Source organism: Butyrivibrio sp. XB500-5, assembly GCF_003625505.1.
Lineage (GTDB): Bacteria > Bacillota > Clostridia > Lachnospirales > Lachnospiraceae > Butyrivibrio.
In genome coordinates this window covers 461,373-519,043 of record NZ_RAIS01000001.1, presented here as the reverse complement: position 1 = coordinate 519,043, position 57,671 = coordinate 461,373, and the positions used below count along the sequence as shown (strand labels likewise).

General features: G+C 42.9%; 60 protein-coding genes and 1 tRNA gene (2 of these 61 cut by a window edge). 52 read left to right on the top strand and 9 right to left on the bottom strand.

Annotated elements, in window-relative coordinates:
• The 12 genes from D6856_RS02370 to D6856_RS02310 all read left to right on the top strand — a co-directional run.
• Window positions 1-1,465, top strand: partial view of an ABC transporter substrate-binding protein gene (locus tag D6856_RS02370; RefSeq protein ID WP_120685566.1) — the 3' portion only. It extends 116 nt beyond the left edge of the window; 1,465 of the gene's 1,581 nt are visible here — the last part of the coding sequence; the start codon falls outside the window, past its left edge; it ends in the stop codon at window positions 1,463-1,465.
• A 70-nt stretch (window positions 1,466-1,535) separates the two neighbouring features.
• On the top strand, window positions 1,536-2,480 hold the full coding sequence (locus tag D6856_RS02365; protein WP_092249724.1) for an ABC transporter permease: 945 nt from the start codon (window positions 1,536-1,538) through the stop codon (window positions 2,478-2,480).
• On the top strand, window positions 2,477-3,298 hold the full coding sequence (locus tag D6856_RS02360) for an ABC transporter permease (RefSeq protein WP_120685565.1): 822 nt from the start codon (window positions 2,477-2,479) through the stop codon (window positions 3,296-3,298). The genes D6856_RS02365 and D6856_RS02360 overlap by 4 nt, the downstream gene beginning before the upstream one ends.
• The gene (locus D6856_RS02355) at window positions 3,289-4,089 is read left to right on the top strand and encodes an ABC transporter ATP-binding protein (RefSeq protein WP_120685564.1); all 801 of its coding nucleotides are present in this window, start codon (window positions 3,289-3,291) and stop codon (window positions 4,087-4,089) included. The genes D6856_RS02360 and D6856_RS02355 overlap by 10 nt, the downstream gene beginning before the upstream one ends.
• A 1-nt stretch (window position 4,090) precedes the next feature.
• Window positions 4,091-4,843 (top strand): ABC transporter ATP-binding protein, encoded by a 753-nt coding sequence (locus D6856_RS02350; RefSeq protein ID WP_120685563.1) that lies wholly within the window; start codon window positions 4,091-4,093, stop codon window positions 4,841-4,843.
• Between the two features lie 100 nt (window positions 4,844-4,943).
• On the top strand, window positions 4,944-5,366 hold the full coding sequence (locus tag D6856_RS02345; RefSeq protein WP_120685562.1) for a hypothetical protein: 423 nt from the start codon (window positions 4,944-4,946) through the stop codon (window positions 5,364-5,366).
• Between the two features lie 115 nt (window positions 5,367-5,481).
• Window positions 5,482-6,888: a shikimate dehydrogenase gene (gene aroE / locus D6856_RS02340; RefSeq protein ID WP_120685561.1), complete on the top strand. Its 1,407-nt coding sequence runs from the start codon at window positions 5,482-5,484 to the stop codon at window positions 6,886-6,888.
• Complete coding sequence (locus D6856_RS02335) at window positions 6,881-7,606, top strand: epoxyqueuosine reductase QueH (RefSeq protein WP_120685560.1); 726 nt, start codon at window positions 6,881-6,883, stop codon at window positions 7,604-7,606. The genes aroE and D6856_RS02335 overlap by 8 nt, the downstream gene beginning before the upstream one ends.
• A 375-nt stretch (window positions 7,607-7,981) precedes the next feature.
• Window positions 7,982-8,605, top strand: a complete 624-nt coding sequence (locus D6856_RS02325) for a hypothetical protein (RefSeq protein WP_120685558.1) — start codon at window positions 7,982-7,984, stop codon at window positions 8,603-8,605.
• A 95-nt stretch (window positions 8,606-8,700) separates the two neighbouring features.
• Entirely contained in the window at window positions 8,701-10,470 is a 1,770-nt protein-coding gene (gene argS / locus D6856_RS02320; RefSeq protein WP_120685557.1) for an arginine--tRNA ligase, read from the top strand.
• Window positions 10,471-10,749: 279 nt separating this feature from the next.
• Entirely contained in the window at window positions 10,750-12,090 is a 1,341-nt protein-coding gene (locus D6856_RS02315) for an MATE family efflux transporter (protein WP_120685556.1), read from the top strand.
• A gap of 43 nt (window positions 12,091-12,133) precedes the next feature.
• On the top strand, window positions 12,134-12,427 hold the full coding sequence (locus D6856_RS02310; protein ID WP_120657643.1) for a hypothetical protein: 294 nt from the start codon (window positions 12,134-12,136) through the stop codon (window positions 12,425-12,427).
• A 92-nt stretch (window positions 12,428-12,519) separates the two neighbouring features.
• On the opposite strand, the gene D6856_RS02305 is transcribed toward D6856_RS02310, so the two are convergent.
• Window positions 12,520-12,593 (bottom strand) — tRNA-Met (locus D6856_RS02305).
• Window positions 12,594-12,749: 156 nt separating this feature from the next.
• Here D6856_RS02305 and D6856_RS02300 point away from each other — a divergent pair.
• From D6856_RS02300 to D6856_RS02210, 19 genes are all read left to right on the top strand, one after another.
• On the top strand, window positions 12,750-14,060 hold the full coding sequence (locus tag D6856_RS02300; protein ID WP_120685555.1) for an alpha-amylase family glycosyl hydrolase: 1,311 nt from the start codon (window positions 12,750-12,752) through the stop codon (window positions 14,058-14,060).
• Window positions 14,061-14,131: 71 nt separating this feature from the next.
• Window positions 14,132-16,033 (top strand): EAL domain-containing protein, encoded by a 1,902-nt coding sequence (locus D6856_RS02295; protein ID WP_120685554.1) that lies wholly within the window; start codon window positions 14,132-14,134, stop codon window positions 16,031-16,033.
• Window positions 16,030-16,467, top strand: a complete 438-nt coding sequence (locus D6856_RS02290) for a hypothetical protein (protein WP_092250033.1) — start codon at window positions 16,030-16,032, stop codon at window positions 16,465-16,467. The genes D6856_RS02295 and D6856_RS02290 overlap by 4 nt, the downstream gene beginning before the upstream one ends.
• A gap of 1 nt (window position 16,468) precedes the next feature.
• The gene (locus D6856_RS02285) at window positions 16,469-17,032 is read left to right on the top strand and encodes a GNAT family N-acetyltransferase (protein ID WP_120685553.1); all 564 of its coding nucleotides are present in this window, start codon (window positions 16,469-16,471) and stop codon (window positions 17,030-17,032) included.
• A gap of 109 nt (window positions 17,033-17,141) precedes the next feature.
• The gene (locus tag D6856_RS02280; protein WP_092250039.1) at window positions 17,142-17,660 is read left to right on the top strand and encodes a CarD family transcriptional regulator; all 519 of its coding nucleotides are present in this window, start codon (window positions 17,142-17,144) and stop codon (window positions 17,658-17,660) included.
• Between the two features lie 73 nt (window positions 17,661-17,733).
• Window positions 17,734-18,927 (top strand): alanyl-tRNA editing protein, encoded by a 1,194-nt coding sequence (locus tag D6856_RS02275; RefSeq protein ID WP_158588796.1) that lies wholly within the window; start codon window positions 17,734-17,736, stop codon window positions 18,925-18,927.
• A 28-nt stretch (window positions 18,928-18,955) separates the two neighbouring features.
• On the top strand, window positions 18,956-19,672 hold the full coding sequence (locus D6856_RS02270) for an AzlC family ABC transporter permease (RefSeq protein ID WP_120685551.1): 717 nt from the start codon (window positions 18,956-18,958) through the stop codon (window positions 19,670-19,672).
• Window positions 19,665-19,970: an AzlD domain-containing protein gene (locus tag D6856_RS02265; RefSeq protein WP_092250048.1), complete on the top strand. Its 306-nt coding sequence runs from the start codon at window positions 19,665-19,667 to the stop codon at window positions 19,968-19,970. Before D6856_RS02270 ends, D6856_RS02265 begins: the two co-directional genes overlap by 8 nt.
• 59 nt (window positions 19,971-20,029) lie before the next feature.
• A complete protein-coding gene (gene ispF / locus D6856_RS02260; RefSeq protein ID WP_120685550.1) occupies window positions 20,030-20,581 on the top strand; it encodes a 2-C-methyl-D-erythritol 2,4-cyclodiphosphate synthase in 552 nt (183 codons plus the stop codon).
• Window positions 20,582-20,629: 48 nt separating this feature from the next.
• The gene (gene cysS, locus D6856_RS02255; protein WP_120685549.1) at window positions 20,630-22,051 is read left to right on the top strand and encodes a cysteine--tRNA ligase; all 1,422 of its coding nucleotides are present in this window, start codon (window positions 20,630-20,632) and stop codon (window positions 22,049-22,051) included.
• Window positions 22,036-22,470: a Mini-ribonuclease 3 gene (locus D6856_RS02250; protein WP_092250057.1), complete on the top strand. Its 435-nt coding sequence runs from the start codon at window positions 22,036-22,038 to the stop codon at window positions 22,468-22,470. Before cysS ends, D6856_RS02250 begins: the two co-directional genes overlap by 16 nt.
• 82 nt (window positions 22,471-22,552) lie before the next feature.
• Entirely contained in the window at window positions 22,553-23,302 is a 750-nt protein-coding gene (gene rlmB, locus D6856_RS02245; RefSeq protein WP_120685548.1) for a 23S rRNA (guanosine(2251)-2'-O)-methyltransferase RlmB, read from the top strand.
• Window positions 23,303-23,305: 3 nt separating this feature from the next.
• Window positions 23,306-23,932 (top strand): RNA polymerase sporulation sigma factor SigH, encoded by a 627-nt coding sequence (sigH, locus tag D6856_RS02240; protein WP_120685547.1) that lies wholly within the window; start codon window positions 23,306-23,308, stop codon window positions 23,930-23,932.
• 60 nt (window positions 23,933-23,992) lie between these two features.
• On the top strand, window positions 23,993-24,562 hold the full coding sequence (locus D6856_RS02235; RefSeq protein ID WP_120685546.1) for a zinc ribbon domain-containing protein: 570 nt from the start codon (window positions 23,993-23,995) through the stop codon (window positions 24,560-24,562).
• Window positions 24,563-24,717: 155 nt separating this feature from the next.
• Entirely contained in the window at window positions 24,718-24,924 is a 207-nt protein-coding gene (gene rpmE / locus D6856_RS02230) for a 50S ribosomal protein L31 (RefSeq protein ID WP_092249897.1), read from the top strand.
• A gap of 74 nt (window positions 24,925-24,998) precedes the next feature.
• Window positions 24,999-25,982, top strand: coding sequence for a DUF1385 domain-containing protein (locus D6856_RS02225; protein ID WP_092249894.1), 984 nt, complete (start codon window positions 24,999-25,001; stop codon window positions 25,980-25,982).
• Between the two features lie 37 nt (window positions 25,983-26,019).
• Entirely contained in the window at window positions 26,020-26,862 is an 843-nt protein-coding gene (gene prmC, locus D6856_RS02220) for a peptide chain release factor N(5)-glutamine methyltransferase (protein WP_120685545.1), read from the top strand.
• A 54-nt stretch (window positions 26,863-26,916) separates the two neighbouring features.
• Window positions 26,917-27,984, top strand: coding sequence for a peptide chain release factor 1 (gene prfA, locus D6856_RS02215; protein ID WP_120685544.1), 1,068 nt, complete (start codon window positions 26,917-26,919; stop codon window positions 27,982-27,984).
• An 86-nt stretch (window positions 27,985-28,070) separates the two neighbouring features.
• Window positions 28,071-28,439 (top strand): Hpt domain-containing protein, encoded by a 369-nt coding sequence (locus tag D6856_RS02210; protein WP_092249885.1) that lies wholly within the window; start codon window positions 28,071-28,073, stop codon window positions 28,437-28,439.
• On the opposite strand, the gene D6856_RS02205 is transcribed toward D6856_RS02210, so the two are convergent.
• On the bottom strand, window positions 28,420-28,917 hold the full coding sequence (locus D6856_RS02205; protein ID WP_120685543.1) for a DUF5721 family protein: 498 nt from the start codon (window positions 28,915-28,917) through the stop codon (window positions 28,420-28,422). The genes D6856_RS02210 and D6856_RS02205 overlap by 20 nt on opposite strands.
• Window positions 28,918-29,079: 162 nt before the next feature.
• Here D6856_RS02205 and D6856_RS02200 point away from each other — a divergent pair, with 162 nt between their 5' ends.
• Window positions 29,080-30,105, top strand: a complete 1,026-nt coding sequence (locus D6856_RS02200) for a substrate-binding domain-containing protein (protein ID WP_120685542.1) — start codon at window positions 29,080-29,082, stop codon at window positions 30,103-30,105.
• Between the two features lie 50 nt (window positions 30,106-30,155).
• On the opposite strand, the gene D6856_RS02195 is transcribed toward D6856_RS02200, so the two are convergent.
• The 4 genes from D6856_RS02195 to D6856_RS02180 all read right to left on the bottom strand — a co-directional run bounded on the left by D6856_RS02195 (window position 30,156) and on the right by D6856_RS02180 (window position 33,347).
• Window positions 30,156-30,992 (bottom strand): DegV family protein, encoded by an 837-nt coding sequence (locus D6856_RS02195; RefSeq protein ID WP_092249877.1) that lies wholly within the window; start codon window positions 30,990-30,992, stop codon window positions 30,156-30,158.
• Between the two features lie 81 nt (window positions 30,993-31,073).
• On the bottom strand, window positions 31,074-31,814 hold the full coding sequence (locus D6856_RS02190) for a LytR/AlgR family response regulator transcription factor (RefSeq protein WP_120685541.1): 741 nt from the start codon (window positions 31,812-31,814) through the stop codon (window positions 31,074-31,076).
• 12 nt (window positions 31,815-31,826) lie between these two features.
• Window positions 31,827-32,120, bottom strand: a complete 294-nt coding sequence (locus D6856_RS02185; protein ID WP_092249870.1) for a DUF1294 domain-containing protein — start codon at window positions 32,118-32,120, stop codon at window positions 31,827-31,829.
• Between the two features lie 3 nt (window positions 32,121-32,123).
• Entirely contained in the window at window positions 32,124-33,347 is a 1,224-nt protein-coding gene (locus D6856_RS02180; protein WP_092249867.1) for an argininosuccinate synthase, read from the bottom strand.
• Between the two features lie 270 nt (window positions 33,348-33,617).
• Here D6856_RS02180 and argC point away from each other — a divergent pair, with 270 nt between their 5' ends.
• From argC to D6856_RS02125, 11 genes are all read left to right on the top strand, one after another.
• The gene (gene argC, locus D6856_RS02175; RefSeq protein ID WP_120685540.1) at window positions 33,618-34,670 is read left to right on the top strand and encodes an N-acetyl-gamma-glutamyl-phosphate reductase; all 1,053 of its coding nucleotides are present in this window, start codon (window positions 33,618-33,620) and stop codon (window positions 34,668-34,670) included.
• A 23-nt stretch (window positions 34,671-34,693) separates the two neighbouring features.
• Entirely contained in the window at window positions 34,694-35,137 is a 444-nt protein-coding gene (locus D6856_RS02170) for a GNAT family N-acetyltransferase (RefSeq protein ID WP_120685539.1), read from the top strand.
• A gap of 45 nt (window positions 35,138-35,182) precedes the next feature.
• The gene (argJ, locus tag D6856_RS02165; protein WP_120685959.1) at window positions 35,183-36,406 is read left to right on the top strand and encodes a bifunctional glutamate N-acetyltransferase/amino-acid acetyltransferase ArgJ; all 1,224 of its coding nucleotides are present in this window, start codon (window positions 35,183-35,185) and stop codon (window positions 36,404-36,406) included.
• A gap of 4 nt (window positions 36,407-36,410) precedes the next feature.
• The gene (argB, locus tag D6856_RS02160) at window positions 36,411-37,307 is read left to right on the top strand and encodes an acetylglutamate kinase (RefSeq protein WP_092249857.1); all 897 of its coding nucleotides are present in this window, start codon (window positions 36,411-36,413) and stop codon (window positions 37,305-37,307) included.
• A 49-nt stretch (window positions 37,308-37,356) separates the two neighbouring features.
• The gene (locus D6856_RS02155) at window positions 37,357-38,556 is read left to right on the top strand and encodes an aspartate aminotransferase family protein (RefSeq protein ID WP_330543897.1); all 1,200 of its coding nucleotides are present in this window, start codon (window positions 37,357-37,359) and stop codon (window positions 38,554-38,556) included.
• Complete coding sequence (locus D6856_RS02150) at window positions 38,553-40,076, top strand: sugar ABC transporter substrate-binding protein (protein ID WP_120685538.1); 1,524 nt, start codon at window positions 38,553-38,555, stop codon at window positions 40,074-40,076. Before D6856_RS02155 ends, D6856_RS02150 begins: the two co-directional genes overlap by 4 nt.
• Before the next feature lie 92 nt (window positions 40,077-40,168).
• Entirely contained in the window at window positions 40,169-40,792 is a 624-nt protein-coding gene (locus D6856_RS02145; protein ID WP_092249851.1) for a helix-hairpin-helix domain-containing protein, read from the top strand.
• Window positions 40,793-40,820: 28 nt separating this feature from the next.
• Window positions 40,821-41,504, top strand: coding sequence for a response regulator transcription factor (locus D6856_RS02140; protein WP_092249848.1), 684 nt, complete (start codon window positions 40,821-40,823; stop codon window positions 41,502-41,504).
• Between the two features lie 7 nt (window positions 41,505-41,511).
• The gene (locus tag D6856_RS02135) at window positions 41,512-43,026 is read left to right on the top strand and encodes a sensor histidine kinase (protein ID WP_120685537.1); all 1,515 of its coding nucleotides are present in this window, start codon (window positions 41,512-41,514) and stop codon (window positions 43,024-43,026) included.
• Window positions 43,027-43,039: 13 nt separating this feature from the next.
• On the top strand, window positions 43,040-43,975 hold the full coding sequence (locus D6856_RS02130; protein ID WP_120685536.1) for a GerMN domain-containing protein: 936 nt from the start codon (window positions 43,040-43,042) through the stop codon (window positions 43,973-43,975).
• Window positions 43,976-44,007: 32 nt separating this feature from the next.
• Window positions 44,008-46,296, top strand: coding sequence for a DNA internalization-related competence protein ComEC/Rec2 (locus tag D6856_RS02125; RefSeq protein WP_120685535.1), 2,289 nt, complete (start codon window positions 44,008-44,010; stop codon window positions 46,294-46,296).
• 93 nt (window positions 46,297-46,389) lie between these two features.
• Here D6856_RS02125 and D6856_RS02120 read toward each other — a convergent pair whose 3' ends face one another.
• Window positions 46,390-46,998 (bottom strand): DUF4234 domain-containing protein, encoded by a 609-nt coding sequence (locus D6856_RS02120; protein WP_120685534.1) that lies wholly within the window; start codon window positions 46,996-46,998, stop codon window positions 46,390-46,392.
• 12 nt (window positions 46,999-47,010) lie between these two features.
• On the bottom strand, window positions 47,011-47,400 hold the full coding sequence (locus D6856_RS15530) for a DUF2752 domain-containing protein (RefSeq protein ID WP_120685533.1): 390 nt from the start codon (window positions 47,398-47,400) through the stop codon (window positions 47,011-47,013).
• A 95-nt stretch (window positions 47,401-47,495) separates the two neighbouring features.
• Between D6856_RS15530 and holA the strand changes: the two genes are divergently transcribed.
• The 4 genes from holA (at window position 47,496) to D6856_RS02095 (ending at window position 50,978) form a co-directional block, all read left to right on the top strand.
• Window positions 47,496-48,509 carry a DNA polymerase III subunit delta gene (gene holA / locus D6856_RS02110; RefSeq protein ID WP_120685532.1) on the top strand — a complete coding sequence of 338 codons (1,014 nt, stop codon included), beginning with the start codon at window positions 47,496-47,498 and terminating at the stop codon, window positions 48,507-48,509.
• Window positions 48,510-48,582: 73 nt separating this feature from the next.
• Window positions 48,583-49,227 carry a DUF1653 domain-containing protein gene (locus D6856_RS02105; RefSeq protein WP_242948185.1) on the top strand — a complete coding sequence of 215 codons (645 nt, stop codon included), beginning with the start codon at window positions 48,583-48,585 and terminating at the stop codon, window positions 49,225-49,227.
• Between the two features lie 7 nt (window positions 49,228-49,234).
• Complete coding sequence (locus D6856_RS02100) at window positions 49,235-50,260, top strand: glycosyltransferase family 2 protein (RefSeq protein WP_092249826.1); 1,026 nt, start codon at window positions 49,235-49,237, stop codon at window positions 50,258-50,260.
• Between the two features lie 40 nt (window positions 50,261-50,300).
• Window positions 50,301-50,978 (top strand): phosphatase PAP2 family protein, encoded by a 678-nt coding sequence (locus D6856_RS02095; protein ID WP_120685531.1) that lies wholly within the window; start codon window positions 50,301-50,303, stop codon window positions 50,976-50,978.
• Between the two features lie 85 nt (window positions 50,979-51,063).
• On the opposite strand, the gene D6856_RS02090 is transcribed toward D6856_RS02095, so the two are convergent.
• Complete coding sequence (locus tag D6856_RS02090; RefSeq protein ID WP_092250863.1) at window positions 51,064-52,038, bottom strand: diacylglycerol/lipid kinase family protein; 975 nt, start codon at window positions 52,036-52,038, stop codon at window positions 51,064-51,066.
• A gap of 132 nt (window positions 52,039-52,170) precedes the next feature.
• Here D6856_RS02090 and glyA point away from each other — a divergent pair, with 132 nt between their 5' ends.
• From glyA to D6856_RS02065, 5 genes are all read left to right on the top strand, one after another.
• Window positions 52,171-53,409 (top strand): serine hydroxymethyltransferase, encoded by a 1,239-nt coding sequence (gene glyA / locus D6856_RS02085; RefSeq protein ID WP_092250860.1) that lies wholly within the window; start codon window positions 52,171-52,173, stop codon window positions 53,407-53,409.
• A gap of 698 nt (window positions 53,410-54,107) precedes the next feature.
• Entirely contained in the window at window positions 54,108-55,397 is a 1,290-nt protein-coding gene (locus tag D6856_RS02080; protein WP_120685530.1) for a glycoside hydrolase family 3 N-terminal domain-containing protein, read from the top strand.
• A gap of 11 nt (window positions 55,398-55,408) precedes the next feature.
• Entirely contained in the window at window positions 55,409-56,134 is a 726-nt protein-coding gene (locus D6856_RS02075; RefSeq protein WP_120685529.1) for a polyphosphate polymerase domain-containing protein, read from the top strand.
• Window positions 56,131-56,802: a DUF4956 domain-containing protein gene (locus D6856_RS02070; protein ID WP_120685528.1), complete on the top strand. Its 672-nt coding sequence runs from the start codon at window positions 56,131-56,133 to the stop codon at window positions 56,800-56,802. Before D6856_RS02075 ends, D6856_RS02070 begins: the two co-directional genes overlap by 4 nt.
• Before the next feature lie 197 nt (window positions 56,803-56,999).
• A protein-coding gene (locus D6856_RS02065; protein WP_120685527.1) for a hypothetical protein crosses the window boundary here: on the top strand, window positions 57,000-57,671 show its 5' portion. 144 nt of this gene lie beyond the right edge of the window; 672 of the gene's 816 nt are visible here — the first part of the coding sequence; it begins with the start codon at window positions 57,000-57,002; its stop codon lies beyond the right edge, outside the window.

The window sequence follows — 57,671 nt, the reverse complement described above, 5'->3', positions numbered from 1 at the left end:
ACCGGAAAGTGAAGCTGCGCAGGCAGATAATCAGGCCGGAAATGCGGATGATCTTTCTAAGCTTATCGTTGGTATACCTCAGGATTTGGATAGTTTTGACCCTCATTATGCGACGGGGGCAGGAACCAAAGAGGTTTTGTTTAACATATTCGAGGGACTTGTTAAACCCGATGAGAACGGTAATCTTAACCCTGCTGTAGCCAGTGAGTACACAATATCGGAAGATAATAAGGTATATACTTTCACACTCAGAGACGGAATCAAGTTCCACGACGGCTCCGCTGTTACAGTAGAGGATATTAAATATTCTATCGACCGTAACGCAGGCGCTGACGGAAGTGAGCCGCTTGTTTCTTCTTTTTCCAATATAGACAGTGTGAATATACTTGATGACAGTCACGTAGAGATAGTACTTAAGGAAGCTAATTCCGAGTTCCTTACTCAGCTCACGGTTGCTATTATTCCGGCATCCAACGAGCATCCCGAGAACAAGATCATCGGAACAGGCCCATACAAGTACGTATCAAGCGCACCACAGGAGAACTTTACAGTAACAGCATTTGATGATTACTGGGGAGACAAGGCATATATCAAGAACGTAGTTTTCAAGATCGAATCCAACGCAGATGCTGTTGTTATGGATCTTGAGGGCGGATCTATCGATATGTTCGCGAGAATTCCCAGCTCACAGGTAGCTCAGCTCTCCGATAAATTCGAGATCTATGAGGGAACAATGAACCTTGTACAGGCTCTTTACCTCAACAACAAGGTTAAGCCTTTTGATGATGTGAGAGTTCGTCAGGCACTTTGCTATGCTATCGATCCCAAGGAGATAATGGACTTTGTTTCCGACGGAGCGGGCGTTGAGATCGGAAGTGCTATGTATCCTTCATTCGGTAAGTACTTCATGCCTGAGCTTAACGATGTTTATAATCAGGATGTGGAGAAGGCGAAAGCTCTTTTGACAGAGGCAGGATATCCTAACGGATTTGAGTTTACGATAACTGTTCCTTCCAACTACAAGCAGCACGTTGACACTGCTCAGGTTATCTCCGAGGAGCTCAAGGCAATCGGTGTAACAGCCAATATCCAGGAGATTGAGTGGAACTCATGGCTCTCTGATGTTTACAATGACAGAAAGTACGAGTCAACGGTTGTAGGTTTTGACGCATCAACACTTTCCGCTGCGGCTCTTCTTGCAAGATATGAGACAGATGCAAGTAAGAACATGTTTAACTTCAGCAGCGAAGCGTTTGATAAGGCTTATGCGAACGCACAGGCTACATCGGATGATGCCGAGAAGACCAAGTACTACAAGGAATGCGAGGAAATCCTTGCAAAAGAAGCTGCAAACGTTTATATTCAGGACCTTCCTGAGTTTGTGGCACTCAACAAGAAGTTTACGGGATATGTTTTCTATCCCCTTTATGTACAGGATATAGCTAAGATCAGACCTGCACAGTAAATACGACATACAACGGATCCGGACAAACGTCCGATCCATAAGAAGACAAAAGAATGCGGGGAATACGCGTATGAAATATATCATTAAAAAAATTATTTCCATGATAATTACTTTAGTGGTGGTTTCTCTATGCGTATTCCTCGCTTTTAGTATTATTCCGGGAGATCCGGCACTTAGGATGCTCGGAACGGAGGCTTCTCCCGAGCTTATTGCTCAGACAAGGGAGAGAATGGGACTTAACGATCCCTTTTTTATCAGATATTTCAGATGGTTTACGGCTTTTCTTCACGGTGATATGGGTACGAGCTATAACTACAGTGTCCCTGTATCCGGCATGATCCTTGGCAAGATCCCGATCACGCTCACGATGGCCGTAATGTCTTTTTTACTTACAATCTTGATCTCAATTCCCTTCGGTATTATCACCGCCAAGCACGAGGGTGGTATTCTTGACAGAGTTATCACGGTGTTCAACCAGATAGTTATGGCAATTCCGCCTTTCTTTTCGGGAATCCTTATAAGCTTTGTGTTTGGAATGGTGCTCAGATTCTTTACTCCCGGGGGATTTATCTCATATAAAGACGATTTCGGCGGATTTATCAGGTATCTGATCTTTCCTGCCGTTGCGGTTGCGCTTCCCAAGATAGCAATGACGGTTAAGATGCTAAGGGGCAGCGTTATAGATGAGGCGGCAAAAGATTATACGAGAACCGCCTACAGTAGAGGCAACAATACTAACGGAGTGCTGTACAGGCACGTTTTAAAGAATGCGCTCATTCCTGTCATCACCTTCCTTGGAATGGTGCTTGCGGACATGATTGCGGGAAGTATCGTAATTGAGCAGGTTTTCAGCATACCCGGTATAAGCAGGATACTTCTAACAAGTATCAGCAACAGAGACTACCCGGTTGTGGAAGCGATAATCATGGGCATTGCGATCGTGGTTATCGTGACCAATCTTTTGGTTGATATCATTTACAGAATAATCGATCCGAGAATAGGCATTGAAGAATGAAGAACTTAAACAGGACTTTTAAAAAGATACGGAAAGACCCATATATGTTGTTTGGGCTTATAATAACCGGAATTATCCTTTTGATGATAATTGTCGGTCTGTTTTGGATGCCTTATGAACCGACCAAGATGAGTGCGTCCGAAAAGCTTCAGGGAATCTCTTTTAAACATATCATGGGTACCGACAACATGGGACGTGACGTGTTCAGCAGGGTTATGTACGGAAGCAGGGTGACGCTCCTTATAGCGATCGGAACCGTAACGATCGGCGCGGTGCTCGGTACTGCGATCGGCGCGCTTACAGGGTATTTCGGCGGCGTGTTTGACGAAGTTATCATGAGAGTTATCGATGCTCTTTTTGCATTCCCCAGCATTCTTCTTGCGCTTGTAATCGTCAGTGTTTTCGGAACGGGATGGGTCCAGCTTCTTATGTCACTTGGAATAGCGTTTATCCCAAGCTTTGCCAGGATCGTAAGGGGCGAAGTGCTTAGGTGCAGGAACATGGATTATGTTGCGAGCGCCAAGCTTCAGGGTGTATCCGATGTCAGAATGATATTTGTGCACATACTTCCCAATATCAAGGGAGTTATGGCTTCTTCGATACTTATTGGATTTAATAATGCGGTACTTGCTGAAGCGGGACTTAGCTATCTCGGAGTAGGTTCACAGCCTCCGTACGCAAGCCTTGGTAAGATGCTGTCTGATGCGCAGCAGTACATGTTTACAACGCCGAGCTATTGTCTGTGTCCCGGTGTTGTTATTGTGCTTATGGTGCTTGGTTTTTCATTCTTGGGAGAGGGGATCAGAAGATGGGAATAATACTTGATGTAACTGATCTTCATATTGAATTCCACGATCACGACGAGCCTGAGACGGTCGTTGAGGATTTTGATCTCATGCTTGAAGAGGGCGAGATCGTCGGTATTGTCGGAGAGTCCGGTTCCGGAAAGAGTATGAGTGCTCTTGCGATAGCGGGGCTTCTTAACAGACATGCTCTTAAAAAGACAGGAAGGATCATGTTTAACGGCGATGATCTTCTTACCTGCGACAGAGCGACGCTCCGTTCTTATCAGGGCGATGAGATCTCTATGATCTTCCAGGAGCCCATGACGAGCCTTAATCCGGTTAAAAGAATCGGCTGGCAGGTTGAGGAATCTCTTTTTATCCATCATCCCGATATCGATAAAAAAGAGCGTAAGAAAAGAGCGATAGAGATGCTTAAGGCGGTTGGACTAAATGATGCCGAGAACATCTACTACATGCATCCGCATGAGCTTTCGGGCGGTATGAGGCAGAGAGTCATGATCGCGGCTGCAATGATAGGCGATCCCAAGATCCTTATAGCGGACGAGCCCACGACGGCGCTTGATGTCACGGTTCAGGCTCAGATCGTTGAGCTTCTTAAAAAGATCAACAAAGAGAGGGGAACCTCGATCATCTTCATATCGCATGACCTTAGCCTTGTAAGCCAGCTTTGCGAGAGGGTCATAGTCATGCAGAAGGGTAATATCGTTGAGAGCGGCAAGACATCTAGAGTCTTTTCCAATCCGACGGATATTTATACCAAGAAGTTGATCGCTGCCATCCCTAAGATTGATATCGGAGAGTAATATGGGCGAAACGGTGCTTAGAGCAAAAGACCTAAATGTCTTTTACAAAAACAGAAAAAGAAAGCTCTTTTCGGGCAGTAGAAAGATACAGATTCTTCATGATGTCTCTTTTGAAATGGGAGAAGGCACGGTTCTTGCCATTGCGGGAGAATCGGGCTGCGGTAAGTCGACGCTTGCGCGTGCCATTGTCGGCATAAACAAGGACTATACGGGCGAGCTGTGGCAGAAGTACAGCGGACCGCAGATGGTCTTCCAGGATCCCTACAATTCTCTTAATCCTGCGAAGAAGGTGGGCTGGCTCTTGGAGGAGCCTCTCAAAGTCGACAAGACGAGGAAGTGGACCAAGGAAGAGCGCCTTGCCAAGGTAAAAGAGATCATGAAGGAGATCGAGCTTCCGCTTGAAATGCTTGAAAGATATCCTTCGCAGTTATCAGGCGGACAGAGGCAAAGAGTCTGCATTGGAATCGCGCTTATGAGAGAGCCAAGGCTCCTTATCGCGGACGAGCCGGTATCTGCCTTGGATGTTACGATACAGGCGCAGATCATGGAACTTCTTCGTTCGCTTCACAAGAGACTTGGCATTTCCATCATATTTATTTCGCATGACCTTCGCGTAGTGTATCAGATAAGCGATCATGTGATGATCATGAGGAACGGAAAGGTCGTGGAATACGGCGAAACGAAGGATGTATACCGAAATCCTCAGGCAGATTATACAAAAGAGCTTTTGACGGCCGCGGGAATCAGAAAATAAGCGGCTTTAGAATTATTTAAGATTTAATTCAGTTAATTTATCTGGGTTTACGCCGATATATATTATGTAATACCAAAATCTCGGAAAGGAGGATGTATTTATGGCATACAATACAATAAATGGCTTTGCACCTAAGTACAATGCATATAATATCCCCTCCGCGATAGACGGTGATATCGGTGTAAGGCCTGAAGCAGCTAATCCCGGCGCAATAAGTCCCGACACCAAGGGAGCGGAGGCGCAGCCCAGGGAGGCACAGCAGGGACCGTTTGAAGGCCCCAAGCCTATACGTGAAGATATATTCGGAGAAAGCGTATCGTTATCGATAGGTGAAGGAACCGCGGATTCTTCCTACATGACTTACGGCGGACTTGCATCCGAAGACATGAAGCGCGCCATTTCCGGAATGCAGAAGGATTCTATCCTCCAAGAGTATCAGTACTTCGTAGGAAAAGATCTCTCCGGAAAGACCGGCAACATCATCACCAGCTCGGACGACGGTGTCGTTCTAAAGCTTGGATAATACGAATTCAAAGAGGCCCTATTGTAGGGCCTCTTTTTTTGCGCCCGCTTGATTGTGCGTGGATTTAAATGTACAATTTATCAAGGACTAAAGAGATTTACTTCGGAGGAAGTTTATGAATTATACAGACGGAAATACGCTGACATGTGGGCTTATCGGAAATCCGGTACATCACACAATGTCACCGCTTATACACAATTCAATAGCGCAGATGAAGGGCATTAACCTTGTTTATGTTCCCTTTGAAGTTCCGAAGGGCGGCGTGAAAAATGCCGTAAGAGGCGCAAATGCGCTCGGTATAAAAGGCCTTAACGTGACGGTTCCGTACAAGAGCGATGTTATCGACCATCTTGTGGAGATAGATCCTCTTGCGGAGGGTATCGGCGCGGTCAATACTCTTGTTAGATGCGAGGGTGGTTTTAAGGGCTACAACACAGATATGACGGGACTTTACCATGCCATGCAGGACGAGGGTATAGTTCTTGACGGACAGACTGTCGTAATTCTCGGAGCCGGCGGCGTTGCAAGACCTGTGGCATATCTTTGCGCTACTAAGGGTGCAAGGAAAGTCTACGTTCTTAACAGAACTTACGAGAAAGCTGAGAATGTGGCAAAAGAGGTAAATGAAGCTCTCGACGAAGACCTTGGAGATAAGGTTATTCCTATGCCGCTTGATTCTTATAAAGAACTCCTTTCAAAAGAAGACAGCTTTTTTGCCATCCAGTGCACGTCGGTAGGTCTTTTCCCCGATGTTAACAGTGCGGTTATCGAGGAAGAGGAGTTCTACAAGCATGTGAATGCGGCGCTTGATGTTGTTTATAAGCCGCTTGAGACTAAGTTTATGAAGCTGGCAAAAGCAGCGGGAGCAAAGACATTTTCAGGACTAAAGATGCTTCTTTACCAGGGGATAGATGCTTTTGAACTTTGGTTTGAGGAGGATAATATCAAGATCAGCAAGGAAGAGGCTGACATAATCTATAAGTCGCTTGTCATGGATGTTATGGGAGCAACCAATATCATTCTTGAAGGCTTTATGGGAAGCGGCAAGACTACCGTGTCCGAGCTTCTTTCAGAGGAGCTTGACCTCGAGCTTATCGATACCGACGAAGCGATTTCGGAGGCTGAGGGCTGCTCAATTTCCGAGATCTTTGACGTTCAAGGTGAGCAGGCTTTCAGAGATATGGAGACCGATCTGATCAAGATGCTTGTAGATGAGCATGTAAGAGAGACGGTTATTTCCTTGGGCGGCGGCTTACCCGTAAGAGCAGAAAATCGTGAGCTTCTTAAGAAATGCGGTAAAGTTATTTACCTTAAGACAAGCCCCGAGGAAGTATATAACAGGATAAAAGATGATACTTCACGCCCGCTTCTTCGCGGCGACGATCCGCTTTCCAAGATAAAGAAGATGCAGGAAGATCGCGGCGGTTTCTATGAGGAAGCAGCTGATATCATTATCGACACCGATGGAAAGACTCCAAAAGAGATTGTTAGTGAGATTATAGGAAGTCTTGGCATTGAATAAAAGAAATTATTACAAAGAACTGGAAAATAAAATAGATGAGTTTCAAAAAAACGGCGTGGTGCCAAAGCTTCTTTTGCATGTGTGCTGTGCGCCCTGCTCTTCTCATTGTCTTGAGTTTTTGAGGCAGTATTTTGACGTGACGGTTTTCTTTTACAACCCGAATATCACTGAGGATAAGGAATATCACAAGAGAGTCGCTGAGGAAAAGAGACTGATAGAGGAGTACAATCGCCAGGTTGAGGAAAAGAACTTTGAAGGAATGCACTCCGATGAGCATGCCAGAAAGATCGACATCATCGAGGGTGAGTACGATCCCAAGGAGTACTTTGAAGCAGTGAAGGGATACGAGGATATCCCCGAGGGAGGCGCTAGGTGCAGGAAGTGCTTTGAACTTCGACTTCGAAAGACCGCGGAAACCGCGGCTTTGAATGACTTTGAGTATTTCACGACTTCGCTGACTATAAGCCCTCTTAAGAACGCCGATGTTTTGAATGAAGTCGGTGAAGAGGCTGCGAAGTTTGTAAATGAGAAGATTGCGGCCGATGATCTGTCCGGAAAAGAGATATCTTTTTTACCGTCAGATTTCAAAAAGAAAGACGGCTACAAGCGGTCGATAGAGCTTTCATGCAGATTCGGCTTATACAGACAGGACTACTGCGGCTGCGGCTTTTCAAAAGCCGAACGCGAAAGACAAAAGGCTGAGGATAAAAGGGATTAACAATGGGGAGCGTTAGAGATAAGAAAAACACCGAAGGATTATGGTTTTGTATTTTTTCTTTGGGATGCTGGATATTATCTAAAATTACAATATATTATTGGCTGAAAGCGCCTATTGTTCTCAATCCGTTTGATGATGGATTTTATCATGATGACAGCGGGATTATTTTTTCAATTTTGTTATTTATGATAGTGGCATATATATTGGCCATTGTGGTACGCAAGGTACATCCGGACAATATATTCGGGAAGGTGCTTGCGTGTATATATATGATTGAGGTCACGGCGATAGTTGTGATCATAATCGGTCTTTTTACATGGTGGAGCTGATAAAGTGCCGTCAGGTAGTTAATTATATTGGTTTTAGGAGTTTAAAATGGGGAAAGAAATAAAACACGATCCGATAACGGGCGAGCCGATGCTTGCTACGGAGGATCTAAGCCAGGCGCAGCTTGATCCGGTGCTTGAGCTAAAGCTTACGCAGGAAGAGTATGCGAAAAGACAGCAGAATATGATACCGCCTGTAGGATACGCAGGACAGATGGGACCGATGCCGCAGGCAGGACAGGCGATTCGACCGGGCATGGTACCGCCTTTGGTACCTAAGGCAATGCGGGCAAACGGCATATGGACACCTGAAAAAGCACAGTATGTGGCGCAGAAAAAGATCAAAGACAATATGAGTAAGGGTGCACTTTGGTTATGTATCATTTCTTTGGGCCTTTGGTTGACCCTTAGAGTGATTTTCGCTGCACTTATTGCTGACGATAGCATACTGGATTCGTTTTTATATTTTTTATCTGACAATCTTAATCCACTCCAATCTGCTGTGGTAATCTTGCTAATGCTTTTTGCTCTTGTTTTTGTACCGTACATTTTACTGATAATTACGAGGGTTAAGTACAAATACAATAAGTTTGGAAAGGTTCTGCAATGGGTTTACATCGGTGAGATCGCATTATTTGTTGTTCTGGTCAGATTTGTTGCTCTGTTTTTGTAACAGCAATGTTTTGACGTTGCAGGAGATAAAAGATTTTGATAAAATCGTGTAGTCTATTTATGAAAAGAAAAAGCTTTTAGAAAGAAGGTTTTGATTTGGATAAAGTATTAGAGATTATTTCGAAGGAAGTCGGAGACGCATTTGAAAAGGCAGGATATGACAGGGAACTCGGAAGAGTAACCATTTCCAACAGACCCGACCTTTGCGAGTATCAGTGTAACGGAGCGATGGCAGGTGCCAAGAAATACGGCAAGGCTCCTTTCATGATCGCTGATGATGTTGCGGCGAATCTTGCAGGCAATGAGATGTTTGAAAAGGTTGAGTCCGTTAAGCCCGGATTCCTTAATATCATAGTAAGCGGCGATTTCGCAAGAAGCTATATAGTTAAGATGCTTCACGAAAAGCACATGGGTGTTACAATGTCCGGCCACGAGCCTACATACATCATTGATTACGGCGGACCCAACGTTGCGAAGCCTCTTCACGTAGGTCACCTTCGTTCAGCCGTTATCGGAGAGAGTATCAAGAGAATCCTCCGTTATACGGGTAACAAGGTTATCGGCGATGTGCATCTCGGAGACTGGGGACTTCAGATGGGACTTGTTATCACAGGCCTCAAGGAGAGAAAGCCCGATCTTTGCTACTTTGATCCCGATTATACAGGTGCATATCCCAAGGAAGCACCTTTCACCGTATCCGAGCTTGAGGAAATCTATCCCGCAGCCAGCAAGAAGTCCAAAGAGGACGAGGCTTACAAGGCAGAGGCAATGGAAGCTACCAAGCTTTTGCAGGACGGATACAAGCCTTACAGAGCTCTTTGGCACCACATCCTGAATGTGTCTGTTGAAGACCTTAAGAAGAACTACAGCAAACTCGGAGTTTCTTTTGACCTCTGGAAAGGTGAGTCAGATGCTCACGTTGCGATCCCGGATATGGTTGAGTACATGAAGACCAAGGGCTATGCGCATGAGAGCCAGGGTGCTCTTGTAGTTGACGTTGCTGAGGAAACAGATACAAAAGAGATCCCGCCTTGCATGATCCTTAAATCAGACGGAGCTTCTTTGTACAACACAACCGATCTTGCAACTATCAGACAGCGTATGGATGAAAATCATCCAGAGGGAATCATCTATGTCGTTGATAAGAGACAGGAACTCTACTTTACACAGGTGTTCCGCTGCGCAAGAAAGACCAAGCTTGTTATGCCCGAGACCGAGCTTCATTTCGTAGGCTTCGGTACTATGAACGGCGCTGACGGCAAGCCCTTCAAGACAAGAGAAGGCGGCGTAATGCGTCTTGAGAATCTTATCGCAGAGATCGATGAGAAGATGCTCGGCAGGATCAAAGAGGGTAATCCCGATATCTCTGATGAGGAGGCAAAAGATACAGCTCACAAGGTTGCGGTTTCCGCGATCAAGTACGGCGATCTTTCCAACCAGCCTTCCAAGGATTATATTTTTGATATAGATAAATTCACTTCATTTGAGGGAGATACAGGCCCGTACATTCTTTACACAATGGTTCGTATCAAGTCGATCCTTAAGAAGTATGAGAACGAGGGCGGAAGCGTCAAGGACGCTAAGCTCGGCAACCCCGACAGCGATGCAATGAAGAGCCTTATGCTCATCATCACAAGATTTGCGGACGCCATCGAGAGCGCTGCCAAGGATCTTTCTCCCAACAGAGTTTGCGCTTATATCTATGAGCTCAGTAATGCATTTAACAGCTTCTATCACGGAACCAAGATCCTTTCGGAAGCTGACGAAGATAAGAAGAGCAGCTATATCGCCCTCCTTTCAATAACACTTAAAGTTCTTGAAACAGGAATCGATTTACTTGGATTTAGTGCGCCTGAAAGGATGTGAGCGATAAAAGTCATGAGTAAACACAGTTTTTTTGTGCTTGCACAATAAAAACTGTGTTTATGAAAGGACTGAACGTACATGAGGAAAAAGACATGCGAACGTAGAGAGCAGGTCGATTTCCGAGGCCAGTAGTACTTAACGAGGTACGAGTTTAGTACTACTCCCACAGCGTGCTGTACGTAGGATTGCGAGAATGCGAAGCATGTAGCAATCCGTATTATCGCGAACAAGCACATATAATTATTGTTTTTTCTAATTGGAATATTGTAGGATAATGCCATGAATGAAAAAAATCATATGTTCAGCAACAGGCAACTTTTCCTGTTGCTGATTCCTATTATAGCGGAACAATTTCTGACCTCCCTTATGGGTATGGCGGACTCAATGATGGTTAGTACCGTCGGTCCGGCAGCTCTTTCCGGAGTGTCTCTTGTTGACGCGGTAAACTTGCTTGTCGTGCAGGCTTTTAATGCCATGGCGACAGGCGGTGTCATCATCTGCTCCAACTATATCGGCCAGAGAAATCTCAAAAAAGCCAATGACTCGGCAAGACAGGTAATCCTTGTTTCGCTCTCAATCTCGCTTTTTATGACAATTCTCGGCCTTGTTTTCAGAAACGGCCTGTTAAGCCTTATATTTGGTGAGGTTGAGGCTGATGTCATGAGAGCATCGCAGATTTATTTTCTTTTGACCATATTGTCGTATCCGTTTGTTGCACTTGCGGCGGCAGGTAGCGCCATATTCAGATCACAGTCCAATACAAGACTTCCCATGAATATCGCTATTATCTCCAATTTATTAAACGTTGCCGGAAATGCGACACTTATTTATGTATTTAAGATGGGAGTTGCCGGTGCTGCGACTTCAACACTCGTTTCCAGAATATTTAATGCTGTAGTTCTTTTGATCCTTCTTAGAAGCGACAAGAATGAGATTTCGGTAAAAGACTATCTGAAGATCCGTCCTCACAGGCACAGTATCAAGAAGATACTTGCGATGGGCGTGCCCAACGGAATAGAAAATTCGATGTTCCAGTTTGGAAGACTTGCGATACAGTCATCCGTTTCAACGCTAGGAACAATAGCGATAGCGGCGCAGTCAATGACGGTTATCCTTGAGAACGTCAATGGCGTTGCCGGAGTCGGAGTAGGAATCGGTCTTATGACGATAGTAGGACAGTGCCTCGGCGCCGGACAAAAAGATGAGGCGATCTACTATACCAAGAAGATGATAAAGTGGGGCTACATTGCTATAATTGTAAGCTGCCTTATAGCTTATGCGATAGCTCGTCCTGTTACAACTCTTGCGGGAATGCCCGCCGAGAGCGCAAGGCAGTGCCTTTATATGATGGGCTGGGTTACGATATTTAAGCCTATTTTGTGGGCACCTTCATTTATAACCGCTTACGGTATGAGAGCAGCGGGGGACGTTAAGTTCTCTATGCTTGTGTCAACACTTACCATGTGGCTTTGCAGGGTTACACTTGCGACTTACCTAATTCGTGTAGCACATATCGGCGCTATGGGTGTTTGGATCGGTATGTTCAGCGATTGGGGACTTCGCGCGATCATATTTACCATCCGCTTTATAAGTAAGAAGTGGATACATAAAGTTGTTTAAAAGGTAGGATACTTGGCAAATATATTATTTGGAGGAAAAAGAAATGGCAGACTTTGTTAACATCGATCCCGAGGAGGATGCACTTGCGTATCGCTATGATACACAGCTTCTTATTGACAGAAGAGACGAGGACCTTGATGAGGATGCGATAACGGATTACATCACTGAGAACTTTGAGGGAAACAGTCTCATAGTCGCAGGCGACGAGGATCTTATCAAGATCCACTTCCACACAAACTATCCTTGGAAGGTACTTGAATACTGCAACACAGTCGGAGAAATCTACGACATTGTAGTAGAAGATATGGTAAGACAGTCCGCAGGACTTCAGGGATAAAAACATAAACTCCGCAAGGATGTGTAAATAGCACAGCTTTGCGGAGTTTTTTGAATTAAAAAACCTCGAAAGCAAATGCTTTCGAGGTTTAGTAGCGAGAGGGGGATTCGAACCCTCGACACCGCGGGTATGAACCGCGTGCTCTAGCCAACTGAGCTATCTCGCCATATATGTCAAAGCTGCATGTCACAGCCGACTTAGATAATATAACTCAGCAGGGGCACTGTTGTCAACAAGGAATTTGGAAAAAAAGACAGAAATCGGTATATAATATTTTATATACACGTTTGGAAGTAAATCAACCATATGAGGGGGCTAAAATATGTGGGCTTATGAGACTTCTTTTTACCAGATCTATACGCTGGGTTTTTGCGGAGCGCCGTTTGAAAACGACGGAAAACTCGAGCACAGAATACTCAAGGTGATCGACTGGATTCCGCATCTTAAAAAGCTCGGAGTGGGAGCTGTTCTTTTTAATCCAATATTTGAATCGGATACGCATGGCTACAATACAAGGGACTATCACAAGATTGATATAAGGCTCGGAACAAATGAGGATTTTGCCAAGGTCTGCAAGGCGCTTCATAAAGAGGGAATCCGCATAATCTTAGACGGTGTGTTTAATCACGCGGGCCGCGGTTTCTTTGGATTCCAAGATGTCCTTGAGAAAAGATGGGACTCTCCGTACAAAGACTGGTTCAATATAAACTTTGACGGGAACAGCAATTACAACGACGGCCTTTGGTACGAAGGCTGGGAGGGTAATTACGACCTTGTAAAGTTTAATCTAAAAAATCCCGCGGTTGCGGATTACCTGATAGACAGCGTAAAGAGCTGGATTGAGGAATTTGATATTGACGGGCTTAGGCTCGATGTGGCTTACTGCCTTGATACCGAGTTTATAAAAAGACTTCGCCGCGAGACGGACAGCTTTAAATCGGACTTTTTCCTTACAGGAGAGATGATAGGCGGAGATTACAACAGGATAATGAGCGATGAGCTGTGCCACAGCGCAACGAACTACGAGTGCTACAAGGGCATGTTTTCTGCGCTTAACAGCATGAATCTGTTCGAAATCATTCATTCTCTTTTGCGCCAGTTCGGACCTGAAAACTGGACGCTATATAAGGGAAGACATCTGATAAGTTTTGTCGACAACCACGATGTCAGCAGGATCGCATCGATACTGAACAGACCCGAGCACCTTAAACTGATCTATACCATAATGTTCGGAATGCCCGGAATTCCCACAGTTTACTACGGAAGCGAGTGGGGAGAAAAAGCCGATAAATCTCAAGGCGATCCGGCACTTCGCCCGTGCTTTGAAAAACCGCAGTGGACCGAGCTTACGGACACAATAGCATCTTTGTGCAAGGCAAAAAACGAATCGAAAGCGCTTAACTACGGCGGCTTTAAGTCACTTCTTTTGACCAACAGACAGTGCATATTTGAAAGGGAGTGCGAGGGCGACAGGGCACTCGTTGTGATAAATGCAGACGAAGGATCTTTTCATGCGAACTTTGATGCAAGAGCCGGAAAGGGTGTGGATCTTATCAGCGGAAAAGAGATTGATTTCGGTGGAGGATTGGAGCTTTCTCCTTACACTGCCTATATCATTTCAAAGCTGCAGTAATTTTGCCTTTGGTTATATTTGGAACCTTGATTTCTGTTGTTGACGTGCAGAAAGTATAATATAATTAGTTTATGGAAATACGTACACCACTTATTGCAATTTTGGTACTTGGAATACTGATATGCATGTATCTTAGAAGGAACATGCCGGAGCTTATTTCTTCGCGAATATATCTATTTTTCCTTATAACCGCTTTTGTAAATGTGCTCTGTGAGATATTTGAATGTACAGTATTCATCTACCTTCATAAGGTCTATGCCGTGCTAAGAAGGTTATCTCAGAATTTCTATATCATAACGCTTCTTATCACTGTTTTTGTCGTGTGCGCATATCTGTGTTCCAAGATCTGCTATAGGTATCGCCGCATGTTCATCTACATGGCGATCATGGCTATTCCCCTTTTAATTGCGATCGGTGTTGTTATAATGGGCGAGATCTCATATTCAAGGACTGCCCCGGGGTACTATTACAGTATCGGATCTGCGATCACATATGCCTATGCCACGGGCTTTGCGTATATCGTAGTTGCTCTTATCGTCGCGTTTATTTATAGGGGAAGGATGAGAAAAGACGAGTTTGCAGCGATCGAGATAGGTCTTTTTATATGGGCATGCATAGCGATCTTCCAGTTCTACACCAAGGGTGTCCAGATCTTTTCGCTTGCCGTAATGGTGATGGCGCTGATTCTTTTTATCTCTCTGGAAAATCCAAAAGAGTTTTATGAAAAGAATATTCCGAATGTAAGAAACAAGGATTCGTTTATATCAATGCTCGCCGAATACTTCGGCTATGAGCGGCCTTTTTACATAATGTCTGTTATTTTTACCGGAAAGACCAAGGTGTTTACCGGAACGGATACGCATGATCTTTTCACGATTCAAGGTGCCGTTGCAAACATGGCTTCAAAAAAGATCGGTATCAGCGGATATCTTTCTGATTGGAACACGCTTAGCTTTATCACCAAGAAAAGAACCAATGTCGAGACATTTATGAATCTCATCAATAATTACAAGGGAGATCTCGGCAATTACAAGATGATCTTTTCCGTGCTCGATATTCCGAGGTGCGTAAAAGAACTTGATAAGACGATGCAGGTTCTGAACTTCGTTTCGGGAGAATATGTGCATACGCAGTCTTCGCCGAATCTTGTTGTCGATCAAAAGATAATTGATAAGATGATCTACAGAAACAGCATTGAGGACGTGGTAAGAGATGCGATAAAGAATAAGAAATTTGAGGTTTATTATCAGCCTATTTTAAATGTAAAAGACGGATCTTTTTCATCTGCGGAAGCGCTTGTAAGGCTGATCAGGCAGGAAGGAGAAGAGTATATTTCTCCGGAAGAATTCGTTCCTATCGCAGAGAAGTGCGGACTTATCATAGAGATGGACGATCTTGTATTTGAGAAAGTTTGCTCTTTTATCACAAGGGAAAAGATATCCGAATATGGCTTAAAGACTATAGAAGTGAACTTGTCGGGCAATGAAGCGGTTGATATAAAGACGCACGACAGGCTCATCTGCAAGATGGAAAAATATAATATCCCGCCTGAATTCATCAATTTCGAGATCACTGAGACGTCATACATCAACAACGACGAGGTATTTAAAGAGAATGTCAAAAGACTCAAAGAAAGAGGCAGCACGTTCTCGATGGACGACTTCGGCTCCGGATATTCCAATCTTTTGGAGCTTCTTAAGATGGATTATCTGCTCGTTAAGCTTGATAAAGAGTTTGTCTGGCAGTGTCTTGACAGCAAGAAGCCCGAGAATTTAAGGATGCTTAAGCATACGATAAATTTCCTTAAGGATTACGGGCTCCACATATTGGCGGAGGGTGTTGAGACCCTGGAGCAGGCCAAGGCGCTTATAGATAACGGGGTTGAGTATTTGCAAGGCTTTTACTATTCAAGACCTGTAAATGAAGCTGATTTCATAGAGTTTCTCAAGGCAAATGAAAGGAGAGCGCAATGAACGAAGGATTGTACGATGCGGTGTTTGGCTGTGGTGAGGACAAGGTTGATCCGTTTATAAATACCAGCGCAAATTTTGAAAGGATCATCTCCGACATGCGTCTTGTAGGCTATGAGATAAACGCATTTAATGTTGTACATCAGATAATGCTTGAGCAGCTTGATGCGATGCTTAAGTTTAAGGGCAAGATCATTGAGTTTGCGATGAATCTGGAGAACAGGGATGATTTTTGCAGAGAAAAATACGGTATTTCTTTTAAGGATATAGATGCACTCGATCCGCAGCATGACATCGAGTTTGACATTAAGAGCGGCAAGGTTATCTTTTATCTTACGGCGGAAGCCGCTCATAAAGAGAGTGCGTATATGACTCTTTTTAAAAAATCTTTTGATGCATTTGAAAAAAAGACAGGATTTAGCTATACGAGCGTGTGATATGAGTATGATACTTGAGACGGACAGATTGATATTAAGGAGATGGACTGAAGATGATGCTTCAGTCCTCTTTAAATATGCAAAGGACAAAAGAGTGGGGCCGGCTGCGGGTTGGCCTGTTCATGAGAGCGAGAAATACAGCCTTGCGATAATAAGGACGGTGCTTAGTAAGGATGAGGTCTATGCTATCTGCTTTAAAGGCGGAAATAACGAGCCTATCGGAAGCATCGGACTTACGTTTTCGGACGGAAGCAACAATGCGACAAAAGATAATGAAGCGGAGCTTGGTTATTGGGTCGGATACCCGTTTTGGAGTAACGGAATTGCGACAGAGGCTGCTGAGGAAATGATAAGACACGGTTTTTCGGATATAGGGCTTGAGAAGATTTACTGTGCTTATTTTTTCGGAAATGAGCAATCGAAGAGAGTGCAGGAAAAGCTAGGTTTTAAGCTAAGTCACGTCAATAAAATGTGCGAAGTAAAGCTGCTTGGCGAGGTTAGATGCGAGCTTGTAAATGTGCTCACAAAATTGGATTGGGAGCTTACAAAAAATACGAAATTATGATATAATGAACTCGTTCTCGCGAGAAAAAAGCGAGCAAAATTTTTTTGTTCTTTGGTGAAAGCGCTTTCAATACGGATAGCAGATTGTTTTTTGAAAAAGGAGGAACAATATGTTAAATGTAGGAGAGTGCGTAATTTACGGTAACCATGGTTTGTGCAAAGTACGTGAAGTACTTGTACCGTCGTTTCTTGAGAGGGGAAATGAGAAGCAGTATTACATGATGGTCTCTGCTGTCGATGCGGGCAGTGTTATCTATGTTCCTGTTGATGGGGCTGACGATAAGGTCCGCGATGTAATGAGCGCTGATGATGCCGAAGAACTTATCGTAGACATTGAAGAAGTGGAAGAGATTGAGCTTCCGGAGGGCAAGAAGGCTGAGCCTGAGATTGCCGCAATTATCAAAAGAAACATTGCCGATGAGATGATGAGGCTTGTGAAGTCGCTTCACAAGATTAAGGCAATTCGTGAATCCGAGGGTAAGAAGTTTGCCGCTCTTAATGAAAAATACTTGAATATCGCTGAAAAGCTTCTTTATACCGAAATGGCTTTTGCACTTAAGACTGAAAAAGATATCATTAAGGACAGAGTTATAACCGAACTTTCACATCTAAACCTTGAGACTGCGTAATACGCAGTCTCTTTTTCATATGAGAGAAAATCGCAAGCGAAAATGTGGCTTATATGATAAAATGTTTATTGCTATGAATAAAACGACTGAACTTTATTATGAAAGTGCATATATAACGGAGTTTGATGCGGAAGTTATCGCGTGTGTCGGTAACGAGGATGGTCGATTTGAGGTGATCCTCGATAGGACGGCGTTTTTTCCTGAGCAGGGCGGGCAGAGTTCTGACCTGGGAGTGCTTCTTGATGATAACGGAAGTACAGTGGATGTGCTTCACGTGTCGATTTCCGAGGAGGACGGCGAGACTGTCATAAGACACATTACGGACGGCGAGGTCGCTGTCGGAAGCAGAGTTCACGGAAGTGTAGACTGGGAGCATAGATTTAACAATATGCAGCAGCACACGGGTGAGCATATTTTTTCGGGTATTGTTTCGAGGAAGTTCGGATATGACAATGTGGGCTTTCACCTAAGCGATTCCGAAGTTACGATGGATTATAACGGTGTTTTGACACCGGAAGATATAAAAGAGATCGAGCTTGAGGTAAACGGGGCCATCTGGGAGAATGTGCGTGTTATCGCGGAGTTCCCCGATAAAGACAGGCTTGATAAGATGGACTATCGCAGCAAGAAAGAGCTGACGGGCGATGTCAGGATCGTTACCGTCGAAGGCTACGATGTTTGTGCTTGTTGCGCACCTCACGTTGAACATACGGGAGAGGTTGGATTACTTAAGGTTGTCGGCCTTCAGAATTACAAAAAGGGCGTCAGAGTCAGTATCCTATGCGGTAAGAGAGCTCTTTTGTTCCTGGAAAAAGAGCATGATATGGTAACAGAGCTGTCGAATAGATTCACAACGTCAGCGGATAAGGTTATCACTTCGGTAAACAAGCTATCCGAGGACAATGACAGTCTGAAAAACAAGCTTAATGCGGCAAACGACAAGCTTATGGAATATGAGCTTGATGCTATAGACAAGGGCCTTTCCGATGTCTTTTTGGTAAAAGAGAAAGAGTTTGATCAAAATCTTATGCGAAATACGGTAAACAAGCTTGCCGCCGAGCATTCGGGCTATTGCGGAGTGTTCGCGGGTGATGATGGCGGTTACATATTTATCATCGCATCGGGTACGGATAAAAAAGACTGCAAAGCTTTGATGGATATGCTTAAATCGGAATTTGACGCTAAGGGCGGCGGAAGCGGCACGATGATACAGGGGAGCATCGGCAGCGTAGATATTTCGGAAGTAATCGAAAAATGCAGTAAATAAGATTATCAATCTCTGAGGATATGAAAAAATGGAAGTTGGAAAAATTAGTGATTTCAGGGACGGATGCAGAGATGCGATTCCTATCTGTCTTGGCTATATAGCGGTTTCTTTTGCGTTTGGAATTGAGAGTTCCAAGATCGGAATGACACCAATTCAATCTATGATGACGTCGCTTCTTAATGTGACGAGTGCAGGACAGTTTTCGGCGCTTTCGATAATCGCGGCGCAGGGAAGCTTTATCGAGCTTATAGTTCTTCAGTTTATTATCAATCTAAGATATATGCTTATGTCGGCGGCTCTTTCGCAGAAACTTGATCCCGAGCTTCCGACGCCTTACAGACTGGGGATTTCATACGGTGTTACCGATGAGATCTTCGGTGTCAGCGTACTTAAAAAGGGCAAGCTATATCCTATGTATTCCTATGGACTTATTTTTATATCGGTATTCGGATGGGTTCTCGGAACGCTTCTTGGCGCCATGGCGGGGCAGATAATGCCTCACAGACTTATCAGTTGCCTGGGGCTTGCAATATATGGTATGTTTATTGCAATCATCGTTCCCGATACGAGGAAAAGTAGTGCTGTAATGGCTGTAGTGGCGTCAGCGATGGCTCTTTCCACACTTTTTACTTACGCACCGATAGTTAATCACATTTCATCGGGATTTAGGATTATAATAGTAACAGTGGCAGTAGCGGCGGCAGCGTCCGTGATCGCGCCGATTAAGGAGGATGCAGATGAGTAAAGTATACGCATACATCCTTGTTATGGCGGTTGTGACTTACGCGATCAGAGCGCTTCCTCTTACTCTTATAAGAAAAGAGATAAAGAGTAAGTTTATCAAGTCGTTTCTGTATTACGTGCCTTACGCAACTTTGGCGGCAATGACTTTTCCGGCTATTTTGTCCGCAACAGATTATTGGATGTCTTCTGTTGTAGGATTTGCGGTTGCCATGGTCCTTGCGTTTAATAAGAAGAGTCTTTTGACAGTTGCAAGCTGCGCGTGTGCGGCAGCCTTCATAGTAGAGCTGTTTATTAGATAACAAATGATTTTAAATATATCACGCCTTTAGGGCGGATATTAGTTTTTCGGAGGAAAAAGATGCATATAGGAATGGGTTATGACGTGCATCGCCTTGTTGAGGGCAGAGACCTTATAATCGGCGGTGTTAATATACCTTACGAAAAAGGACTTCTTGGTCATTCGGACGCAGACGTTCTTTTACACGCGATAATGGACGCGCTACTTGGCGCGGCGGCTCTGGGAGATATAGGAAAGCATTTCCCGGATACGGATCCCAAATATAAAGGTGCCGATTCTGTGGCACTTCTTAGAGAAGTTGGGAAGATGCTTAACGAGAACCACTATCTTATAGAGAATATCGATGCTACAATAATTGCACAGGCTCCCAAGATGAGACCTCATATCGATAAGATGAGAGAGAACATCGCGGAGGCACTTGGAATTGAGCTTTCGCAGATCAATGTCAAGGCTACGACCGAGGAAGGTCTTGGATTTACCGGAAGCGGAGAGGGAATCTCTTCGCAGGCGATATGTCTTTTGACAAGTCCTATTGAGCTTCATACGACCAATGTTACCTTTAATACGGGAGAAGCAAAAGGCAAAAGCTGTTGCGGCGGTTGTGAGCAGTGATGAATGAGACTTTGACAATTATTCTTTTATCAAGGAGATGTAGATAAAATGGCAGCATTTAAGTTTTACAATACACTTACAAGAACGGTTCAGGATTTTGTGCCCAGAGAAGAGGGTAAGGTTACAATGTATACCTGCGGACCTACCGTTTATCACTACGCGCATATCGGTAATATCCGCACATATATTATGCAGGACGTACTTATCAAGTCGCTTATGTATGCGGGCTACGATGTTAAGCGTGTCATGAACATCACTGATGTGGGACATCTTTCATCCGATGCGGACACGGGCGAAGATAAGATGCTTGCGGGTGCTAAAAGAGAGCACAAGAGCGTTATGGAGATCGCTAAGTATTATACGGATGCTTTCTTCAAGGATTTTGATGCTGTAGGAAACAAGCGCCCCGACGTTGTTGAGCCTGCGACCAACTGCATTCCCGAGTTCATAAATATGGTAGAGGTTCTTTTAAAGAAGGGCTATGCCTATGAAGCGGGCGGAAATGTGTATTTTGATACCAGCAAGCTTGATGATTACTATGTTTTCTCATCCGATATCGAGAAGGAACAGCTTCAGGTCGGTGTTCGTGACGATGTTGAAGAGGATACCAACAAGAAGAACAAGACAGACTTTGTTCTTTGGTTTACAAAGTCCAAGTTTGAGGAGCAGGCGCTTAAGTGGGACAGCCCTTGGGGCGTCGGTTATCCCGGCTGGCACATTGAGTGCTCATGCATTTCCATGAAGCATCTCGGAGAATATATCGATATCCACTGCGGCGGTGTTGACAATATTTTCCCTCACCATACCAACGAGATCGCACAGTCAGAGAGCTTCCTCGGACACGAGTGGTGCAAATATTGGTTCCACAGCAATCACTTAAATGATAAATCAGGAAAGATGTCCAAATCCAAGGGCGCGGTACTTACGGTTTCCGTTCTTAAGGAGAAGGGCTACGATCCGCTTGTTTACAGATTTTTCTGCTTACAGTCTCATTATCGTAAGCCTCTCGAATTCTCTTATGAGGCGCTTGATAATGTGACGGGAGCATTTAATAAGCTTATTAAAAAGATTGCCGACCTTAAGGAAGAAGGCAATGTCGATGAGGCAGTTGTAAAGAAGTTTGAGGATGATTTCAGAAACGCCGTTTCCGACGATCTCAACACATCAATGGCCATCACGCTTCTCTATGATGTACTTAAGGCTGATACAAGCGATGCTACCAAGCTCTATCTTGTAAAGAGCTTTGATAAGGTTCTTTCTCTTGATCTTCTCGGACATGCCGCTGCATCCAAGGAGGAAAAAGAGGTTGATCCAGAGCTTGAAGCTTATGTACTCGATGCTATCGAGAGAAGAGCACAGGCAAAGAAGGCAAAAGACTTTGCAACCGCTGACGCTATCCGCGACGAGCTTCTTCAAAAGGGAGTTGAGATCAAGGATACTCGTGAGGGAGTAAAATGGCAGATCATTTAAATGATTATTTGAATGCTAAATTCGGAATAGAAAGTAAGGATATCAGGACTTATTCGCCTCTTACACTTGCTTATATCGGTGATGCGGTCTTTGATGTCATCATCAGATCGATTCTTGTAAACAAAGGAAATACTGCTGTCAACAAGCTCCATAAAAGAGCAAGTGATATTGTAAAAGCCGGCACACAGGCTGCGTTTGTTAAGGCTCTCATGGATGATCTTACCGAGGAAGAAGCTGACGTTTACAGAAGAGGTCGTAACTCCAAGCCGCATACCAAGGCCAAGAACGCAACGACTATGGACTATCTGGATGCAACGGGCTTTGAGGCGGTTATCGGTTACCTTTATCTTACGGATAATATGGACAGGATATGCGAGCTGATAGAGATGGGAATTGAGAAGCTGTCACTTGATATATAAGGAGCCTGCGCATGACTTAAGTAGTTTTTGCAGGTGCCAAGGGATAATATATATCATTTTATTTATGATATGAGGAATTGAAATGGAAGAACAGATTCAGAGCAGGCTGATAGAGGGCAGAAATGCTGTTCTTGAGGCTTTTAGATCAGGTAAAACTATAGACAGACTCTTTGTACTTGAAGGTTGTAAGGATGGACCTGTACAGACTATCCTTAGAGAAGCCAAAAAGCACAAGGATACGCTGGTTAATTTTGTAAAAAAGGAAAGGCTCGACCAGCTTTCCGAGACAGGTAAGCATCAGGGAGTTATAGCATATGCCGCAGCTTATGAGTATGCTGAGATAGAAGATATTTTTGAAAGAGCGGCAGTCAAAAATGAAGATCCTTTTATCATTATCTTGGATAATATCGAGGATCCACACAATCTTGGAGCTATTATCAGAACTGCCAATCTTGCAGGTGCTCACGGAGTTATTATTCCCAAGCACAGAGCGGTTGGACTTACAGCGACTGTTGCCAAGGCTTCTGCCGGTGCAATAAACTATACACCTGTTGCCAAGGTTACCAATATAGTTAAGACAATAGAAGAACTTAAGGACAGAGGTATGTGGTTTGTTTGTGCAGATATGGGCGGAACCAGAATGTATGACCTCAATCTTAAGGGTTCCATTGGTCTGGTTATAGGAAACGAAGGAAGCGGCGTTTCAAGACTTGTTAAAGAAAACTGCGATATGATAGCATCCATTCCAATGAAGGGTGATATTGATTCGCTTAACGCTTCGGTAGCATGCGGAGTTTTGGCGTTTGAAATAGTAAGGCAGAGACTTGGGTGAGCTATGAAAAATAACTACGACGGACAGAGTGATGAACAGCTGATAGTGAAGTTCCATGATGCGGGTGATAAGGAAACCGGCATCATGGATTTTATTATGGACAAATATAAGAACCTTGTTCGCAAAAAGGCTGCTTCCATGTACATCCTCGGTGCCGACAGGGACGACCTTATCCAGGAAGGTATGATAGGTCTTTTTAAGGCTATCAGGGACTACGACATCGGAAGAGACGCCAGCTTCGCCACTTTCGCCGATCTGTGCATCTCAAGGCAGATGTATTCGGCGATAAAAGCTTCTGCAAGGAAGAAACATGCGCCCCTTAACAGCTATATTTCTCTTTATGCTGATAACAAGGACAGTGCAAACGATAGCGAAGTTGCGCTTGAGGACGTGCTTGAATCGGATTCCAGCTCAATCCCTGAGGAGCAGGTGATAGAGCGAGAGAACCTGGAAGACCTCGAGAAGGCAATCGAGCATGAACTTAGCGACTTGGAACGCCAGGTTCTTGACCTGTACATAACCGGAATGACGGTAAAAGAGGTTTCTGCAGTGCTCGGCCGCGACGAGAAATCAACCGACAACGCCATGCAGAGGATAAAGTCTAAGCTTAAGAAGTATCTGAAGAAATAGAAAGATGTTGCATTTTCATACGAACATGTTATAATTCCCTTAACATAAGGAGAAAAAAGTATGAAATGTAACGTATGTGGGATGGAGAATAGCCCGGGAGCGAGCTTTTGCGTAAATTGCGGTCAGCCGCTTATGGGTGATGATATGGTTGTTGAACAGCCGGTTGAAGCTGTTGACAACGTAGGAGCATTTTCGGGAAATGAGCCTGTAGGAAATCCGGAGGTCGTATATACGGGGACGGCAAAGACTATCGGCCCTATGATGACCAAAAAAGAGCTGTTCGATATGCCGGAGTTTAATCAGGCAAACAGTACAATAAACGGTTGGACGATTTTCCTGATCATTATGGGAGTAATAAATATAATATTTGAGCTTTCAATAGCTTTCGTTCCTATCGACGGAGTTCTTATGCTTGTTCTTGGAATCGTTCTTAGAAAGACCAAGAGCCTCGGAGCAGCGATAGGAGTATTGATACTTGGAATTATCTCGCTTGTCGTTGGCATATATACAACCGGAAGACCTGTGGGACTTCTTTATGTGATCGGCGGAGCTATCCTTTGTTCGGTTGCTTCCAAGCTTAAGAATTCATATAATAAGTACCTTGAAACAGGAGAAATATCCTTTGAATAAGCCTCAAGAAAAGGATTTAAAAAGCTGTATTTTATCATATAAAAAATGCTTGCATATGATTTTCAATTATGGTATAGTGATATAGCTGTTGTGAAATAGCACTAACTATAGTTAATTAGAAGATTCATTGAATATAGACAGTGAGGTGAGAAGATATGAAGAACGATATTCAGCCCGAGTTCAACCAGGCTACAGTTACATGCAACTGCGGTAACACATTCACAGTTGGATCAACTAAGTCTGAGATCCACGTAGAAATCTGCTCAAAGTGTCATCCATTCTATACAGGACAGCAGAAGGCTACAGCTGCTCGTGGACGTATTGATAAGTTCAATAAGAAATACGGCATGAACAATCAGTAATTATAAGACATTTAGGAGAGGTTGAGGCTATGGCCTCAACCTCTTTTTACATCACGCTTTAAGAGGTAACAACTATGAAGAGACGTAAAGTAAGTCATTATTCAGGTATAGGCGGACAGGCGGTTCTTGAGGGTGTAATGATGCGCAACAAGGATATGTATGCTGTCGCAGTAAGAAAACCTGATAAGGACATAGCTGTAGAAGTAGATGAATTTCACGGAGTCGCTTACGGAAGTAAACTCCTTAATATACCCTTTGTAAGAGGTGTTTTTGTATTTATCAATTCTCTTATTTTGGGACTCAAGGCGCTCAATTATTCTTCATCATTCTATGAGGAAGAGGATACCAAGCCGACCAAACTTGATGAGAGTATCGATAAGGTTAGCAGCGGACATGAGAATACATTTTTGATGCTCGCAACTACCATTATTTCTTTTGCTTTTGCGATAGTTCTTTTCATGATACTTCCTTATGCTCTTTCTGAGCTTCTTGGTAAGTATGTGAGAAATGCTTCGCTTATAGCGATCATAGAAGGCGTGCTCAGAATCGCTATCTTTATCCTTTATATCCTTTTGATCTCAAGGATGCAGGACATTAAGAGACTGTTTATGTATCACGGCGCGGAGCACAAGTGCATCAACTGTATCGAGAAAGGCAGACCCCTTACTGTAAAGAACGTAAGAAGGAGTTCAAGACTTCACAAGAGATGCGGAAGCAGCTTTATTCTCTTTGTTATGTTTGTCAGCATTATCTTGTTCTTCTTTATTCGAGTTGATTCATATCTTTTGAGAATCGGCCTCAGAATACTGCTTATTCCCGTGATTTCAGGTATTTCCTATGAGATTATCAGACTTGCGGGCAAGACGGATTTTATTCTTGTAAGGATTATTTCAGCACCCGGCCTTTGGCTCCAGAGACTTACGACCAAGGAGCCTGATGATGATATGATAGAGGTAGCCATCAAGTCCGTTGAGGCTGTATTTGACTGGAAGCAATTCCTTAAGGATTCATTCGGATACGAGGTTGACGACAGTTGGCTTCAGGACGATGAGCCTTAAAAATATCCTTTGATCTAACAAAAAAGAGATTTTGTCTATGATATACAAAGATATCTTAGAAAATGGAACAGAGACACTTAAGAGAGCCGGAATCACAGAAGCTAAGCTTGATGCCCGGCTCCTTTTAGAATATGTTTGCGAAACGGATCACAGTACACTTTATGCTCATCCCGACAGAGAAGTGTCGGAGTCTGAAGAGCAGAAGTACAACGAACTTCTTTTAAGAAGGGAAAAGAGAGAACCGGTAGCCTATATACTCGGCAAATGGGATTTTATGGGACTATCTTTTAATGTTTCAAAGGATGTGCTGATACCTGAGCAGGATACTGAAGTTTTGGTTGAAGAGGCGCTTAGATACTGCGAGGATAAGATGAGAATCCTCGATCTTTGCACGGGTTCGGGATGCATTGCACTGAGTCTTCTTAATTACACCAATGAAACTCACGCAGTGTGCACGGATATTTCCAAAGCTGCGCTTAATGTGGCAAAAGAGAATGCGGATTCCCTGGGCTTGGCTGACAGGGCTGAGTTTATTGAGACAGATCTTTTTCCTGAAAAAAACGTCGGAAAATTTGACGTTATAGTATCCAATCCGCCTTATATAGCGACGGAAGTTATAAAGACGCTTGCGCCCGAAGTTAAGGACTACGAGCCGAATCTGGCTCTTGACGGAAGTAAGGACGGACTTGAGTTTTACAGACGAATTGTAAACGGCGCGGGTGAATATCTTTTTTCAAGCGGCTACCTTATCATGGAGATAGGCTACGATCAGGCAGAGGCGGTGAAAGCTCTTTTGACCGAGAACGGGAAGTATCATGACATAGAGGTTATCAAGGATTATGCGGGAAACGACAGAGTAGTGAGAGCCTGCTACTATTAGCGGCGATAGTTTGGCAGCATATTACTTAGTTACTTGTATGAAAAAGGATAGATTATGTTTGACAGATTAGAGGATATATTAAGAAGATATGAGGATATCACGATGGAGCTTAACGATCCGGCCGTTGTTTCGGATCAGGATAAGTTCAGGAGCCTCATGAAGGAACAAAAGAATCTTGAAGCACTTGTTGAGTGCTATCTTGAGTATAAGAAGTGCAATGAGACAATAAGTGACAGTGAATCGATGCTGGATGAAGAGTCCGATGCCGACATGAGAGAGATGCTTAAGGAAGAGCTTTCCGAGGCAAAAGACAAGAAGATAGAGCTTGAGGATAAGCTCAAGATTCTTCTTCTTCCCAAGGACCCCAACGATGAGAAGAATGTTATCGTTGAGATCAGAGCAGGTGTTGGTGGCGACGAGGCGGCTTTATTCGCAGCCGATATGTTCAGAGCATACACGAGGTATGCCGAGAGACAAAACTGGCGTGTGGAGACGATGAGCGTTGAAGATATAGGTATCGGAGGCATTAAGACTGTCAGCTTTATGATCAAGGGAAACGGTGCATATTCGAGGCTTAAATTCGAAAGCGGAGTTCATCGCGTTCAGAGAATTCCCGCGACTGAATCGGGCGGAAGGATTCACACATCCGCAATAACCGTGGCTATCATGCCTGAGGTTGAGGATGTTGAAGTTGATATCGATATGAACGATTGTAAGTTTGATGTGTTCAGAGCTTCCGGTAACGGAGGACAGTGCGTCAATACTACCGATTCGGCTGTAAGACTTACGCATCTTCCCACGGGAATTGTTATTTCCTGCCAGGATGAAAAGAACCAGCAGCAGAACAAGGCTAAGGCGCTCAAGGTTCTTCGTGCCAAGCTATATGAGATGGAAAGGGAAAAGAAGCACAGTGAAGAGTCTCAGCTCAGAAAGAGTCAGGTCGGTTCCGGAGACAGATCCGAGAAGATAAGAACCTACAATTTCCATCAGGGAAGAGTTACCGATCACAGGATCAATCTTACTCTTTATAAGATCGATCAGATCATGGACGGAGATCTTGATGAGATAATTGATTCTCTTATCGCCGCTGATCAGGCGGCTATGCTGGCAGCGAATGAATAAAGTATATCGTTGAAGTAAGTTCTTTTATGTTGTAAAATCAATATATAGTCAACATTTGAATAATAATTCAAACATGGAGTAAACATATGGATGCCGGATTTAAATCTGAATTAATTGCATGGGGTGTTGATTGGGACGATGTTCTCGCAAGATTCATGGGAAATGAGGATCTTATTGCAAAATTCATGGTCAAATTTCTCTCTGACAAGAACATGGGAGAGCTTTCCAAATACTTGGAAGAAGGCAATGTCACAGAGGCATTTAAGGCTGTGCATGCTCTTAAGGGAGTGAGCGCAAACCTTGGACTTAAAGGCATGCTGGGCGCCGTATGCGAGCTTACTGAGATTCTGAGAGCCGGTTCCATGGAAGGCTATGAAGAACAATACAATCAGATCAAGCCCAAATATGATGAGCTTGTGACGATACTAAATAAGTTTAAAGATACTGCAATATAATATCATTTGATTCAAGAAAGCTTGGGAAGTAACTGTCCCAGGCTTTTTCTATGCTCTTATCCAAGGTAAATACGTTAAACGCAGTACCTGTCGTGATGACGAGCTCGCCGCCGACAAACCTTATGTTTATCGCAAGCTTAATATCGGATGCGGAAAGATCCGCACCGGCTTTTTCTATAATACTTGCCGTTTCTTTTTCATCGAGGTGAAAGACAAACTTAAATTTTAAGGGAGTTCTTTTACCCTTGATAAGATCAAGGCAGATTGGACGAAGATCGGCCCATCGTGAAAAATCTGAGACCTCGGATTGATCCGACATCTCATCATCATTATAGAATTCCTTATGAACGTGACCGTCGATATAGAAGCTGTTAAATGTATCTATCGCAATCTCCTCGACATAGTAGTTGTCAAAAAGCTCTGTTGTAAGGAGACTCTTCATAAAGGCTTTGTTGTTAGTTGTCTTAACGGATATCATATCTGTCGCCGTTTCCTATCTTTGTTTTTCTCTTGGATAATTATATGATAAAAAAAGTCGTTTGTGTTTATTTTTTAAGTGGTTAAATTTATCTGTTTTAATTCGTATAAATATACTTTATACTTACAAGAAAGCAATAAAGTTTGTTTGAGGGGTTTTAAAATGGCTAAACTGGTAAGATTAAAGGATATCGCGGACAGGATCGGAGTAAGTACGGTTACGGTTTCTAAGGCTCTTTCCGGTCAAAAGGGAATGAGCGAAGAACTTAGGAACAAGATCAATGTCCTTGCCGATGAGATGGGGTATGTTCCTTCGGTATCAAGAAAGATGGGAAATACCGTAAAGAGTTATACATTGGGTGTTCTTATTTCTGAGGCTTTTATGAGCGAATACAGCTCTTTTTACAACAGGATGCATCAGCAGGTTTCGCAGATCGCAATGGATAAGGGCTGTTTTACCATGCTGGAAGTTGTGTCCGCTGAAAATGAGAAAAATAAGGTTCTTCCCCGTATCATAAGTGATAACAAAGTCGACGGTGTTATAGTTATCGGGAGACTTAGCGAAGACTATCTTAATATGATAAAAGAAGAGAGCAATACTCCGATGATCTATCTTGATTTCTGCAACCACAGCGGAGATGAGGATGCGGTTGTTTCTGACAGCTACCATGGCGCGTATGTTCTTACCAATCATTTGTTTAATATGGGACATAGGTATATAGGCTTTGTCGGAACGATACTGGCTTCCGGAACGATCACCGACAGGTATCTTGGATATACCAAGTCACTTCTGGAGCACGGACATCCATTCGTTCGAGACTGGATCATTCCTGACAGGGATCTTAAAACGGGTGAGATGGATTATGATCGGTTCTTTGTTCTGCCTGAAGATATGCCTTCGGCGTTTGTCTGCACTTGCGATCTTACGGCGAGCATGATGATAAAAAGACTTCGTGAGAACGGTTACAAAGTTCCCGAGGATGTATCGGTCGTCGGATATGACAACTATCTTTTCCCCGGATTGTGTGACCTAAAACTAACTACTTTCGGTGTCGATAGTTACGAAATGGGCCGCAATGCAGTTATTAACTTGATTCGCAAAATAAGCGGAGAACGTTACAGACAGGGCGTAACCATTATAGAAGGTCACATGATAGAAGGAGAGAGCGTAAAGAGACTTGATCCGTAAATTACGATAATAAATAAGCCTCACAGATTTTGATATCTGTGAGGCATTTTTCAACAAGTTACTATGATTCCTCCGTCCGCGGCATATGTTGTTGAAACACCTGCGGTATCGACGATGATAGCGTCTTTGAAAGGAACTTTTTTCATTATGAGATCCCTTACAACCGCCGCACGCTCAAAACAGTTAACGTGAGAGATCATAAGCCTTTTCTCTTCGGGATTCTTGATCTCCGATGCCACAAGCTCCGTCATCTTAACAAGAGCCTTCCTGATACCGATTCCCTGAGCTTTCTGAACAATCTCACCTTTAAGACCGTAACATACGGGCTTGATACTGAGAGTAGAAGCAACGAGAGCCTTCATTCCCGTAAGGCGTCCGTTTTTACGAAGTGCATCAAGTGAATCGAGAACAAAATATGTGAGCATCTCATCTCTGTATGCTTCAATTTCCGGTATTATTTCTTCAAACTTAAGACCCTTATCGGCAAGCTCTGCTATCTTAAGAGCGATCAGAGCCTCTCCGCAGCTTGCAGAAAGAGAATCCGCTATGTAAATATTCTTTTCACCGTATTCTTCGTGATATATATTCTTGGCGAGCAGTGCGCTGTTATAGCTTCCACTCAGTTTGGATGTGAGCGTAACAACATAAACATCGTCTGCGTCCGTCTGATATGCTTTTACAAAAAGATCCGGAGAAGGGCATGCAGTCTTGGGGCAATCCTCGGATGCCGCAACCTTGGCAAGATAATCTTCCTGATCAAAGGTGTCATCATCCACGATAACGCTGTCACCAACCTGCAAAATAAGCGGTACAAACTCAAATCTGGGATCATTCTTGTATTCAGCAGGTAAATCACAACAGCTGTCTACTACAATCTTATAACTCATAGTGCCTCCACGTATAAACTTGCATACGTAGTATTTAATACTACATGAAGATGATACCACGGATGGACTTATCAGTAAAGCTTAATGAGAGGATGTATCAATAGCCTCTAAGATTGCTTTAGTCTCATTGATAGTCTTGCGGTATTCAAAAGAAATAATAAAAGAACATCCGTTATTCATTGTAACATGAAACGGACTCTTGTTTTTTACATAATTGACATTGACCAAACCTGAGTTGTTTACAGGGCATATCTGAGGGAATTTAACACACTGGCTGTAGAAATTATAGGCGGTTCCCAGCTGTTCGTGAATTCTTCCGTCGGTAAGCCAGATCCTGACATTTCTTCCGACCTCTTTTACGCAGATAATGTCATCTCCGCTAACATAAAGAGTTTCATCATTATCTCTGAGTTCAATTCTGGGTACGTCGGTTTTAATGCTGCTCTTGATAAAGTTGATAATATCGGTAAGATCGGCAACCTTGATGGGCTTATCAAGGTAGTGAATATTATCCGCAACAATGCCTGCTGCAGGAATGAGCGTCCTGTAATCGAGAGATGAGCAGCACATGATGATAGGGCTCGTGATGCCTTTTTCTACGAGCATACGGGCTATCTCAACACCGTTTTCGTTGCTGCTTGTCATGTCGATAAAAAGTCCGTGATACATCTCGGGTTTATACATAAAAGCTTCCGCGTTACCAAAAGAATCTATGTATAATCTGTCACCGAATTCTTTCATAAATCTGTCTGATTGTCTTCCGAGAAGTCTTTCGGTCTGTTTTCTGTCGGCAATATTGTCATCGCAAACTGCAATAAACATGGGGTACCTCTTTTAAATGAAACTGAACTTAATTGGTGAAAAGAAAAGAGCGAGAACCAGGGCAACCTGTATCACTATGATAAGTGGCATTCCGAATTTAAAATACCAGTGCTTGGTCTTGTGCTTAAATGCGAACATACCGATGGTTGAGCCCAGGCTTCCGCCTATCAGTGCAAATGCAAAAAGGGTCGCCTCGGGAATACGAAAGGCGCCTTTGCGCGCCTTTCTCTTATCGATTCCCATTAAGGCAAACCCTATAATATTCACTGCTGCAATATAAATTATAAGTAGAGTGAGTGAATTCATAAATTACTTATTCTTAGCTACTTCCTGCATCTTCATTGCACGAACCTTGGAAGAAAGTCCAAAGAGGTTTATGAATCCTTCAGCATCGTGGTGGTCATAAAGATCACCTGTTGTGAATGATGCGATACTCTCGTTGTAGAGAGAGTAAGGTGACTTAGTACCGGCCTTGATGATGTTACCCTTATAGAGCTTGAATGTAACTTCACCGGTTACATACTTCTGTGTTGATTCAATAAACGCCTGCTCGGCCTCGCGAAGAGGAGTAAACCATTTCCCTTCATATACTATATCGGCAAACTTATTGCCCATATCTTTCTTCATTGTATAGGTATCGCGATCTAAAATCAACTCTTCAAGCTGCTGATGTGCTTCGTAAAGGATAGTTCCGCCGGGTGTCTCATAAACGCCGCGAGACTTCATACCAACAACACGGTTCTCTACGATATCAACGATTCCGATTCCGTTCTCGCCGCCGAGCTTATTAAGTGTGCGGATGATATCGGAAACCTTCATCTCTTTTCCGTTAACTGACTTGGGAACGCCTGCCTCGAATGTCATTGTAACTGTTGTAGGTGTATCGGGTGCGTCCTCAGGTGTCTTGCCGAGTACCAAAAGGTGCTTGTAATTAGGCTCCTGAGCAGGATCTTCAAGCTCAAGACCTTCGTGAGATATATGCCAAAGGTTTCTGTCACGGCTGTAGCTGGAATCAGCTGAGAAAGGAAGATCGATTCCGTGCTGTCTGCAGTACTCGATTTCTGACTCACGTGAATCAAGTGTCCACTTGTCGTTTCTCCAAGCTGCGATGATCTTGATGTCGGGAGCAAGAGCCTTGATACCAAGCTCAAATCTGATCTGGTCGTTACCCTTACCTGTAGCGCCGTGGCAGATTGCTGTAGCGCCTTCTTTTCTGGCGATCTCAACGAGCTTCTTGGCGATAAGAGGACGTGCCATAGATGTTCCGAGGAGATACTTGTTCTCATATACGGCATGAGCCATTACACAGGGAACAACGTACTCGTCGCAGAACTCATCTACAACATCGAGGATATAGAGCTTGCTTGCTCCGCAGCTGACAGCTCTCTCCTCAAGTCCGTCGAGCTCCTCTTCCTGTCCGCAGTCGATACATACGCATACTACTTCGTAATCAAAATTTTCCTTGAGCCACGGAATGATAGCAGTAGTATCAAGTCCGCCTGAGTAAGCCAAAATAACTTTTTCCTTAGCCATGTTTTTATCCTTCTTTCATAATGTTATTCAATATTATTGGTGATATAATTAAGAAACGCAGGCGTTTGCCCTTTTTAGCGCGTTGTCTATCATAATATACTCCGCTCTATAAAAAAATGCAATACCAAAATGCATAAATATTTAAAATTTATAAAAAATATGCATAAATATAAATTTTCTGTTGCATATTTTTGTTCGCGGTCGTATACTGAAAAAAGTTTATACATATTAAATCCAGGAAAAGATGGACTTTAGAGAGGTTAATCGGAAATGATCAAAGTAGGAATCATCGGAGCTACGGGATATGCCGGAGCTGAAATAGTAAGACTTTTACAGGCTCATCCGGATGCACAGGTTGTGTGGTATGGATCAAGGAGCTATATAGATAAGAAGTACAGCGAGACATTCGGAAACTTTTATAAGCTTGTCGATTCTAAGTGCCTTGATGATAATATGGAAGAGCTTGCAAATGAGGTGGATGTGATATTCACCGCAACTCCTCAGGGACTTTGCGCATCACTTGTAAATGATGACATACTTAATAAGGTAAAGATAATCGATCTGTCAGCTGATTTCAGATTAAAAGATGTAAAGATATATGAGGAGTGGTACAAGATCGAGCACAAGTCTCCTCAGTATATAGAAGAGGCTGTTTACGGACTTTGCGAGATCAACAGAGATAAGATCAAGAACGCAAGACTTATCGCCAATCCCGGATGCTATACAACATGTTCCATTTTGACGGCATATCCTCTTGTAAAAGAGGGCCTTATTGATCCGGACACACTTATCGTTGATGCACTGAGCGGTGTTTCGGGAGCCGGAAGAGGCGGAAAGGTGGCTAATCTTTACTGCGAAGTAAATGAGAGCGCCAAGCCTTACGGAGTGGCCGTTCACAGACACACTCCGGAGATCGAGGAACAGCTCGGATATGCGGCAGGTAAGAAGCTGACGATCAACTTCACACCTCACCTTGTTCCCATGAACAGAGGTATACTCGCAACAGAGTATGCGACTTTGGTAAAAAAAGACGGCGCACTTCCGACAGCTTCAGATATTCGCGCTGCTTATGAAAAGTATTACGGAAAAGAGAAATTCATAAGAATCTTGGAACACGGCGTATATCCCGAGACAAGATGGGTTGAAGGAAGTAATTTCACAGATATAGGATTTAAGATTGACGAGCGCACAGGCAGGATCATTATGATGGGTGCACTCGATAACCTTGTAAAAGGTGCAGCGGGTCAGGCTGTTCAGAATATGAACATAATGTTTGGCTTTGATGAAGCCAAGGGACTTGATCTTGTTCCCAGCTTCCCGTAATGCATAAGCTTTAGGAGAAAAAGATGGTTCGTACTATGACTATGGAAGATTATGATGATGTCTATGCACTTTGGATGTCCATTCACGGTTTCGGAATGAGATCTATGGACGATTCCAGAGAAGGAATAGAGAGATTCATAAAAAGAAATCCGAATACGAGTGCAGTTGCAGTGGAAGACGGCAAGATAGTCGGAGCGATCCTCTGCGGTCACGATGGCAGAAGAGCTTGTCTTTATCATGTATGCGTAAGCGAAAAATACAGAATGCACGGAATCGGTAAGCAGATGGTGCATTTTTGCTGTGAGCAGCTTGAGAAAGAAAAGATCAACAAAGTCTGCTTAAATGCATTCGTAACAAATGTTATTGGTAATAAATTCTGGCAGAAGATGGGGTGGACACTCAGATCTGACATGAATTATTATGACTTTACGTTAAATGAAGAGAACCTCACGGTTTTCAACAAGTGATATCTTTGTAATTTATATATTCTATAAAAGAGGATGGCATCAGATATGAAGGATATTGTAGGTGGTGTAACCGCTGCGAAAGGTTTCAAGGCAGCAAGCTGCGAAGCTAATATCAAGTACAAAGACAGAACCGACATGGCTTTTGTTTATTCGGAAATTCCTTGCGTATGCGCGGGAACTTTTACAACTAATGTGGTAAAGGCTGCTTGTGTTCAGTGGGATCAGCAGATAGTTGAATCGGGCGATCCGATGCAGGCTGTTGTTATAAATTCCGGAATAGCCAATGCTTGCACCGGAAAGGAAGGCTTTGATGCTTGTATAGCAACGGCTAAAGCTGTTGAGAAAACTCTCGGGGTCGATTATAAATCAGTAGCGGTAGCATCGACCGGTGTTATCGGAATGCAGCTTCCTGTTGATAAGCTTGTTATGGGTGTCGAGAAGATGAGTAAGACGCTCGACGGAAGCATTGAAGCCGGAACGGCGGCGTCCAAGGCTATCATGACAACAGATACCGTCAATAAGGAGATCGCAGTATCTTTTGAGATTGACGGAAAGACGGTTACTCTTGGCGGAATGAGCAAGGGATCCGGCATGATCCATCCCAATATGTGTACCATGCTCGCATTCCTTACAACAGACATTTCGATCGATAAGAGTCTTTTGCAGGAGGCGGTAAGCGATGTTGTTGCAGAGACTTTTAATATGATCACAGTTGACGGCGATACATCAACCAATGATACGCTCCTTTGCATGGCAAACGGAGAGGCCGGAAACATAACAATAAGATCCAAGGGTGATGAGTATGTGATCTTTAAGAAAGCTCTTTTACATGTGTGCAGATTCCTGGCTAAGAAGATGGCTGCGGACGGAGAGGGAGCAAGCAAACTCTTCGAAGCAAAGGTTGTAAATGCCAAGACACTGGAAGATGCAAGAACACTTTCCAGAGCCATCGTCGGTTCTAATCTTTCAAAGGCAGCGATATTCGGATGCGATGCGAACTTCGGAAGATTCTTGTGCGCTATGGGCTATTCGGGAGCAGAATTTGATCAGAACGATGTTGAGCTCTATTTCCAGAGTCCCAACGGAAGAATAGAGGTATTCCACAAAGGTGTACCGCTTGATTTTGATGAGAACGTTGCACTCAAGATAATGAAAGCAGATGAGGTTACCGTTTATGTTGATATGAACGAGGGAACCGAGGAAGCTACGGCTTGGGGATGCGATCTTACTTATGACTATGTCAAAATAAATGCAGATTACAGGAGCTGATAAAATGGATAAGGATATGCAGGAAGTATTAAAAAAGGCGGAGGTGCTTGTTGAGGCGCTTCCCTATATTCAGAAATTCAACAGGAAGATCATCGTTGTTAAGTACGGCGGAAGTGCCATGAGTAACGAAGAACTCCAGAAAAATGTAATAACAGATGTTACATTACTTAAACTTGTTGGATTTAAGCCCATCATTGTACATGGCGGCGGAAAAGCAATAAGTTCATGGGTTTCCAAGGTCGGAAAAGAAGCCGAGTTCGTTAACGGTCTTAGGGTTACTGACAGTGAGACAATGGAGATCGCCGAGATGGTACTCGGACGTGTGAACAAGCAGCTTGTGACTATGGTTCAGGAGCTTGGCGTTAAGGCAATAGGTATCAGCGGCAAGGATTCAGGTCTTTTGCATGTTAATAAAAAGCTTTCCGGCGGACAGGACATCGGATTTGTCGGAGATATCGATAAAGTTGATCCCAAGATTCTTTTTGATCTTCTTGATAATGACTATCTTCCTATCGTAGCGCCCATCGGACTTGACGATAATTTTGATACATATAATATCAATGCGGATGATGCCGCTTGCGCTATAGCTAAGGCTGTAGGAGCCAACAAGCTTGCTTTCCTTACGGATATTGAGGGAGTTTACAAGGATATCAAAGATCCTTCATCCTTTATCTCAAGACTTACATGCTCTGAGGCAGATGCTCTTATCGCTTCAGGAAATATCGGAGGCGGGATGCTTCCCAAGCTCAACAATTGCACTGATGCCATCAGAAAGGGCGTTAACAACGTGCATATTCTTGATGGAAGAATTCCTCATTGCCTTCTTCTTGAGATCTTTACCAAGAAGGGTGTCGGAACCATGTTTATGTCGGATGACGACGTTCTGGCAAGAGCGGAGTAAGCCGGGTGCGGCTGTTTAGTGCATTATTTGCGAGGAGACTTTAATAATTATGAGTGAGACTATGAAAAAATATATAGAAGAGGCTGAAAGCGATCTTCTTCATACATATAACCGTTATCAGATCGTTTTGGACAAAGGAGACGGAGTTCACCTCTACGATATCGACGGAAAAGAGTATCTTGATTTCGTATCCGGAATCGCAGTATTTGCTCTCGGATATAACAACAAGGCATACAACGATGCATTGAAGGCTCAGATAGACAAGCTTCTTCATACATCAAATTACTACTACAACGTTCCGGCAATAGAAGCTGCCAAGAAGATCAAAGAAGTGTCCGGAATGGACAGAGTCTTTTTCACAAACAGCGGAGCTGAGGCTGTTGAAGGCGCTCTCAAAGCTGCCAGGAAATATGCATATCTCAAGGATGGCAAGACCGATCATGAGATCATCGCAATGAACCATTCATTCCACGGAAGAACCTTCGGAGCTCTTTCCGTAACGGGAAATCCTCATTACAGAGAGGCTTTCCGGCCGATGATCGGTAATATAAAGTTTGCAGATCTCAATGATTTTGACAGCGTACTAGCACAGGTTAATGACAAGACATGTGCGATCATAATGGAGACTGTTCAGGGAGAGGGTGGAATATTCCCTGCTACCGAAGAGTTCCTTACCAAGGTAAGAGCTCTTTGCGATGAAAAAGACATTCTCCTCATCCTTGATGAGATTCAGTGCGGAATGGGAAGAACGGGCTATATGTTTGCTTGGCAGAAGTACGGAATAAAGCCCGATATCATGACTACAGCCAAGGCACTTGGATGCGGAGTTCCCGTAGGAGCATTCTTATTAAACAAAAAAGTCGGAGAGAATTCTCTTGTTGCGGGTGACCACGGAACAACATACGGCGGAAACCCCTTTGCATGCGCGGCTATTAACAAAGTCCTTGATTTATTCAAGGAGGACAATATAATAGAGAATGTGAATAAGGTGGCACCGTATCTTGAAAAGTGTCTTGATGAACTCAAGGATAAATATGATTTCATCACAGACAGAAGAGGTGCGGGATTCATGCAGGGACTTGTGCTTAACAGGCCTGTAGCGGACGTGATAAACAAGGCACTTGACAAGGGACTTATCCTTATCAATGCCGGTGCCGAGATTATCAGATTTGTGCCGCCGCTTATAATTACCAAGGAAGATGTAGATGATATGATCGAGATTCTCGATTCATGTTTAGGGGATTTATGAAGCTTAGAACCAGAATTTTTTCTATAATACTTATAATATGCACAGTTTTGGGAGCGGTTTTATACGCTCGTTCGGGTCAGAGCATTTTCGAGGAACACTCTCTTTTTAACGGCGGAAGAACAACCGTAAGAGTTTGGTATACCGACGATGCTCTTACTCCTTATCTTCAGAGCAAGGCTGTAGCTTATTCGGAGACCATGAGCAAGGTTAGAATCGAGCCCACTCTGGTTTCCGGAATTGAGTATCTTGAGGCGGTAAACAAGGCCTCTCTTAATAACAGCAAATATCCGGATCTTTTTATAATAACAAATGATTCGCTTGAAAAGGCGTATTTGGCGGGGCTTGCGCTTGAGATAGACAACTCCGGCAATTTTCTTAATGAAGAATCATTTCCTAAGGCTGCTGTAGACAGCGTTACTTATAACGGAAGATGCATCGGCTATCCTTTCTATTTTGAGACCAGCTCACTTGTCTATAACAAAACTTATCTTGAGGACATGGCCAAGGAGCAGCTTGAGATACAAAAAGAGATGGAGTCATTACCCGATCAGTCACCCGATGCGGCGCAGGTTGCTGAAGAAGCTGAAGAGGCAGAAGCTTCCGAGAACGATGTTAATCCCAAAGAGGGTGAGGAAGAGCAAACAGATTACGGCATCAGTGAAGAGGCGGTTGAGGAGACAGTTTCTGATTCTATCCCCAATACCATCTCCGGAATTCTTTCATTTGCTCAGAATTATAATGCTCCGGATCAGGTAGAAGCGGTATTTAAGTGGGACGTAACCGATATTTTCTACAATTATTTCTTTGTAGGAAATTATATGAATGTCGGCGGAGACGCGGGCGATGATGTATCTAAGATAGATATTTACAATACGGATACCATTAGCTGCATGAAGATTTATCAGCAGCTTAATCAGTTCTTTGCTATCGATTCTAAGTCTGTGGATTATGACAGTGTGGTTCAGGACTTTATTGACGGAAAGATTGTATTCACCGTAGCTACAACAGATATCCTTCGCAGGATTGAAGAGGCCAAGGCCAAGGGTGAGTGCGAATTTGATTTCGGCGTTGCCGATATGCCGGGGCTTACAGAAGATTTTAAGACAAGAACAATGTCTGTTACGGAATGTATTGTTGTTAACGGATATTCGGAACATCCATACGAAGCCAATGCTTTTGCTAAATATCTTTGTAAGGACAATTCCGGTGATATCTACAAGATGAGTGGTAAGCTCGCTGCTCATTACAATGTTAATTACGGCGATTCCAATCTTGATACGTTTGTTGATGTTTATGCGGACTCAGTTCCAATGCCCAAGACTATTGAGACAAGTAATCTTTGGATGGAGCTTGAGATTGCATTTACCGAGATATGGAACGGAGCGGACTGTAACAGCACTTTGAAGCAGGTCTCAGAGAGTATAATGAAGCAAGTCACGGGTAAAGAGTATACCGAAGATACCATCCCGGATCCCAATGATGATGTCATTACTGCTGGGCTGAAAGAAGAAGCGGACTAATGTTACGAACTATTAATTAGACTTGCACATTTTACAAAATTAGACTAGAATAAAAAAAGCATGGTGGGGTCCTCATAATACATGGAGGATACATGCATAAATATTTAATACCGATATTATTACTTATCACACTCACCGGTTGTACAGCGGTGCAGAGCGGATCGGAGCTTGTTATCAGTAAGGATGCCGAAGAAGCGAGCGTATTTAAGTCTGTGGATTCGAGTGACGGCGGAAGTGATATCGTATCGGATGAGACAGTTTCTTTGGAACCGGAAGAGATAGTCGTTTATGTCTGTGGGGCAGTAATCAATCCCGGGGTATACGAACTGTCATCAAACAGCAGAGCAGGTGATGCAGTTACCTGCGCGGGAGGCTTTTCGGAGGACGCTGATATAAATTATGTTAATCTGGCAGCTCCGATTTCTGACGGTAGTAAGCTATTTATTCCCACTGTTGAAGAAGTCAAAGAAAACTGCGGTTATGCCGGGGAAGCTTCTTTTGGAGACAGTGTACAAGGGAATGGTCTTATTAACATCAATACCGCTTCTGTCGAAGAGCTTAAGACACTTCCGGGTGTGGGAGATGTCACTGCCAATAAGATAGTCGAGTATAGGCAGAAGAACGGCAATTTCAAAAGTATTGAGGATATCATGAAGGTATCCGGAATTAAAGATAAACTTTTTTCCAAGATCAAGGAAAAAATAACTACATCATAACAAAAAAATTATAGGGAACGGTGGAGTAATGGGAAAAGTAGCACTAGTAGTTGACGATGAAAGAAGTATTGTAAAGGGAATCAAGTACAGCCTTGAGCAGGACGACATCATGGTTGAATGCGCGTACAACGGCGAAGATGCTGTGACAATGGCATCCAAGAGAAGCTATGACGTTATCATTCTTGATGTTATGCTTCCTGCAATGTCAGGATTTGAAGTATGTCAAAAGATCAGAGAGTTTTCTGATGTGCCGATCATAATCCTTACAGCTAAGGGCGAAGATATGGATAAGATTCTCGGCCTTGATTACGGCGCTGATGATTATCTTACCAAGCCTTTCAATGTTCTTGAGCTTAAAGCAAGAATTAAGGCTATTATGAGACGTTTCGCCAAGAACAATCCCGATGAAGACAGCATGGTATTCGGTAATCTCAAGATTAACCAGGAATACAGACGTGTATATATTAAGGACAAGGAGATCAATATCACAGGACGTGAGTATGAAGTTCTCGAGTTCCTTGCTTCTCATCCCGGAAGAATCTATTCAAGAGATATGCTTCTTGATGCTATTTGGGGAGAGAAGTTTGTTGGTGATGCCAGAACAGTAGACGTTCATATCAGAAGATTGCGTGAGAAGATTGAAGAGAACGCAAGCGATCCTCAGTATGTAAAGACTAAGTGGGGCAGCGGTTATTATTTCCAGATGAACTGATTTTGATATGAAACAAGATACATATATATCCGATAGCAAATCCAAGCTATCTAAATTTAATGAACTTTTTAGTAGTCTAAAAGCACATTTCTTTTTAGCTATATTTTTGACAGGACTTGCATGTTGTCTTACCATGCATGTCCTGATCTTTAATGACTATGAAGAACGTGCTGTCGCTGTCAGAATATCTGAGATGCAAACGCAGCTCAGACTTCTGTCAAATCGCCTTATAAAATACAATTATTTGCAGGATACGGATGATCCTGTCATCAATGCCGAGATTGATTATTTGTCTAATTTTAATAACGGACGAGTTATCATTATTAATGATGATCTCAACGTTATTAAGGATACTTATGAGATCAGTAACGGCAAATTTATTGTGTCTGAAGAAACGGTAAATTGTCTAAAAACCGGTACGCGCGGAACTTTTTCAAAATTCGACAAGAAATACGGAGCTATAGAGCTGGTGGTCCCTATCGTTGAAACCAAGAATGCGGAAGGGGAAGACGTTACGTATGAGGATGATACCGAAGTGGTGCGAGGTGCTATCCTTTTATGTATCTCCATGGATCCGATCAGACGTTCTTTGACCAAATTGAGTAGGAGAATAGCGGTTTATGAAGGTGTTATCATCTTTACGATTATCTGCATAGCTTATATGCTTGCTCAGAAGTTGATGAAACCATTCGATAAAATTACAACTGATATCAATGAAGTTAAGGCTGGTTACACGGAAGATTCTATTGAGGTTCCGACACTTACCGAAGCCAGACATATAGCTATTGCGTTTAATTCACTTTTGCGACGAATGAAAGTTTTGGATGATTCAAGACAGGAATTCGTGTCAAATGTGTCGCATGAGCTCAGAACGCCAATCACATCTATGAAGGTTCTTGCGGACTCTCTTTTATCTATGGGTGAAGATGCACCGATTGAGATGTACAGAGACTTCATGGAAGATATCGGAAAAGAAGTTGACCGAGAAAATCAGATTATCGGAGATCTCCTTACTCTTGTTAAGATGGATAAGAAATCTCCCGAGCTTGATATTAAGTCTGTCAAGATTGAAAATCTTATTGAGGGCGTACTTAAGAGAATTAAGCCTATTGCAATGCAGAGAGATATTGAGCTTATCTTTGAAAGCAGACGTACAGTTACGGCTGAGGTAGATGAGGTCAAGATATCGCAGGTAATCACCAATCTTGTTGAGAACGGTGTTAAGTACAATAAAGATGGCGGAAGCGTCAAGGTTATTCTTGATGCGGATCATCAGTTCTTTACCGTTAAGGTAATGGATACCGGAGTCGGAATTCCGGAAGATTCGCTTGAGCATGTCTTTGAGAGATTTTACCGTGTTGATAAATCAAGATCCAGAGAGATCGGTGGCACGGGTCTTGGACTTGCTATTGCAAGAAGCGCTGTTCTTATGCATAGAGGAACAATTGAAGTTGACAGTAAGCTTGGAGAGGGAACTACGTTTACAGTTAAGATTCCTTTGATCATAGCTACCGAAAAATAATTGGGTGCAGTTTATGTTATTTAAAAAGAGAGGATTGTACAACAAAATAGCCGTTATTTGCGGTATTATTCTTACCGCTTCTTTTGTGGTATCTTGCGCAGGACAAGAAGTAGCTGATGAAAACGTGAAGATCTATTACATAGGACCTAAGGGCAATGGTCTTGAGTCATGGGGCAGTGAAGTTAAGGTCAATACTATAGAAAATGAAAAAGCGGTTGAAGAGCTGCTTGGCGAATTGTCTAAAGATATCGTTACTTCCAAGTCACAGGCGGCAATTACGGATCCCATTTCAATCAAAAGCTTTAAGATTGAGGGAGATGTTGTAAAGCTTGATTTTTTTAAGGGTTATGAACAGCTCGGAAGAATTGAAGAGGTGCTTCACAGAGCGGCGATAGTTAAAACGCTTACACAGCTCAAGAAGGTCAATTACGTATCTTTTGCCGTGGAAGGGCAGCCTATTACCGATCATCTCGGAAATCAAGTCGGAGAAATGAAATCCGAGGATTTCATCTTCAATATCGGAAGTGAGCTTAATGAATATGAGCAATATGAGATAAAGCTTTATTTTGCAAATGAGTCAAAAGATAAGCTGGTTCCGGTATATAGATCCGTTGTTTACAACAGTAGTGCTTCGGTTGAAAAAATGGCCGTTGAGCAGATTATCGCAGGACCTAAAAACGATCAGATCTGTCCGACTATTGCACCTGAAACCAAGGTTAGTAATCTTAGTGTAAAAGATGGCGTTTGCCACATTGATTTTTCGAAAGACTTTTTATCGGAGCCTTTCGAGATAGATCCGGAGCTTGCGATCTATTCGATTGTAAATACGGTCACGGAGTTTCCGAATGTTGAGAAGGTTGAGCTTAAGGTTGAAGGATCTGATGAATTTATGTTCAGAGACTTCCAGATCTCTGGCTTGTATGAAAGAAATCCTTCTCTTATAAACTGATCTTAAGGAGTATTATTTTTTATATTTGATTTATGAAAAGGCCGTTTGTTGTTATAGCATCATTGATCACGGCGATTGTCTTTATTTATCTGAACATTTCTTTTGATAATATTGTCTGTATGCCTGCAAAAGAGCTTGACGGCTCTTTTGCGGAACTTATCGGAGTGGTTTCCAAAAAAGAATTAAAAACCATATATTCGGGCGATATCGTAAGTGTGATATATCTTGTGCCCAAAGATAAATTCCAAAGAAAAACAAAGTATATAGAGTGTTATCTTGATCCAAGCGAAGAAAAGATCCCTAATATCGGGGAAGAGGTTCTTGTCAAAGGTAAAGTATACACGTTTAAAGCACCGCGTAATCCCGGTGAATTTGACAGTCGTCTGTATTATTCAACATTAAAAATTTCATATAGGATAAAAAATGCCGAGATAATTGTAAGAAACGGCAATAAGGATATCGTAAGAGAGAGCTTAAGCTACATCAGATATAGGCTTGAGGAAGCGCTTGATAGCAGTCTTTCCTCTGAAGACAGTGCGGTGATGAAAGCGATGCTGTTGGGAGACAGAGCGTTTATGGATGATGAGATAAAAGAGCTTTATAAAAACAGCGGAATCGTCCATATTCTGGCTGTCAGCGGGCTTCATATAATGGTCATCGGAATGGGAATCTATAAGCTGCTTAAGCGTTTTAAGATTTCGCCTTGGATCAATGCGGCTATCCCGCTGTTATTTATGTATCTCTACGGCGAGATGTGCGGGATATCTTCATCATCGTTCAGGGCAATCTGCATGTTCTGTCTAAGGCTTATTGCGCCTCTTGTCGGAAGGACATACGATCTTTTATCCGCGCTTGCACTTGCGGAGATTCTTTTGATCATTGATCAGCCGTTATATCTTTATAACAGCGGATTTCTGTTTTCGTTCGGTGCAGTACTTGGTATAACCGTCGTTAAACCAAGGCTTGAGAAGAGTCTTTTTCATAATTCCAAGGTAAAAGAGAATATTATAGCGCAGGGATTGCTGGCGGGGATTTCAGTTATGTTGGTGACGCTTCCTGTTTATCTGGAGTTTTACTACACATATCCTATATATTCGCTTATCACGAATATCATTGTTATTCCCTTGATGGGAGTTTTGTTGGTGTGCGGAGTGCTGTGCCTGCCGGTTGGTTATATTATCGGCAGTGTGCCGGTAATGACGGGAGCGCCGGTTAACGGCTTGAATATTCCGGGCATTGCCGTTCATGGCATTTTGACGCTATATAAGATCCTTTGCGGGATACAGAATAATATGCCCGGGAATATGCTGTATCCGGGACATAAGGAGTGGTACAGAGTTGTTATATACTATGTGCTGCTAAGTGTGTGGCTGCATATGCAGAATAGAAATGAAAATAAGAGAACCTTCAGCCTAATGATTCCGGCTCTGGCATTAACAATCTTGTGCATTACCATTCCGCACGGCCTAAAGATTACCGCGATCGATGTCGGCCAGGGCGATGGAATTGTGATCGAGGCGGGGCGCAGAAACATTCTTATTGACGGTGGGAGCAGCAGTAACAATAAAGTTGGGAAGTATTCGGTTATTCCGTTCTTGCGATATGAAGGAATAGGGCAGCTTGATGCGATAGTCGTAAGCCATGAGGATGAAGATCATATCTCGGGAATATTGGAAATCATGGACGGAATGAAGAAGGGTGGAATTAAAGTTAGGATGCTTATCTTACCTGACGTTTCGGAAAGCTCAAGAGGCGATAACTATCATAGCCTTGAAACAATGGCAAAAGAGCTGGATATACCGATTGAATATATGAGTAAGGGAGAAGGTTTTGAGTTACCCGTAAAAGACGGCATTTCAACACGGATGCTGGAATTGACATGCCTCAATCCAACTGAAAAAATGAGCACCGAAGGAGCCAATGCATACTCCACGGTTTTGCATATGCGTTATGGCATGTTTACAGCTCTTTTTACAGGGGATGTTGAAAAAGAGGGAGAAGATCAGCTTGTGGATGCAATAAGGGCAAATACGGAAAAATATGGAGATATAACACTACTTAAAGTTGCCCACCACGGATCGCAATATACAACCTGCGAAGAATTTCTTGAACTGACTCATCCTAAGCTTGCCGTAATAAGCTGCGGAGAGAACAATTCCTACGGTCATCCTCATGGGGAGCTGCTTGAAAGGCTAAAAGAGCATGATGCTCGAATATATCGGACCGATAAACTGGGAGCGATAAGCTTCGCTGTTTCTTTTGAAGGCGAAGTAAGAGTAAGCAGCATGCTTAAGCCACAGACAATAGATAATCCGGAGTAAAGATTACGATAATAAAAAACAGGTATAGCGTTAAATGCTAAACCTGTTTTTGAAATGATCAATTAAGTCGAATCGAAATGTCTTTTATCAAAATTAGAATGAATAACCGTTGGATCTGTTATAGCCTTCGCAGATAGCGTTGGTGTTCTTGATAATGAAGTAAAGACCAACATACACACCTACACCGCAAAGAAGTGCTCCGATAACCATCCAAAGAAGAATTGTTGTTCCGTTCTCTTCAAAAGTCATACCGTATCTGGGAGCGTTGTTATAAAGTCTGTTTCCTACCTTGTAGTACCAGTAGAAGCAATAGATACCGCATGTTATCATGCCAAGAAGAATAAATGCTACAAGACCGGGAGTCTCTTCTCCGTCGCCATCGCAGGCAATGTTTATATCTCTTGCAAGTGTATAGATGAAATAGTATGTGTAGATACCGCAAGTTATAAGTGAAAGCAAGATGAGTATAAGCAGGTTTCTGTCAGTTTTGAGAGGTGCAGATCCTGTGTAAGCGTTGTTGCTTCCTGTAAAAGTATCCTTTACATCGTTGATTGCGCTTGTGAATCCCTGCTCTGCAGAATTGAAAACATTATTGGCTGCATTTTCAATCTGCTTGAATGAATCAGGTGCTACTTCCTTTCCGCAATTGGGGCAAATTTTGGTGCCGTCCGGAACTTCGTGACCACAATTAGAACAAAACATAAAAATCTCCTCCTAAAAAATATAATTAAGTAATTTATATATGAACCCGTTTTTGGGATCAAATCTAACTATCGCATCGTTCGCATCAAATAATCTGTATATATATATAACAAAATATAGAGCGATAATGTTGCATAGGATCAAGTTATATATTTTCTTTGGGATTCTCTTTTTATTAAGGATAACAATAGCAGCAGGTAAAGGAACCCAGAACAGCGGGTGGAACCTGAATGCCGACTTAAAATCAAGCAGAAGTGCAGAATGAACGCCTCTTGTCGTTCCGCAGCCGGGGCACGATACTCCGGTCAAGAATCTTATAGGACATCCTATACCGACAAAATGAAAAAAAACATATAGCGCAACCACCGCAAATACGGCTATCCATAAATCCTTGTTCTTCATAACATGCAAAGTATAACATAAAATGTCGAAAAGTTCTATTTGAGATGAGTTTTTTGAGCATCTATGATAACATTAAGGCTGGAGTGTGAATTGAAATGGCAGCAAAAACATCAGATTTTAAGGTAAAGCAAAAACAGCTTAATGAGGATATTACATCCGGGAATCTGAAGCAGTGCTATCTTGTCTACGGAGAAGAGGCGTATCTTCGCCTTCAGAACAGAGATAAGCTTGTAAAGGCAATGGGTGGAGATGCTTCATCCATGAATTTTACAAGATACGAGGGCGATGCTTGCGATCCCGCAGCCATCATAGATATGGCGGAGACAATGCCTTTTTTATCGGACAAAAGGGTTATCCTTGTCGAGAACAGCGGATTCTTTAAAAACGGATGTCCCGAACTGGCGGATTATTTAAAAGAGCCGGCCGAGGCCGCTTATTTTATCTTTGTTGAAAAAGAAGTCGACAGAAGAAAAGATATCTATAAAGCAGCAGCGAAGCTGGGGCTTGATATAAACTGCGACGAACAGGATGAAGATACGTTAAAGAGGTGGATAGCATCCAAGTTCAGGTCCGAGGGAAAAAACATTTCGGCCGGAGCGGTCGCTTTTTTGATCGACAGAGTCGGAAGCGACATGTCCAATATCAGCACGGAGATTGAAAAGCTTGTGTGCTATTGCATCGACAGAGATGAGGTTACAAACGCCGACATCGAGGCAGTGTGCGCGAACTGGATCACCAGCAGGATATTTGCGATGACCGACGCCATAGTCGAGAAAAACAGAAAAAAAGCGATAGATCTTTACTACGATCTTCTTGCGCTCAAAGAGCCGCCTGCCAAGATACTTGCACTTATAACAAGGCAGTTCAATTTGATGCTCCAGATAAAAGAGATGGATGAGAACAGGAAAGATAAGGGAACGATCGCAAGTGCGGTCGGACTTATGCCTTTTCTTGTCGGTAAGTATGTAGCTTGGGCCAAGAATTATTCATATAAAGAACTAAGAGATGCGCTTGAGCTATGTGCGTCCAATGACGAAGCCGTTAAAACAGGTAAGCTTGATTACGTTATCAGCGTTGAAATTGTCATTATAGGTTGCACGGGTAATTAAGAAAATGAATTTGAAAAACGGCTGCCCAAGGCTTATACTATAATTTGACGTTTCTCATAAAAGGAGGAGAGTTTTGAACAGACCAAGACCACAGGAAATATACAGACATTTCAAGGGGAATATGTATCAGGTGATAGCGATTGCCACGCACTCTGAGACAAGGGAAGAAATGGTTGTTTATCAGGCACTTTACGGGGACTACAAGTTCTATGTAAGGCCTCTTGATATGTTCATGTCTGAAGTTGACAGAAATAAATATCCTGAAGTAACGCAGAAGTACCGTTTTCAGAAAGTAGAGGTGTCCGAGAATACTACACCGAGTACTCAGCCCGAAGTGGTAACACCCCAAAGGGAAACTGTTTTACCTAAGATTAACGTTGCTCCCTCCGCACCGGCATCAAGTAAGGAAACTATCAGACAGAACTTTAGGAATGAGCCCTACAAGCCGTCCAAGGTCATGGAAAAAAGTGTCGACGAAGAAGCAGAGGATCTTCATCTTGATCCCCTCGTTATCAAGTTTCTTGACGCAGATCTCGCGGTTGAGAAAAATGATATTTTATCCAAGCTTCGTCCGATAATAACAAACGATATGATAGATATCATGGCTATGTCGATGGGCGTAGTCGTAAAGGAAGGCGATGTGCTCGACAGATATAACGATCTTCGCACCTGCCTTACCACAATGGAAAAATACGAAAGTACCAGATTAAGGAGCTAGTTTATTTATGAAATTACTTTCAATTGCGATTCCTTGCTACAATTCTGAAAGTTATATGGAGAAGTGTATAGAGTCACTTTTGGTTGGCGGTGAAGATGTTGAGATCATCATTGTCGATGACGGTTCCAAGGACAGAACCGCACAGATCGCCGACGACTATGCGAGCAAGTATCCGACTATCGTAAAGGCTGTTCACAAGCCCAACGGCGGACACGGAAGCGCCGTTAATGCAGGTATCGAGAATGCGACAGGTCTTTTCTTCAAGGTCGTTGATTCCGACGACTGGGTAAAAGAGATCGCGTATCGCAAGATTCTTTCCACACTTGCCGAGCTTGCAGGCGGTGATACACAGCTTGACCTTCTCATCAGTAACTTTGTTTATAACAAAGTTGGAGAGAAGAAACACAAGGTAATGCGTTATGCCAATATGTTCCCTATTGAAGAGCTCTTCACATGGAAAGACATTAAGAGAACTCCCAAGGGAAAATATCTTCTTATGCATTCCGTTATCTTTAGGACCAAACTCCTTCGCGAGTGCGGCCTTAAGCTTCCGGAGCACACATTCTATGTAGATAATATCTATGTTTATAACCCGCTTCCGTTCGTTAAGAACATGTATTATCTGGATGTGAATTTCTATTATTACTATATTGGACGTGAAGATCAGTCTGTAAATCAGAAGATCATGCTCTCACGTATCGACCAGCAGCTCAGAGTCAACAAGCTTATGATCGATTACTATGTAGAGAACATCGGAATGATCCGTTCACAGTGCGAAAGACACAAGTATATGTTCAATTATCTTGAGATCATCACGGCTGTATCATCGGTTCTTCTTATTACCGAGGATACTCCCGAGAATCTTGCCAAGAGAAAAGAACTTCTTGACTATATTAAGAGTAAAAGTTTCTTGCTTTATCTTAAAATTAGATATAGTATTGAAGGAACATATATTTATTTACCCGGAAAGGGTGGAAGAAAGATCACACTTGCAGGATATAAGCTTCTGCAGAAGATATTCCACTTTAATTGACGGGCCGCTTGTTTTTACAGAATTAGGGGAAAAAATAATCATGAAGGGAAAAATAAAGGTAAGAGAGTTATTACGTTTGGGATTACCGATACTTATGTATCTGCCCATATATGGAATTTGGTTCACGCTTTTGGAGAAACGCAGATTTTCGCATTACGCACTTATTCATACAACGCTAGATGATAAGATTCCGTTCTGTGAAGTGTTTATTATTCCATATCTTTTGTGGTTTTTATATGTTTCGGGTACCGTTTTGTATTTCTTGTTTAATATGGAAGTAGAAGATTATTACAAGTGCTTCATGTTCCTTGTGACAGGTATGACCCTGTTTTTACTTATCTCTACGGTATTTCCGAATATGCACCAACTTCGTCCCGAGGTATTTCCTAGGGATAACGTGTTTACGCGCATGATTGCCACGTTATATAAGACCGATACACCGACCAATCTCTGGCCGAGTATTCACGTATATAACTCGTTGGGCGCCATGATAGCGGTCAGACACAGTAAACGTATCAAAAAGGCAGGAAAGATATTCAGCGACATTCTGGGAGTGTCAATTATTCTTTCAACAATGTTTATCAAACAGCATTCGGTTTATGATGTACTTACGGCCTTCTTTATGGCCATCATATTCTATCTGGTATTTTATCATTCGACTGTTGTTGAGAGCTTTTGCAAAAAAAGAGAAGAGAAGCTTGCTTTTAGATACGAATAATTATGATCATAAAAAATGCGGTCTGCAGTTAATTCTGCAGACCGCTTATTATTTACATTAAGTACTTACAAATGAAAAAAACATATCAGTTCATAAGCTGTAGTTTTTGCTGTAAGCATTCAAGGGTGATGTTATCGGACTTTACCGAGACCTCGCCGTCCGTGTGAACCCACATGGGGATCATCGTCTTAACCGTAAATTTAGCTGTTCTGTATTTGTAAACACCCTTAAATATGTAATGTAATCCGAATATCGCAAAAGGAAGAGCAAGGAACATTTTGGGCCTTGGCAGGTCTCCGACTACGCACAGATCAAAGAGACCATCGGTCAGATCTGCTTTCGGAGCGAATCTGAATCCGCCGCCTTCGTGATGATGTATCATGGCGGTAATAAGCATAAAGTGAGAAAGATGCAGCTTCTTACCGTCTTCAAATTCGATATCACACGGTATCTTATCGGCTTTGATCAGCTGTTTTACGGCAATTGCACCGTAAGTCAGCTTTCCGAGTCCGATCTTATTAAGAAAATTCTTGGTTCCCGAAGAAAGTGCTTCTTCGCATACAGCGGCATCAAAGCCTATTCCGGAGCTGACGTCAAAATAGCGAACATTGCCGATCTCTTCACTGTGAAGCCTGGACATGGGAACGGTCTTGTTGTTATACGTAAGCTTTCCTATATCAAGAGTCCTTACAACCTTGCCGGCTGCGATTCTTTCAAGGAGTTCATCATATTCTTTTGGATAGGAGAGATCTCTGACAAAATCATTGCTCGATCCTATTGGGATAAAGCCGAGAATTATTCTGTCAAAATAATCGTGAATGCCGTTGATGGCTTCGTTGAGAGTTCCGTCGCCTCCAAGGACTATGACTCTTACCGGATATTCCATATCTGCGGGAGCATTTATGGTGAGCTTCTCCATGAGAGCCGTTGCGTCACCGGGGCCCTTTGTATAAGCCGCCTTGTAATCGATTGAGGCTGAAATAAGCTTGTCTTCAAGCCTATCCCATATTTCTTTTCCTTTTCCGGAACGTGCTGATGGATTAACTATGCAGTAGTACATACAATTCCTCTGTAAAAATTTTGATTAATCGAAAATATTATAGCATTTTTTGTCGTTGTGTGGTACGATATGCAAGATGTTTACTTTAATACATTAAATTGACGAAATATCATTATTTTTGGAGGAGCTAAGATGTATTCATTGGAAGAAGTTAAGAAAATCGATCCCGAAATTGCTTCCCTTATCGAAGCAGAGGTTGAGCGTCAGAACAACCACATTGAGCTTATTGCTTCAGAGAACTGGACCAGCAAGGCCGTTATGGCAGCTATGGGCAGCCCTCTTACCAACAAATATGCTGAGGGACTTCCGGGTAAAAGATATTACGGCGGATGCCACGTAGTTGATGAAGTTGAGAAGCTTGCAATTGAGAGAGCGAAAGAACTCTTCCACTGTGATTATGCCAATGTACAGCCTCACTCAGGCGCACAGGCCAACCTTGCTGTACAGTTCGCACTTTTACAGCCCGGTGACACCATCATGGGTATGAATCTTAGCCAGGGCGGACACCTTACACACGGAAGTCCGGCCAATATATCGGGAACTTATTTCAAGGTTATCCCTTACGGCGTAGATGAGAACGGTGTTCTTGATTATGAAGAGATGTACAAGCTCGCTGTAGAGAACAAGCCCAAGCTCATCATCGCAGGTGCTTCTGCATATTGCAGAACAATTGATTTCAAGAAATTCAGAGAGGCTGCAGATGCATGCGGAGCAATCCTCATGGTAGATATGGCTCATATCGCAGGTCTTGTTGCCGCAGGCGTTCATCCCAGCCCGTTCCCTTATGCTGACGTTGTTACAACAACAACTCACAAGACACTCAGAGGACCCAGAGGAGGACTTATCCTTTGGAACCAGTCAGCTCAGGACAAGTTCAAGATCAACAAGGCTGTATTCCCCGGAATCCAGGGTGGCCCTCTTGAGCACGTTATCGCAGCTAAGGCTGTATGCTTCAAGGAAGCTCTTACACCTGAGTTCACAGAGTATGGTAAGAAGGTTGTTTCCAACGCCAAGGCTCTCTGCGAAGGCCTCATGAAGAGAGGAGTGCAGATCGTATCAGGCGGAACAGACAATCACCTTATGCTTGTAGACCTCACAAACTTCGGTCTTACAGGTAAAGAGGTTGAGGCATGGCTTGATGATGCACATATCACAGCCAATAAGAACACTATCCCCAACGAGCAGCAGTCTCCTTTCGTTACAAGCGGTATCCGTCTCGGAACACCTGCCGTAACTACAAGAGGCATGAACGAAGAGGATATGGATCAGATCGCTGAGGCAATCGCAGTAGTTATCAAGAACAAGGGTGAGAAGAACGATGAAGCTCGCGCTATCATCAAGAAGCTCACAGACAAGTATCCTCTTGACTAATTATCTATTAGTACTAAAAAATTTCAGTAAATAATTTTAAGCCAAAATTGTTCGCATCTTAAATGTGTGACAATTTTGGCTTTATTTTTTCCCGCAATTACTCAACTTAACATTTGAAAAAGAGAATATGCAGAATTGATTATAATGAACATACAATTTAGAAAATACACAGATTATTTTACAATTATAAACTAATTATTCAAAATAAATAAAGATTTTGAGTAAAATGTATTGACAAATTGGAAGCCCGCCAATATAATGAAATCAGATAAAGGGATTAAGAAATATAAAAATACTTCTCCCGGATCGGTTAATGGGGAGAAAGAAAGGCAGGTACACTCCAAAGGGATAGGTTAGTTTAAATCTTCAAGGAAAGGATGGTACAGACCACCGGAAATTTTTAGTATTTAACTAAAATAATCGTTTTATCTAAGATGTAGAAAAACAGCACTTCCTGTACATGAAGGGTGGTTATGACAATATCAGTATCTTGCAACCACAGCATACGAGTGCAAATGTTAATGGAAAGACGTGCTGAGAGTTTAGGAGGACGGTCCATTGGACGAAGAAATATTTTTAGAAGATAAGTACTCGGTGTAAGGGCAGAAGTAGGTAACATAGATGAAGCTTCTGCCCTTTTGTTATGCCCTTTTTTATGATAAAATAGGTTGAAAAATATTGTGGCATACGGGGAAGATATGAGTAAATTTGATGAGCAAGAGTTTGATGAAAAGAGACTGGCACGTAGGCAGAGGAGGAAAAAGAGTCAGGTAACGGCCTTTGTTATTCTGGCACTTTTTATTTTAGTAATTGCCGGAGTGGCGGTTTTTTCTGTGTATTCGATAAAGAACTTACTTAATATTCCGGGTGGTGGCGGAGAGTCTGCTGAGGAAGCAGCAGGTGAAGCAAGTTCGGAGGAAGTTGTTATTGAGACCCCTGAGACTGTTGACCCGGAACCCGAAGAGATGACTGAAGAAGATATACTTAACGAGGTTGTAGACGGCTGTATTGCCGAGCTTTCGATAGAAGATAAAGTCGCAGGACTGTTTATAGTAACTCCCGAGCAGCTTACCGGCGTGGCTACGGCTGTCAAGGCAGGAAGCGGAACTCAGGATGCGCTTTCCAAGTACGCCGTGGGCGGTGTTTCTTATTTTGCCAAGAACATCAAGGATGAAGCCCAGATCACCGAGATGCTGGGCACAACGGCTTCTATGAGTAAATATCCCATATTTACAATTGTTTCCGATGAGGGCAAAAAAGGCGGTGTTACATCTAACATAAGCATTGAAGGAATAACAGATGTTACTGATCCGGATACCGCGAGCACTACATCTAAGGCACTTGGTGAGAAGCTTTTTTCATACGGATTTAACCTGGATATAGCTCCGAGTATCGATATTTCAGAGAACGGACTTTACGGAACAGACGCAGGTAGCGTAAAGGGAATAGCAGCTTCTTTTGCATCAGGTATCAAGGAGAGCGGAGTGGATGTCTGTGTAAGCTCTTTCCCGCTTAAGACGGATACGACCGCAGGTCTTACGGCTATAAGCAAGAGTAAGGATGAGCTTGCAGCCGGTGAATATGATATTTTTAAAGAGATAATTGAAAACAGCAATCCCGCTGCAATAATGATGTCCAATGCATCATTTGAAAATGCGGCAGGTGACAATACTCCTGCTTCTTTGTCTTCTGTTATGATAGATGAAGAGCTCAGAAACGGACTTGGATATGGCGGAATTGTTATTACGGGACCGCTTAACGAGGCTTCCGTGACAGAGTACTATACTTCCGGCGAGGCTGCGGTTAACGCAATCAAGTCGGGAGCTGACATGATCTATCTTCCCGAGAACTTCGAGGAAGCGTATAACGGCCTTCTTGAAGCAGTTAACAGCGGAAGTATCGACGAAGCAAGGCTTGATGAATCACTCAAGCGCATTTATAAAGTCAAATATGCCGACAAGGCAATGGAAATAATAGATAACAAGTAAAAGAGGGATATATGCGACAATTCAGAAATGAATGGAAATATCTCATAAACTACGGTGAGTACGAGTCATTGAAATGTCAGATGAAACCATATTTTCATCTTGATCCCAATGCCAAAGGTGACGGGTATCTGATCCGAAGCCTTTACTTTGACGATCTGTGGAATTCGGCTTATGAAGAGAAAGAAGTGGGCGTGTATTTCAGGAAGAAATACAGAATAAGGATCTACAATTTCTCCGACACGAGTATTAAGCTTGAAAGAAAGCTTAAGCAAGGAAGCTACATCTACAAGGAATCGGCATCGCTCACCCGCGATGAGGTATACAAGATACTAGACGGCGATTATGAATTTCTTTTGCATTCGGACAATAACCTGTGCAGAGAATTTTATTTTGAATGTATCAGTAATATGATGAGGCCGCGTGTCATAGTTGATTATGACAGAACACCGTTTATCATGGATGCGGGCACTGTCAGGATTACCTTTGACAAAAAAGTAAGAGCGGCGGTAGGAGGCTTTGATATTTTTGATGATTCGCTTCCTACGCTTTCGGCGCTTCCTTCCGATAAGCTTATCATGGAGATAAAATATACTGAATTCTTACCTAAGATAGTAAAAGAACTGGCTCCTCCTTCAAGAAGCGAATTTGTGGCAGCCTCAAAATATGTTCTTTGCTGTGATAAAACCAAATACTTATTTGATAATAACTACTATGCAGACGAGAGGAGTCTTATATGAGCGTTAAAGACGTAATAAGAAAATCTATTTTAAATTCGGATATTTATTCCACCTATGATCTCGGAAAGATAGCTCTTTCCCTTATAATTGCACTTATCATGGGCATGATCATCTATTTTGTTTACAAGAAATTCTATGCGGGAGTTGTTTTCTCCAAGAGCTTTGCGGTTACACTTATCGGAATGACGGTACTTACATGTATGGTCACACTTGCGATCAGCACCAACATCGTTATCTCACTCGGTATGGTCGGTGCGCTTTCTATCGTAAGATTTAGAACAGCGATCAAGGATCCGCTCGATCTTCTATATCTGTTCTGGGCGATCACGACCGGTATTACCGTTGGAGCGGGCATGTACTGGCTCACACTTGCATCGGCTGTGATCCTTATCATTATGATCGTATGCTTTTATGCCAAGGCTTCTACAGGTCAGGTATTTGTTGCGGTTATCCACTATGAGGGAACTGAAGCGGGCGATGATATCATGAAGGCTTTCGGTAAGGTTAAGCACTATCTTAAGTCCAAGACCCTTCGCGCCGGAACAACAGAACTTGCTGTTGAAGTATACGTTAAGAATGACGAATTTTCTTTTGAAGAAGAGATCAGAAATATTTCAGGGGTAAAAGATATTACGCTTATTCAGTACAATGGCGAGTATAACGGATGATATTTTATAAGCGATATGGTATATATTTTTATCTGAAATAAAGTTGCCGGTAAATAACGTTTTTTAGTCAAAAAAGTATTAAAAAACGTAAATTTAATACGAGTAAACATTTAAAAACACAATGACCTTGTTTACAATTAATGTGCAGGGATATTGTGTTTTTTTATTTTTACCGAAGTAGTGAAGGAGGCAACATTATGGCAGAAGTACATATGAACAGTCAGATGGCTGCGCCTATAAAAACAGGAGCCGAAGCGCCTGTTATACAGCGTCCCAAAACTAAAATTCCGGACAGAGTTAAGGAGTCTGAGAGGGCTCATGAAGATAGAATGCAGAAGCTTATTAAAGATGAGATCGCCAAAAGCCGGGATGATGTCAGGACTAAGGAGTACGGACCTGTTATAGCAAGGTCAAGTGACGGTGATACGGTCAGAGTCAAAAAGGATGAGCTTGAAGAAAGATATGAGCAGGAAAAGAGAGAAAGCGCTATTTACGATAAAGCCAGAAATGATTCCGGAAGAACCGGCGAAGAGGAAATTCCGGATGTTGAGCTTCCGGAGATAGAGCTTGAAGAATACGAGCCTGAGTTCGATTTTAAGCCCATTCCTTACGAGCCGGGAGAATTCTTGGAAAAGACCAAACAGGAGGCTATAAAGGCTCAGGATAGCGCCAGAGAGATATATAAAGAAGCTTCCATAGACGGAGCTAGTTCATCTACAGGTCAGGTAGGAAGCTATTCGGATTCCATGTTAAAAGAGATGTATCTTAAAGGCGATATTTCGCAGATCAGCTATGAACGCGAGATGGAGGCAAGAGAAGAGCAGCGTAAGGCCAGAGAGATGGATGAAAGGGCATTTTCTGCAGATATG

Coding starts and splice junctions, on each gene's coding strand:
- D6856_RS02365 (WP_092249724.1), top strand. CDS start 1,536: ATGAAATATATCATTAAAAAAATTATTTCCATGATAATTACTTTAGTG.
- D6856_RS02360 (WP_120685565.1), top strand. CDS start 2,477: ATGAAGAACTTAAACAGGACTTTTAAAAAGATACGGAAAGACCCATAT.
- D6856_RS02355 (WP_120685564.1), top strand. CDS start 3,289: ATGGGAATAATACTTGATGTAACTGATCTTCATATTGAATTCCACGAT.
- D6856_RS02350 (WP_120685563.1), top strand. CDS start 4,091: ATGGGCGAAACGGTGCTTAGAGCAAAAGACCTAAATGTCTTTTACAAA.
- D6856_RS02345 (WP_120685562.1), top strand. CDS start 4,944: ATGGCATACAATACAATAAATGGCTTTGCACCTAAGTACAATGCATAT.
- aroE (WP_120685561.1), top strand. CDS start 5,482: ATGAATTATACAGACGGAAATACGCTGACATGTGGGCTTATCGGAAAT.
- D6856_RS02325 (WP_120685558.1), top strand. CDS start 7,982: ATGGGGAAAGAAATAAAACACGATCCGATAACGGGCGAGCCGATGCTT.
- D6856_RS02315 (WP_120685556.1), top strand. CDS start 10,750: ATGAATGAAAAAAATCATATGTTCAGCAACAGGCAACTTTTCCTGTTG.
- D6856_RS02310 (WP_120657643.1), top strand. CDS start 12,134: ATGGCAGACTTTGTTAACATCGATCCCGAGGAGGATGCACTTGCGTAT.
- D6856_RS02300 (WP_120685555.1), top strand. CDS start 12,750: ATGTGGGCTTATGAGACTTCTTTTTACCAGATCTATACGCTGGGTTTT.
- D6856_RS02295 (WP_120685554.1), top strand. CDS start 14,132: ATGGAAATACGTACACCACTTATTGCAATTTTGGTACTTGGAATACTG.
- D6856_RS02290 (WP_092250033.1), top strand. CDS start 16,030: ATGAACGAAGGATTGTACGATGCGGTGTTTGGCTGTGGTGAGGACAAG.
- D6856_RS02285 (WP_120685553.1), top strand. CDS start 16,469: ATGAGTATGATACTTGAGACGGACAGATTGATATTAAGGAGATGGACT.
- D6856_RS02280 (WP_092250039.1), top strand. CDS start 17,142: ATGTTAAATGTAGGAGAGTGCGTAATTTACGGTAACCATGGTTTGTGC.
- D6856_RS02275 (WP_158588796.1), top strand. CDS start 17,734: ATGAATAAAACGACTGAACTTTATTATGAAAGTGCATATATAACGGAG.
- D6856_RS02270 (WP_120685551.1), top strand. CDS start 18,956: ATGGAAGTTGGAAAAATTAGTGATTTCAGGGACGGATGCAGAGATGCG.
- D6856_RS02265 (WP_092250048.1), top strand. CDS start 19,665: ATGAGTAAAGTATACGCATACATCCTTGTTATGGCGGTTGTGACTTAC.
- ispF (WP_120685550.1), top strand. CDS start 20,030: ATGCATATAGGAATGGGTTATGACGTGCATCGCCTTGTTGAGGGCAGA.
- cysS (WP_120685549.1), top strand. CDS start 20,630: ATGGCAGCATTTAAGTTTTACAATACACTTACAAGAACGGTTCAGGAT.
- D6856_RS02250 (WP_092250057.1), top strand. CDS start 22,036: ATGGCAGATCATTTAAATGATTATTTGAATGCTAAATTCGGAATAGAA.
- rlmB (WP_120685548.1), top strand. CDS start 22,553: ATGGAAGAACAGATTCAGAGCAGGCTGATAGAGGGCAGAAATGCTGTT.
- sigH (WP_120685547.1), top strand. CDS start 23,306: ATGAAAAATAACTACGACGGACAGAGTGATGAACAGCTGATAGTGAAG.
- D6856_RS02235 (WP_120685546.1), top strand. CDS start 23,993: ATGAAATGTAACGTATGTGGGATGGAGAATAGCCCGGGAGCGAGCTTT.
- rpmE (WP_092249897.1), top strand. CDS start 24,718: ATGAAGAACGATATTCAGCCCGAGTTCAACCAGGCTACAGTTACATGC.
- D6856_RS02225 (WP_092249894.1), top strand. CDS start 24,999: ATGAAGAGACGTAAAGTAAGTCATTATTCAGGTATAGGCGGACAGGCG.
- prmC (WP_120685545.1), top strand. CDS start 26,020: ATGATATACAAAGATATCTTAGAAAATGGAACAGAGACACTTAAGAGA.
- prfA (WP_120685544.1), top strand. CDS start 26,917: ATGTTTGACAGATTAGAGGATATATTAAGAAGATATGAGGATATCACG.
- D6856_RS02210 (WP_092249885.1), top strand. CDS start 28,071: ATGGATGCCGGATTTAAATCTGAATTAATTGCATGGGGTGTTGATTGG.
- D6856_RS02205 (WP_120685543.1), bottom strand. CDS start 28,917: ATGATATCCGTTAAGACAACTAACAACAAAGCCTTTATGAAGAGTCTC.
- D6856_RS02200 (WP_120685542.1), top strand. CDS start 29,080: ATGGCTAAACTGGTAAGATTAAAGGATATCGCGGACAGGATCGGAGTA.
- D6856_RS02195 (WP_092249877.1), bottom strand. CDS start 30,992: ATGAGTTATAAGATTGTAGTAGACAGCTGTTGTGATTTACCTGCTGAA.
- D6856_RS02190 (WP_120685541.1), bottom strand. CDS start 31,814: ATGTTTATTGCAGTTTGCGATGACAATATTGCCGACAGAAAACAGACC.
- D6856_RS02185 (WP_092249870.1), bottom strand. CDS start 32,120: ATGAATTCACTCACTCTACTTATAATTTATATTGCAGCAGTGAATATT.
- D6856_RS02180 (WP_092249867.1), bottom strand. CDS start 33,347: ATGGCTAAGGAAAAAGTTATTTTGGCTTACTCAGGCGGACTTGATACT.
- argC (WP_120685540.1), top strand. CDS start 33,618: ATGATCAAAGTAGGAATCATCGGAGCTACGGGATATGCCGGAGCTGAA.
- D6856_RS02170 (WP_120685539.1), top strand. CDS start 34,694: ATGGTTCGTACTATGACTATGGAAGATTATGATGATGTCTATGCACTT.
- argJ (WP_120685959.1), top strand. CDS start 35,183: ATGAAGGATATTGTAGGTGGTGTAACCGCTGCGAAAGGTTTCAAGGCA.
- argB (WP_092249857.1), top strand. CDS start 36,411: ATGGATAAGGATATGCAGGAAGTATTAAAAAAGGCGGAGGTGCTTGTT.
- D6856_RS02155 (WP_330543897.1), top strand. CDS start 37,357: ATGAGTGAGACTATGAAAAAATATATAGAAGAGGCTGAAAGCGATCTT.
- D6856_RS02150 (WP_120685538.1), top strand. CDS start 38,553: ATGAAGCTTAGAACCAGAATTTTTTCTATAATACTTATAATATGCACA.
- D6856_RS02145 (WP_092249851.1), top strand. CDS start 40,169: ATGCATAAATATTTAATACCGATATTATTACTTATCACACTCACCGGT.
- D6856_RS02140 (WP_092249848.1), top strand. CDS start 40,821: ATGGGAAAAGTAGCACTAGTAGTTGACGATGAAAGAAGTATTGTAAAG.
- D6856_RS02135 (WP_120685537.1), top strand. CDS start 41,512: ATGAAACAAGATACATATATATCCGATAGCAAATCCAAGCTATCTAAA.
- D6856_RS02130 (WP_120685536.1), top strand. CDS start 43,040: ATGTTATTTAAAAAGAGAGGATTGTACAACAAAATAGCCGTTATTTGC.
- D6856_RS02125 (WP_120685535.1), top strand. CDS start 44,008: ATGAAAAGGCCGTTTGTTGTTATAGCATCATTGATCACGGCGATTGTC.
- D6856_RS02120 (WP_120685534.1), bottom strand. CDS start 46,998: ATGTTTTGTTCTAATTGTGGTCACGAAGTTCCGGACGGCACCAAAATT.
- D6856_RS15530 (WP_120685533.1), bottom strand. CDS start 47,400: ATGAAGAACAAGGATTTATGGATAGCCGTATTTGCGGTGGTTGCGCTA.
- holA (WP_120685532.1), top strand. CDS start 47,496: ATGGCAGCAAAAACATCAGATTTTAAGGTAAAGCAAAAACAGCTTAAT.
- D6856_RS02100 (WP_092249826.1), top strand. CDS start 49,235: ATGAAATTACTTTCAATTGCGATTCCTTGCTACAATTCTGAAAGTTAT.
- D6856_RS02095 (WP_120685531.1), top strand. CDS start 50,301: ATGAAGGGAAAAATAAAGGTAAGAGAGTTATTACGTTTGGGATTACCG.
- D6856_RS02090 (WP_092250863.1), bottom strand. CDS start 52,038: ATGTACTACTGCATAGTTAATCCATCAGCACGTTCCGGAAAAGGAAAA.
- glyA (WP_092250860.1), top strand. CDS start 52,171: ATGTATTCATTGGAAGAAGTTAAGAAAATCGATCCCGAAATTGCTTCC.
- D6856_RS02080 (WP_120685530.1), top strand. CDS start 54,108: ATGAGTAAATTTGATGAGCAAGAGTTTGATGAAAAGAGACTGGCACGT.
- D6856_RS02075 (WP_120685529.1), top strand. CDS start 55,409: ATGCGACAATTCAGAAATGAATGGAAATATCTCATAAACTACGGTGAG.
- D6856_RS02070 (WP_120685528.1), top strand. CDS start 56,131: ATGAGCGTTAAAGACGTAATAAGAAAATCTATTTTAAATTCGGATATT.